49 protein-coding genes (1 of these 49 running past the window's edge) are annotated in these 57320 nt (G+C 69.8%); 32 read left to right on the top strand and 17 right to left on the bottom strand.

The features are described 5' to 3' along the window. Both ABD104_RS22880 and ABD104_RS22875 read right to left on the bottom strand, forming a co-directional pair. Positions 1-562 carry the 5' portion of an amidohydrolase family protein gene (locus tag ABD104_RS22880; protein WP_087839888.1) on the bottom strand. 461 nt of this gene lie to the left of the window's left edge, so only the first 562 of its 1023 coding nucleotides appear in the window; its start codon is at positions 560-562; its stop codon lies beyond the left edge, outside the window. A 193-nt stretch (positions 563-755) separates the two neighbouring features. Beyond that, positions 756-5093 (bottom strand): DEAD/DEAH box helicase, encoded by a 4338-nt coding sequence (locus ABD104_RS22875; protein WP_343928267.1) that lies wholly within the window; start codon positions 5091-5093, stop codon positions 756-758. A gap of 205 nt (positions 5094-5298) precedes the next feature. Between ABD104_RS22875 and ABD104_RS22870 the strand changes: the two genes are divergently transcribed. Beyond that, complete coding sequence (locus ABD104_RS22870; protein WP_087839886.1) at positions 5299-6291, top strand: tripartite tricarboxylate transporter substrate binding protein; 993 nt, start codon at positions 5299-5301, stop codon at positions 6289-6291. A 3-nt stretch (positions 6292-6294) separates the two neighbouring features. On the opposite strand, the gene ABD104_RS22865 is transcribed toward ABD104_RS22870, so the two are convergent. Beyond that, positions 6295-7017: a TetR/AcrR family transcriptional regulator gene (locus ABD104_RS22865; protein WP_243724414.1), complete on the bottom strand. Its 723-nt coding sequence runs from the start codon at positions 7015-7017 to the stop codon at positions 6295-6297. A 72-nt stretch (positions 7018-7089) separates the two neighbouring features. On the opposite strand from ABD104_RS22865, the gene ABD104_RS22860 reads away from it, so the two are divergent. The 8 genes from ABD104_RS22860 (at position 7090) to ABD104_RS22825 (ending at position 23094) form a co-directional block, all read left to right on the top strand. After that, entirely contained in the window at positions 7090-8106 is a 1017-nt protein-coding gene (locus ABD104_RS22860; RefSeq protein ID WP_087839885.1) for an HlyD family secretion protein, read from the top strand. Then, entirely contained in the window at positions 8103-9863 is a 1761-nt protein-coding gene (locus ABD104_RS22855; RefSeq protein WP_343928266.1) for an ATP-binding cassette domain-containing protein, read from the top strand. Before ABD104_RS22860 ends, ABD104_RS22855 begins: the two co-directional genes overlap by 4 nt. Continuing rightward, positions 9860-10999 (top strand): ABC transporter permease, encoded by a 1140-nt coding sequence (locus tag ABD104_RS22850; RefSeq protein ID WP_087839883.1) that lies wholly within the window; start codon positions 9860-9862, stop codon positions 10997-10999. Before ABD104_RS22855 ends, ABD104_RS22850 begins: the two co-directional genes overlap by 4 nt. A 3-nt stretch (positions 11000-11002) precedes the next feature. Further along, complete coding sequence (locus ABD104_RS22845) at positions 11003-12118, top strand: ABC transporter permease (protein ID WP_343928265.1); 1116 nt, start codon at positions 11003-11005, stop codon at positions 12116-12118. 13 nt (positions 12119-12131) lie between these two features. Beyond that, positions 12132-13646 (top strand): efflux transporter outer membrane subunit, encoded by a 1515-nt coding sequence (locus ABD104_RS22840; protein ID WP_343928264.1) that lies wholly within the window; start codon positions 12132-12134, stop codon positions 13644-13646. 148 nt (positions 13647-13794) lie between these two features. Continuing rightward, positions 13795-14199 (top strand): Hsp20/alpha crystallin family protein, encoded by a 405-nt coding sequence (locus ABD104_RS22835; RefSeq protein WP_087839880.1) that lies wholly within the window; start codon positions 13795-13797, stop codon positions 14197-14199. Positions 14200-14243: 44 nt separating this feature from the next. After that, complete coding sequence (lon, locus tag ABD104_RS22830; protein WP_343928263.1) at positions 14244-16673, top strand: endopeptidase La; 2430 nt, start codon at positions 14244-14246, stop codon at positions 16671-16673. Positions 16674-17274: 601 nt separating this feature from the next. Beyond that, on the top strand, positions 17275-23094 hold the full coding sequence (locus ABD104_RS22825) for an autotransporter outer membrane beta-barrel domain-containing protein (protein ID WP_343928262.1): 5820 nt from the start codon (positions 17275-17277) through the stop codon (positions 23092-23094). A gap of 145 nt (positions 23095-23239) precedes the next feature. Here the strand turns inward: ABD104_RS22825 and ABD104_RS22820 are convergent, their stop codons facing one another. The 7 genes from ABD104_RS22820 to ABD104_RS22790 form a co-directional block, all read right to left on the bottom strand. Continuing rightward, positions 23240-24013, bottom strand: coding sequence for an SDR family NAD(P)-dependent oxidoreductase (locus ABD104_RS22820; RefSeq protein WP_087839877.1), 774 nt, complete (start codon positions 24011-24013; stop codon positions 23240-23242). 9 nt (positions 24014-24022) lie between these two features. Further along, positions 24023-24991 (bottom strand): Bug family tripartite tricarboxylate transporter substrate binding protein, encoded by a 969-nt coding sequence (locus ABD104_RS22815; protein ID WP_132979263.1) that lies wholly within the window; start codon positions 24989-24991, stop codon positions 24023-24025. 25 nt (positions 24992-25016) lie between these two features. After that, positions 25017-25493, bottom strand: coding sequence for a RidA family protein (locus ABD104_RS22810; RefSeq protein ID WP_087839875.1), 477 nt, complete (start codon positions 25491-25493; stop codon positions 25017-25019). A 16-nt stretch (positions 25494-25509) separates the two neighbouring features. Continuing rightward, positions 25510-26502, bottom strand: coding sequence for a Bug family tripartite tricarboxylate transporter substrate binding protein (locus tag ABD104_RS22805; protein ID WP_343928261.1), 993 nt, complete (start codon positions 26500-26502; stop codon positions 25510-25512). Between the two features lie 24 nt (positions 26503-26526). Then, positions 26527-27411, bottom strand: coding sequence for a polysaccharide deacetylase family protein (locus tag ABD104_RS22800; RefSeq protein ID WP_087839873.1), 885 nt, complete (start codon positions 27409-27411; stop codon positions 26527-26529). 45 nt (positions 27412-27456) lie between these two features. Beyond that, positions 27457-27843, bottom strand: coding sequence for a RidA family protein (locus tag ABD104_RS22795; protein ID WP_343928260.1), 387 nt, complete (start codon positions 27841-27843; stop codon positions 27457-27459). Positions 27844-27927: 84 nt separating this feature from the next. Then, on the bottom strand, positions 27928-29190 hold the full coding sequence (locus ABD104_RS22790) for an alpha-hydroxy acid oxidase (RefSeq protein ID WP_343928259.1): 1263 nt from the start codon (positions 29188-29190) through the stop codon (positions 27928-27930). 123 nt (positions 29191-29313) lie between these two features. On the opposite strand from ABD104_RS22790, the gene ABD104_RS22785 reads away from it, so the two are divergent. Beyond that, positions 29314-30213: a LysR family transcriptional regulator gene (locus ABD104_RS22785; protein ID WP_087839870.1), complete on the top strand. Its 900-nt coding sequence runs from the start codon at positions 29314-29316 to the stop codon at positions 30211-30213. Between the two features lie 9 nt (positions 30214-30222). Here ABD104_RS22785 and ABD104_RS22780 read toward each other — a convergent pair whose 3' ends face one another. Continuing rightward, complete coding sequence (locus ABD104_RS22780; protein WP_343928258.1) at positions 30223-31200, bottom strand: Bug family tripartite tricarboxylate transporter substrate binding protein; 978 nt, start codon at positions 31198-31200, stop codon at positions 30223-30225. Positions 31201-31344: 144 nt separating this feature from the next. On the opposite strand from ABD104_RS22780, the gene ABD104_RS22775 reads away from it, so the two are divergent. The 3 genes from ABD104_RS22775 to ABD104_RS22765 all read left to right on the top strand — a co-directional run bounded on the left by ABD104_RS22775 (position 31345) and on the right by ABD104_RS22765 (position 34130). Further along, positions 31345-31914, top strand: a complete 570-nt coding sequence (locus ABD104_RS22775; protein WP_132979266.1) for a DNA-3-methyladenine glycosylase — start codon at positions 31345-31347, stop codon at positions 31912-31914. 131 nt (positions 31915-32045) lie between these two features. Further along, positions 32046-33023, top strand: coding sequence for a Bug family tripartite tricarboxylate transporter substrate binding protein (locus ABD104_RS22770; protein WP_343928257.1), 978 nt, complete (start codon positions 32046-32048; stop codon positions 33021-33023). Between the two features lie 15 nt (positions 33024-33038). After that, a complete protein-coding gene (locus ABD104_RS22765; RefSeq protein ID WP_343928256.1) occupies positions 33039-34130 on the top strand; it encodes a CaiB/BaiF CoA transferase family protein in 1092 nt (363 codons plus the stop codon). 6 nt (positions 34131-34136) lie between these two features. Here the strand turns inward: ABD104_RS22765 and ABD104_RS22760 are convergent, their stop codons facing one another. The 5 genes from ABD104_RS22760 to ABD104_RS22740 all read right to left on the bottom strand — a co-directional run bounded on the left by ABD104_RS22760 (position 34137) and on the right by ABD104_RS22740 (position 38264). After that, entirely contained in the window at positions 34137-35093 is a 957-nt protein-coding gene (locus ABD104_RS22760; RefSeq protein WP_343928255.1) for a LysR family transcriptional regulator, read from the bottom strand. 20 nt (positions 35094-35113) lie between these two features. Next, positions 35114-35998 carry a DUF72 domain-containing protein gene (locus ABD104_RS22755; protein ID WP_087839991.1) on the bottom strand — a complete coding sequence of 295 codons (885 nt, stop codon included), beginning with the start codon at positions 35996-35998 and terminating at the stop codon, positions 35114-35116. Between the two features lie 4 nt (positions 35999-36002). Next, entirely contained in the window at positions 36003-36566 is a 564-nt protein-coding gene (locus ABD104_RS22750) for a GNAT family N-acetyltransferase (RefSeq protein WP_087839864.1), read from the bottom strand. A gap of 99 nt (positions 36567-36665) precedes the next feature. Then, on the bottom strand, positions 36666-37310 hold the full coding sequence (locus tag ABD104_RS22745) for a YiaD family glycine zipper/OmpA-like lipoprotein (RefSeq protein ID WP_087839863.1): 645 nt from the start codon (positions 37308-37310) through the stop codon (positions 36666-36668). A 141-nt stretch (positions 37311-37451) separates the two neighbouring features. Then, on the bottom strand, positions 37452-38264 hold the full coding sequence (locus ABD104_RS22740; protein ID WP_087839862.1) for an alpha/beta hydrolase: 813 nt from the start codon (positions 38262-38264) through the stop codon (positions 37452-37454). Between the two features lie 242 nt (positions 38265-38506). Here ABD104_RS22740 and ABD104_RS22735 point away from each other — a divergent pair, with 242 nt between their 5' ends. From ABD104_RS22735 to ABD104_RS22680, 12 genes are all read left to right on the top strand, one after another. Then, entirely contained in the window at positions 38507-39085 is a 579-nt protein-coding gene (locus ABD104_RS22735; protein ID WP_087839861.1) for a BPSL1445 family SYLF domain-containing lipoprotein, read from the top strand. Positions 39086-39231: 146 nt separating this feature from the next. Beyond that, entirely contained in the window at positions 39232-39519 is a 288-nt protein-coding gene (locus tag ABD104_RS22730) for a hypothetical protein (RefSeq protein ID WP_087839860.1), read from the top strand. Positions 39520-39528: 9 nt separating this feature from the next. Continuing rightward, positions 39529-40929: a hypothetical protein gene (locus tag ABD104_RS22725; protein ID WP_243724415.1), complete on the top strand. Its 1401-nt coding sequence runs from the start codon at positions 39529-39531 to the stop codon at positions 40927-40929. Positions 40930-40961: 32 nt separating this feature from the next. Further along, the gene (locus tag ABD104_RS22720) at positions 40962-41642 is read left to right on the top strand and encodes a hypothetical protein (protein ID WP_343928254.1); all 681 of its coding nucleotides are present in this window, start codon (positions 40962-40964) and stop codon (positions 41640-41642) included. A gap of 44 nt (positions 41643-41686) precedes the next feature. Next, positions 41687-42295 carry a hypothetical protein gene (locus ABD104_RS22715; RefSeq protein WP_343928253.1) on the top strand — a complete coding sequence of 203 codons (609 nt, stop codon included), beginning with the start codon at positions 41687-41689 and terminating at the stop codon, positions 42293-42295. After that, positions 42292-42510, top strand: coding sequence for a hypothetical protein (locus tag ABD104_RS22710; protein ID WP_176400784.1), 219 nt, complete (start codon positions 42292-42294; stop codon positions 42508-42510). The genes ABD104_RS22715 and ABD104_RS22710 overlap by 4 nt, the downstream gene beginning before the upstream one ends. Next, a complete protein-coding gene (gene cpaB, locus ABD104_RS22705) occupies positions 42507-43373 on the top strand; it encodes a Flp pilus assembly protein CpaB (RefSeq protein WP_343928252.1) in 867 nt (288 codons plus the stop codon). Before ABD104_RS22710 ends, cpaB begins: the two co-directional genes overlap by 4 nt. Further along, on the top strand, positions 43370-44791 hold the full coding sequence (locus ABD104_RS22700) for a type II and III secretion system protein family protein (protein ID WP_343928251.1): 1422 nt from the start codon (positions 43370-43372) through the stop codon (positions 44789-44791). Before cpaB ends, ABD104_RS22700 begins: the two co-directional genes overlap by 4 nt. Continuing rightward, on the top strand, positions 44791-46476 hold the full coding sequence (locus tag ABD104_RS22695) for a TadA family conjugal transfer-associated ATPase (RefSeq protein WP_087839855.1): 1686 nt from the start codon (positions 44791-44793) through the stop codon (positions 46474-46476). Before ABD104_RS22700 ends, ABD104_RS22695 begins: the two co-directional genes overlap by 1 nt. Then, positions 46473-47333: a type II secretion system F family protein gene (locus ABD104_RS22690; RefSeq protein WP_343928250.1), complete on the top strand. Its 861-nt coding sequence runs from the start codon at positions 46473-46475 to the stop codon at positions 47331-47333. The genes ABD104_RS22695 and ABD104_RS22690 overlap by 4 nt, the downstream gene beginning before the upstream one ends. A 52-nt stretch (positions 47334-47385) precedes the next feature. Beyond that, entirely contained in the window at positions 47386-48255 is an 870-nt protein-coding gene (locus tag ABD104_RS22685; protein WP_279818911.1) for a type II secretion system F family protein, read from the top strand. Positions 48256-48259: 4 nt separating this feature from the next. After that, complete coding sequence (locus ABD104_RS22680) at positions 48260-48589, top strand: DUF192 domain-containing protein (protein ID WP_343928249.1); 330 nt, start codon at positions 48260-48262, stop codon at positions 48587-48589. Between the two features lie 33 nt (positions 48590-48622). Here ABD104_RS22680 and argH read toward each other — a convergent pair whose 3' ends face one another. Then, positions 48623-50044: an argininosuccinate lyase gene (argH, locus tag ABD104_RS22675; protein ID WP_279818917.1), complete on the bottom strand. Its 1422-nt coding sequence runs from the start codon at positions 50042-50044 to the stop codon at positions 48623-48625. A gap of 22 nt (positions 50045-50066) precedes the next feature. On the opposite strand from argH, the gene ABD104_RS22670 reads away from it, so the two are divergent. From ABD104_RS22670 to ABD104_RS22640, 7 genes are all read left to right on the top strand, one after another. After that, a complete protein-coding gene (locus ABD104_RS22670; RefSeq protein WP_176400782.1) occupies positions 50067-50843 on the top strand; it encodes a LytTR family transcriptional regulator DNA-binding domain-containing protein in 777 nt (258 codons plus the stop codon). Further along, positions 50840-51973 carry a GNAT family N-acetyltransferase gene (locus ABD104_RS22665; RefSeq protein WP_343928248.1) on the top strand — a complete coding sequence of 378 codons (1134 nt, stop codon included), beginning with the start codon at positions 50840-50842 and terminating at the stop codon, positions 51971-51973. Before ABD104_RS22670 ends, ABD104_RS22665 begins: the two co-directional genes overlap by 4 nt. Before the next feature lie 78 nt (positions 51974-52051). Continuing rightward, positions 52052-54112, top strand: coding sequence for an NAD(+) synthase (locus ABD104_RS22660; RefSeq protein ID WP_087839849.1), 2061 nt, complete (start codon positions 52052-52054; stop codon positions 54110-54112). A gap of 78 nt (positions 54113-54190) precedes the next feature. Then, on the top strand, positions 54191-54529 hold the full coding sequence (locus tag ABD104_RS22655) for a P-II family nitrogen regulator (protein ID WP_124688498.1): 339 nt from the start codon (positions 54191-54193) through the stop codon (positions 54527-54529). Between the two features lie 147 nt (positions 54530-54676). Beyond that, positions 54677-55693, top strand: a complete 1017-nt coding sequence (gene cysP / locus ABD104_RS22650; protein WP_343928247.1) for a thiosulfate ABC transporter substrate-binding protein CysP — start codon at positions 54677-54679, stop codon at positions 55691-55693. A gap of 114 nt (positions 55694-55807) precedes the next feature. Beyond that, positions 55808-56641, top strand: coding sequence for a sulfate ABC transporter permease subunit CysT (gene cysT, locus ABD104_RS22645; RefSeq protein WP_087839846.1), 834 nt, complete (start codon positions 55808-55810; stop codon positions 56639-56641). Between the two features lie 130 nt (positions 56642-56771). After that, positions 56772-57266 carry an ABC transporter permease family protein gene (locus tag ABD104_RS22640; RefSeq protein ID WP_343928246.1) on the top strand — a complete coding sequence of 165 codons (495 nt, stop codon included), beginning with the start codon at positions 56772-56774 and terminating at the stop codon, positions 57264-57266. Positions 57267-57320 lie beyond the last annotated feature (54 nt).

Genomic DNA, 57320 nt, shown 5'->3' with positions numbered 1-57320 from the left:
CGTGCATCGCGCAGTTGCAGGAACCCGAGACGTGGATCATGGCCGGCACGTCCAGCTCGACCATTTTCTCGAAGAACGGATACCACGAGCGGTCGGTCAGCGGCGGGGCGCTGAAGCTGCCGCCCGACGGGTCGGGGTTGAGGTTGCAGCCGACGAAGCCCAGTTCGGTGACGCAACGCTCGAGCTCGGCGATGGAGCTGGCGATGGAGACGCCGGGCGATTGCGGCAGTTGGCAGACGCCGATGAAGGTCTCGGGGTACAGGTCGACGACGCGCTTGATCAGGTCGTTCGAGCGGCGGGCCCAGACCTGGCTGACGTTCTCGTTGCCGACGTGGGGCTCCATGGCGGAGGCACGGGGCGAGAAGATGGTCATGTCGGCGCCGCGCTCGCGCAGGAGGCGCAGCTGGTTCTTCTCGATGGTCTCGCGGATCTCGTCGTCGGAGATATCGGGATAGGCCGGGTCGATGTCGCCGCCGGCCTTGAAGTTGGCCTTCTGCTGGTCGCGCCATTGATTGTGGGCGGCAGGCGAGGTCGTGTAGTGACCGTGGCAATCGATGATCATGCTGCGCAATTCCTGTGTGGCGAAGGATGGCGTCGGCCGGGGCCGCGGGGCCATCGATGGGGGAGAATCCGGACGGCCCGTGGGCCGCCTACGCAACGCGCAATTGTAGCCGCTTGCACTTGCGCGATACCCGCTGTTTTCCGCATTTCTGCTTTTCGGGTTTGCGCGGCCGGGAGGGGCCGCCGGGGGGACTTCAGCGTCGCGCCACCAGCGCCGCGCGCAGCCGCTCGCGCTCGTCGGGCGCGGCCTCGACCAGATAGCGGATGTCGCCCGCGACGGCGGCGGCCACGGGCAGTCCGTCGCGATACAGTACGCGGTTGCCGGCCAGCGCGGGTATCTTTTCCCCGGGCAGCAGCACGCCCGCCAGGTTCAGCGGATCGGCGGCGCAGACGCAGGCCAGTTCGCCGCCGGGCTCGCGGCGCCGGATGCCGCGCAGCAGCGGGATGGCCTCGGGCAGCGCGAATTGTTCGCCCGCCAGGCCGGCCACGAAGCGGCCGCCCCGCACGTCGCCGCGGGCCTCCAGGCGGTGGAGCACGGGCAGCAGCTCGCGCCACGGCGGCAGCCAGCGGGCCTCGCGTTCCAGCAGGCGCCAGAAGACGACGCCGTAGCGGCGCAGGAGGACCTGGGCGATGTGTTCCAGGACCTGCGGATCCGTACGCGTACGTTTGCCGGGGGGCGCGGGGTCGGTGGCGGCGGGCCGGCGCAGCAGCGCCCAGCGGCCGGCCTGGTCCATCTGGTTCGGGGCCGTGCCGTGGCGCGAACGCCGACGCTGGTGGGCGGTGCGCTGGGACGCGGGGACGAGCAGCGCGCGCAGGCCGGCGTAGCTGTCGGCGTTCGCGGCGCCCGCCGCGACCAGTTCGCCCAGCGCCGTTTCCAGTTCATTGGGCAGCAGGCGGGTGTCGCCCAGCAGTTCGTCGAAGAACATCGCGCCGTGGCTGGCCAGTGCCTCGCGCACCCGCTGCGCGCGTGCCGACAATTCGGCCTGCTGGTCCAGCGGCACGAGCGCCTGCCAGGGGCCAAGGTGGCGCCGGGGCAGCAGCACCATGGGCGTGGCGCGCACCGGTCCGGCCGTGGACTTGCCCTGGCTCGCCAGGCGCATCCAGACCACTTTGCCGGCCTGGCTCAACCCGTCCAGCCAGCCGGGCGAGTAGGCGTCGAGCCGCGCCGGCAGGATGTCCGATTCCCAGGCTCCGGCAGCGGCTTCGTAGCCTTCCAACTGGTCGATGACCTGCGGCAGGGAGCCGGGGCCATGCAGGCGGGCGTCCGGCGCGACGTGCTGCCACGCCAGCAGGAAGCGCATGAAGTCCTGCCGTTCGACCGGCTCGATCTCGCGGCGCAGGCGCTTGATGGTGTAGCGGTGGATACGGGCCAGCAGGTGCCGTTCGCACCATTCTTCCTGCCGTGCCTGAGGGTGGAAGCGGCCGCGCATGACGTAGCCCTCGGCTTCGAGCCGGGCGAGTGCCGCGGCGACGACGGTCTCGGGTAGCCGGAGGTCGGCGGCGATGCGCGGCAGGCCGAGCGGCCCGAATCCGGTCAGCCGCGCGCGCACGACCTCCACCAGGGCGGCATCGGCTTCCCACGGCTCGTCGCATCCGGCGGGCAGGGCGACCTCGGGCTGGGCGCGAGCGCCGGGGTAAACGGCGCGCACGCAGGCCAGGCGCTCGACCGGTACCCACAGGGCGGCGTCGGGTCCCAGGCACAGCCGTGTTGCCCGGCCTTCGTCCGCCAGCGTGCCCAGCCAGTCCTGCCAGCCGTCGTTGGCCGCTGCCTCGGCCTCGGTCACGCAGGCCAGGCTTGCCAGTGCCTCCTGCATTTCATCGGTGCCGCGCACCTGCGGCCAGGCTTCGGCGGCCACTGCTTCGATGGCGCCGGCGTCCAGGGCGCCCAGGTCGTCCGCCGATTCCGGATCGGTCCAGCGGCGAGCCATCACGGCCTGGGTGCGGCGTTCCTCCAGTGGCGCGTCGTCCAGGAAAGCGTAGGGGCGCGCGCTGAGTATCTCCATGGCCAGCGGCGACGGAGTGGGCAGGTCGCGCGCCACCAGCTCGACGTTGCCCCGCTCGATCCGGCGCAGCAGCGCGAGCCAGCCGTCGGCGTCCATCGCCTCGTGCAGGCAGTCGCCGATGGTCTGCGCGACCAGCGGGTGGTCGGGGATCTCGCGTTCCCCGACCACGTTCTCGAGGCAGGCCGCCTGGTCGGGGAAAACCGCGGCCAGCAGGTCGTCGCTTTTCATGCGCTGCAACTGCGGCGCGACCTTGCGGCCGCCCACGTAGCGCGGCAGCGCCAGCGCGGTGGTGGCGTTCCAGCGCCAGCGCACGTTGAACAGCGGTGCGTCCAGCAAGGCCTGCACCAGCAGGTGCTCGGCGGTGTTCGAGCGCAGGTAGCGCCAGACTTCGTCCAGCGGGAAGCTGTGACTGGTGGACAGCGACAGCACGATGGCGTCCTCGGTGGCCGCGGCCTGCAACTCGAAGTTGAAGCTGCGGCAGAAGCGCTTGCGCAGGGCCAGGCCCCAGGCGCGGTTGAGCCGGCTGCCGAAGGGGGAGTGCACCACCAGCTGCATGCCGCCCGACTCGTCGAAGAAACGTTCCATGACCAGCGTGTCATGGGTGGGCAGCCGGCCCAGCGCCGCTTTCGCGCGCGCCAGGTACTCGACGATCTGGCGCGCTGCCGAGGTGTTCAAGCCGATCTCGTCCATCAGCGCCTGGATGGCGCCCTCGACGTCGGGCGAGGTGTCGCCGGAGCGCGCCAGCAGGCTTTCGATCCTGGCGCGCAGGCGCGAGACGCCGGCCGACAGTTCGTCGCTGCGGCCGGGCGCCTCGCCTAGCCAGAACGGGATGCTGGGCGCGGCGCCGTGCGCGTCCTCCACGCGGACGCGGCCGGCTTCCACGCGCAGGATGCGATAGGACGTGTTGCCCAACTGGAAGACGTCGCCGGCCAGGCTTTCGACCGCGAAGTCCTCGTTGACCGTGCCGACCATCAGCCCTTGCGGTTCCAGCAGCACGGTGTAGTCGGCGTTGTCGGGGATGGTACCGCCCGAGGTGACCGCCGTGAGCTTGCTGCCGCGCCGCCCGCGCAGCGCGCCCGCCACCACGTCGCGGTGGATGTAGGCCGCGCGCACGCCCTGGCGGCCGGTGTAGCCCTCGGCCAGCATGCGCAGCACCGCGTCGTACGCCGGCCGCTCCAGGTCCGCATAGGGCGCCGCGCGCCGCACCAGCGCGTACAGGGCTTCCTCGCTCCATTCCTGGCAGGCGACCTCGGCCACCAGTTGCTGGGCCAGCACGTCCAGCGGCGCGATGGGCACGTGCAGCGCATCCAGCTCGTCGCGCCGCACACAGTCGAGCAGCGCAGCGCATTCGATCAACTCGTCGCGCGAGGTCGGGAACAGGCGTCCCTTGGGGATGCCGCCCACGTGGTGGCCCGAGCGGCCCACCCGTTGCAGGAAGGCGGATATCGTGCGCGGCGAGCCGACCTGGCAGACCAGGTCGACGTCGCCGATGTCTATGCCCAGTTCCAGCGAGGCGGTGGCGACCAGCACGCGCAGTTCGCCGCGCTTGAGCCGTTGTTCGGCGTCGAGCCGGTGTTCCTTGGCCAGGCTGCCGTGGTGGGCGGCCACCGCTTCCTCGCCCAGGCGGTCGGCCAGGTGGCGGGCAGCGCGTTCTGCCATGCGGCGGGTGTTGACGAAGACCAGCGTGGTGCGGTGCTGCCCCACCAGTTCGGCCATGCGGTCGTACACGCGGTCCCAGACATCGGTGGCCATGACGGCCTCCAGGGGGACGGGCGGCAGCTCCAGGTCCAGGTCGCGGCGCCGCACGTGTTCGACGTCGACGATCGCGCAGTCGTCCGCGTGGGCCGGCCCGGCCAGGAAGCGTGCCACGGCCGACAGTGGCTTCTGCGTGGCCGAGAGCCCGATGCGGACGGGACGCCTGCCGCACAGGGCGTCAAGCCGTTCCAGCGTGAGGGCCAGGTGGCTGCCCCGTTTGTTGCCCGCCATGGCGTGGATTTCGTCCACGATCACGGTGCGCACGTCGGCGAGCATGCGGCGCCCGCCGTCCGAACCCAGCAGCACATACAGCGATTCGGGCGTCGTCACCAGGATGTGCGGCGGCCGCTTGCGCATCGCCTGCCTGGCCTGCGCCTCGGTGTCGCCAGTGCGCACGGCGGTACGGATGCCCGGGTCGGGCAGGCCCATGCGGTCGAGTTCCGCGGCGATGCCTTCGAGCGGCGCCTGCAGGTTGACGCGGATATCGTTCGACAGCGCCTTCAGCGGCGAGACGTACACGACCATGGTGGCGTCCGGCAGCGCGCCGCCGGCGTCCACGCCCATTCGCACCAGCTCGTCGATGGCGGCCAGGAAGGCGGTCAGCGTCTTGCCGGAACCGGTGGGGGCGGCCACGAGCGTCGAACGGCCGGCGCGGATATGCGGCCAGGCGCGGCGCTGGGCTTCCGTCGCCGAGCCGAACGCCTGGCGGAACCAGGCGGCCACGGCCGGATGGAAGCCGTGCAAAGCGTCGACGGGGTGGCGGGCGATGGTCATGCCTGACTATATGGGGACGGCGCCGTGCATCGCAACCGCGGGCGCGGCGTGACGCATGAACATCTTGGAGACAAGGCGGGGTTCCTAGAAAACCCTAACTGTTTATAAAAACATACTGTATGTGTGTTAGAGTGAGTGCAGGAGCCATGAGCCGGCATGAACCGGCCGCGGCGGGCGACCCAGAACATCGTCAGGAGACAAAAGCATGAAAGGCGTCCTTTTCCCATCGCGGCTCGCGCTCGCCTTGACGTTGGTGCTGGGCACCGCGGCGGCCCACGGGCAGGCGGCGGGCAAGTCGGAGGGGGGTTACCCCTCCCGGCTCATCCGGATCGTCGTGCCCTATACGCCGGGCACGAGCGCCGACACGCTGTCCCGCCTGCTGTCCGAGAAGCTGGCGGCGCGGCTGGGCCAGAGCGTCGTGGTCGAGAACAAGCCCGGCGCGGCGGCCGCCATCGGCACCGCCTACGTGGCCAAGGCCGCGCCCGACGGCTACACGTTGATGATGTCCCTGAACACGCATGTCATCACCCCGGCTTCGCGCAAGACGCCCTACGATCCGGTCAAGGATTTCGCGCCCATCGGGCAGATCGCCTCGGGCCAGATGCTGATCCTGACGCACCCGTCCGTGCCGGCCAAGACCTTTCCGGAATTCGTCGCCTATTTGAAGAAAATGGGCGACGAGGTCAGCTACAGTTCGCCGGGCCCGGGCTCGACCACCCATCTGTATTCCCTGGTGCTGCAGGACATGTTGGGAACGAAGATGCGCCACATCCCGGCCAATGGCATGGGCGTGGCGGCCATGGACGTCATGCAGAACAGCTCGACCATGCTGATCAGCACGGTCGAGGCCTCGCGCGCGAACGTGGCCTCGGGCAAGCTCAAGCCCATGGCCCAGACCGGCAGGCTGCGTTCGCAACTGGTGCCCGATCTGCCCACGGTGGCCGAGTCGGGATATCCCGACTACGACCTGTCGATCTGGGTGGGCATGTACGCGCCGGCCGGCACGCCCAAGGCCATCGTCCAGCGCCTGCACGACGAGATCGGCGCGATCATGGGGGCGCCGCAGATGCGCAAGGACCTGCTCGAGAAGGGCTATGACGTCGTATTGACTTCGCCCGAGGAATTCGCGGAACTGAACCGCAAGGAATTCGCCCGCTGGAAGGACGTGGTCGCGCGCCACGGCCTGCAGGCGGAGTAGGCGTCAGCGCGGCTTGCGCGCGGACCGGCGCGGGGGGCGGGTGGCGACGATGGCATCCAGTCCCGCGAACGCATAGGTCTTCAGGTGCGCGGCCAGGTCCGCCGCCGGCTGCTGGAACAGTGCCTGGATGGGGCTGTTCATGTCGCGGTGGACGATCAGCAGCACCATGCAGGGCGCCATGACGCTCAGCACGCACCGGGTCAGCGCCGGGTCCCCGGCGGGGATGCCGGTGATCTCGCCGATGATGGCGCTGATGAGCCCGAACTTCGGCAGGGCCTCGGCCTCGATGATGCCGTCCAGGTGGGGCGAGGGCGCCAGCACCTCGCGTGCCCACAGGCGGATGTGCCAGCTGTCGGCATTGAGCAGGCTGGCCGTCAGTCCGTCCAGGAATTCCTCGAGCTTGCGCCGCGGGGGCTGGGCGCTGTGCGCCAGGCGCGTCAGGTAGTCCAGGCTGATCAGATGCTTGTGGACTTCCTTCAATAAAGCCAGGTAGAGACCGTCGCGGCTGCCGAAGTGGTAGTTGACCGCGGCCATGTTGCATTGTGCCCGCTCGCAGATGGCTTTGCTGGTGGTGTCCGCGTAGCCCCGCTCGGCGAACAGTTGCCCGGCGGTCTCCAGGATGCGGGCGCGGGTGGCTTCGCCGTCCATGCGTGGAGAGCGGGCGGGGATCGACGGTCGGGACGTGACGGCCATGCGGGAAGGCGCCGGGGACGCGGGAGTGGGCATGTAAAAATCATACATCAAATTGAAATTTGAGTTATATAATTTGCCGACCGACGGTTTCCAAGGGCGGCGGCGATGAAGAAGGTGCTGGCAGGGGGCGTGCTGGTGGCGGCGGTGCTGGCGGGGGCTGCGTGGTATGTCTTGCGCCCGGCGCCCGCACAGGATGGCTTGACGCTATACGGCAACGTCGATATCCGGCAGGTGACGCTGGCGTTCGACGGCAGCGACAGGGTGGTCCGGATGCGGGTCGAGGAAGGCGACCGCGTCAAGGCCGGCGACGTCCTGGCGGTGCTGGATGACCGTTCGCTGCGTTTGCAGGAGGTCCAGGCCCGCGCGCGTATCGCGGTGCAGGAGCAGGCGCTGCTGCGGCTGCGCAACGGCACCCGGCCCGAGGAAGTGGCGCAGGCGCAGGCACAGGTGGCGTCGGCCCAGGCCGAGGTCGAACTGGCGCAGCAGCAGCTCGCGCGCCTCCGGGGCATCGCCGCGAACACCGGCGGACGCGGGGTCAGCCAGCAGGACCTGGACAATGCCGAATCGCGCCTGCGGGTGGCGCGCGCACAATGGGACAGCCGCAGCAAGGGACTGCAACTTGCGCGTGTCGGACCGCGCAGGGAAGACATCGCGCAGGCCGAGGCGCAACTGGAGGTGTCGCGGGCCGAGCTGGCGCTGGTCGCCTACCGCCTGGAGCAGACCGAACTGAAGGCGCCGGCCGACGCCGTCGTGCGCGCCCGGCTGCTGGAACCCGGCGACATGGCCTCGCCCCAGCGTCCCGCCTATACGTTGGCGATCGCCGATCCCAAGTGGGTGCGTGTCTATGTGTCGGAGCCGCAACTGGGACGCGTCAGGCCGGGCATGGCGGCCGAGGTATTCACCGACAGCCAGCCCGACCGGCCCATCGCCGGACGTATCGGCTACATCTCGTCGGTGGCCGAATTCACGCCCAGGAACGTGCAGACCGAGGAGTTGCGGACCAGCCTGGTCTACGAGATGCGTGTGCTCGTGGACGACCCGCAGGACCGGCTGCGGCTGGGCATGCCGGCCACCGTGCGCATCGCGCCGGACCGGCGGGACGACGGAGCACCGGCCAGATGAGCGAGGCCGCCGTCGTCGTGGCGCGCGGCGTGCGCAAGCGTTTTCCGGCCGCGCGCGGGGGAAGCGAGGTCGTGGCGCTGGACGGCATCTCGCTGGACGCGCCCGCGGGCGCGCTGACCGCGCTGGTCGGGCCGGACGGGGCGGGCAAGACGACCTTGCTGCGCCTGGTCGCGGGGCTGATGAAGGCCGAGGGACAACTGCGGGTGCTGGACATCGACGTCGCCGCGGATCCCCAGGCCGTGCAGAACCGCATCAGCTACATGCCGCAGCGCTTCGGCCTGTACGAGGACCTGAGCGTGCAGGAGAACCTGGACCTGTACGCGGACCTGCATGGCGTGCCCCGGCAACGGCGGGGCGAGCGCTATGCGCGCCTGCTGGAGATGACCGATCTCGGCCGGTTCACCGCCCGCCCGGCGGGCAAGTTGTCCGGCGGCATGAAGCAGAAGCTGGGGCTGGCCTGCACGCTGGTCCGGTCGCCGGAACTGCTGCTGCTGGACGAGCCCACGGTGGGCGTGGATCCCCTGTCGCGCCGGGAGCTTTGGGAGATCGTCCGGCAACTGGTCGACGACGAGCGCCTGTCCGTGATCGTCAGCACCACCTATCTGGACGAGGCCGAGCGCTGCGCCCGCGTGTTCGTGCTGCATGAAGGCAGGCTGCTGGCGCAGGGTGGGCCCGAGGATATCCGCCGGCCCGCGCGCGGGCTGTGCTTCGTGGCGGCGCCGCCGCCGGGCGAGCCGGCCCGGCTGCTGCAGGCGCGCCTGCTGGACGACACGGCCCGCGTCATCGATGCCGTGCCAGAGGGGGGAGAGGTGCGCGTGATCCGTCGCCCGGCGGCGCGGGGCGAACCCGCGCAAGAGCCAGGACGCTCCCTGGCCTGGCGGCCGGTCGCGGCCAGGTTGGAAGACGGCTTCATGGTGCTGCTTCGAGAACGCCGGCCGGAAGCCGAGGCAGCGCCGTTGCCCGTGCCGAGCGCGACGGCCGCCAGCGGCGAAGCCATCATCGAGGTCCGCGACCTGGTGCGCAAGTTCGGCGATTTCGTCGCCGTGGACCGCACCAGCTTCACGGTGAACAAGGGCGAGATATTCGGCCTGCTCGGCCCCAATGGCGCGGGCAAGACGACGACCTTCCGCATGCTGTGCGGACTGCTGCCCGCCAGCAGCGGTTTCCTGCGCGTGGCGGGCGTGGACCTGCGTACGGCGCCGGCGCGGGCCCGGCGCCGCGTCGGCTACGTGTCGCAGCGGTTCGCGCTGTACGGCAACCTGAGCGTGATGGAAAACCTGACGTTCTTCGGCAGCGCCTACGGCCTGCATGGCGAGCGCCTGCGCGCGCGCATCGCGGCGGTGCTGGCGCAGTTCGGGCTCGAAACCCAGGCACGAGCGGCCAGCGGACGCCTGCCGGGCGGCTACAAGCAACGGCTGGCGATGGCGGTCGGCCTGCTGCACGAGCCCGACATCCTGTTCCTGGACGAGCCCACCAGCGGCGCCGACGCGCTGGCGCGGCGCGAGTTCTGGCGCCGGATCACGACGCTGGCCGCCGACGGCACCACCATCTTGGTGACCACGCATTTCATGGAAGAGGCCGAGTACTGCGATCGCATCGTCATTCAGGATGCCGGGCGGCTGCTGGCGCTGGGCACGCCGCAGCAGGTGCGCAAACAGGCGGGCGAGACGGCCGCGCATCGCATGAACATGGAAGAGGCATTCATCGGCATCGTCGAGCGTGGCCGCAGGCAGGAGACCGCGGAGGCCACGGCATGAGCGAATCCCGGTCCGGCGGCTTCTGGCGGCGCCTGGTCTCGCTGACGCGCAAGGAAGTGCGGCAGTTGCTGCGTGATCGCGCCAACCTGATGATGGGCATCGCGCTGCCCATCGTCCTGATCCTGATCTTCGGCTATGGATTGTCGCTGGATGTCCGGAACGCGCCCGTGGCGGTGGTGCTGGACGATGCCTCGCCGGTCGCGCGCGACGTGGTGGCCGGGCTGTCCACGCCGGGCTACCTGGCGCCCCGCGTGGTGGGCTCGGCGCACGAGGCCTACGCGCTGATGCGCGCGCGGGAGGTGGATGCCGCCGTGCTGGTGCCGGCGGATTTCTCGCGGCGGCTGGCCGCCGGCGACGCGCAGGTGCAGGTCCTGCTGCAAGGCGCGGACGCCAGCCGCGCGACCATGATACGCGGCTACGTCGCCGGCGCGCTGGCCTCGTGGAGCCAGAAGCGGGCCGACCGCGGCGAGGCTGCGGGGCCGGGCGCGGGCCGGGTCCAGGTGGTCGACCGCATGTGGTTCAACGCCGCCAACGACAGCACGTGGTACCTCGTGCCCGGGCTGATCGTGCTGATCATGACGCTGGTGGGGGCCTTCCTGACGGCGCTCGTCATGGCGCGCGAGTGGGAACGGGGTACGCTGGAGTCGCTGTTCGTCACGCCGGTGCGGCCGGTGGAAGTGCTGCTGGCCAAGATCATTCCCTATTTCTGCGTGGGAATGATCGGGCTGGCGCTGTGCCTGGCCGCCGCGGCCTTCCTGTTCCACGTGCCCATGTACGGATCGCTGCCGGTCCTGCTGTTCAGCGCCATGTTGTATCTGCTGGTCGCGCTGGGCATAGGCCTGGTGATCTCGTCGGTGACCCGCAACCAGTTCCTGGCCAGCCAGGTGGCCCTGATCGCCAGCTTCCTGCCGGCCCTGATGCTGTCCGGATTCATGTTCGACCTGCGCAACGTGCCGACGGCCATACGGGTGATCGGGCAGATCCTGCCCGCCACCTATTTCATGGAGTTGATCAAGTCGCTGTTCCTGGCCGGGAACAACTGGCCGCTGGTGGCCAGGAACTGCGCCATCCTGGCGGCTTACGCCGTCGTGCTGCTGGGCGTGGCGCGCCTGGTCACGCGCAAGAGGCTGGACTGACGCATGGATGCCTTCATCGACTTCTGGCGACGCCTGGCCCAGCTGTGCCGCAAGGAACTGCTGGCCATCCTGAAGGATCCCGCCAACCGGGCGATCCTGGTCGTTCCCGCCTTGCTCCAGAGCGTCGTGTTCGGCTATGCCGCGACCTACAACCTGACCAACGTGCCATACGCCGTGCTGGACCAGAGCCAGGGCGCGGCGTCGGCCCGGCTGCTGGCACGCCTGGACGGCACCGGGGTCTTCCATCGCGTCGCCACGCTGACCGCGCCCCGCGACATCGCGCGCGTGGTGGATGCCGGCGACGCCCTGCTGGTCCTGCAATTCGGGCCGGACTTCGAGGCCCGGCTGGCCCAGGGGCAGGAGGCCCCCTTGCAGGTCATCCTGGATGGCCGCAACTCGACCACCGCCGGCCAGGCATCGACCCACGTCGCCGAGATCGTGGCGGCCTACAACGCCGAACTGCGCGGCGGTGGGATGCCGGTCACCGCCGTGCCGCGCGTCTGGTACAACCCCAACCTCGAGACGCGCTGGAACATCATGCCGGCCCTGATCGCCGCGCTCAGCATGATGCAGACCCTGATGCTGACCGCGCTCTCGGTCGCGCGCGAGCGCGAACAGGGCACGTTCGACCAGTTGCTCGTGACGCCCTATACGCCCATGGAGATCATGCTCGGGAAGGCCGTTCCGCCGGTGCTGATCGGCCTCGTGCAATCGTCCATCATTCTTTGCGTCGCGCTGTTCTGGTTCCGCATTCCCATGGCCGGGTCGCTGGCGACGCTTTACGCGGGACTGGCGATCTTCACCGTGGCCTGCGTGGGAATCGGGCTGTCCATCTCGGCCGTCTCGGTCAACATGCAGCAGGCCATGCTCTACACCTTCGTGCTGATCATGCCGCTGATGCTGTTGTCGGGACTGGCCACGCCGGTGCGCAACATGCCCGATCCCCTGCAGGTCGCTACCCTGGCGAATCCGCTGCGCTTCGCCATCGACCTCGTGCAGCGCGTGTACCTGGAGGGCGCGGGCCTGCCGTCGCTGTGGCGCAACCTCGTGCCCATGTTCGTCCTGGGCGCGCTCACATTGCCGCTGGCGGCGTGGCTGTTCCGCCATCGTCTGGTTTGACTGGAGGCCAAGCATGGCATGCGATCCGATCCGCCGGCCCGGGACCCGTTTTTTCCTGCAGGCGACCTTGCTCGTGTCGTGCCTGGGCGGTTGCGCGGCCGTGGGGCCGGACTTCACGGCGCCCGCCCCCGCGCAGCCCGCGGACTGGAACAGCTGGCGCGGCGCTCCCGAGGCCTTGCGCGATCCCGTCTCCACGGCGGCGCCATCGGAGCGCTGGTGGGAAACCTTCCAGGATGCGAGGCTGGACGCGCTGCTGGCGCAGGCACGCGAGGCGAGCCCGGACCTGCGGACCGCGGCGCTGCGTTTCGCGCAAAGCCGGCTCATGCGGCAGACCGTGGCCGCGCAGCGCGGGCCGGACGTGGGCTTGTCGGCGGGCGTGTCGCGCCAGCGCCAGAGCGAGTACGGCGCCGGCACCCGCCTGCTGGACGCGATCGCGCCCGACAACCGCGAGCAGCTCGTCTCGGTGCTGAGCGACCCGTTCACGCTGTACCAGGCGGGCTTCGACATGTCCTGGGAAATCGACTTGTGGGGCCGGGTCGCACGTTCGATCGAGGCGGCCGATGCCGACGTGGACGCATCGGCGGCGGCGCTGGCGCAGGCGCGGCTGTCGGTGGCCAGCGAGATCGCGCGCGACTATTTCGAACTGCGCGGCATCCAGGCGCAATTGCAATGGTTGCAGGAGGATATCGCCGCGGCGCGGGAGTCCCTGGACATCTTGCAGGCGCGGCGGGACGGCGGGCAGATCGATGCGCTGGACGTGTCGCGGCAACAGGCGTTGCTGGCCGACCTGACCGGCCGGCTGGCGCCGCTGCGCGCGCAGGAGGCCGCGGCGGCCAACCGCATTGGGTTCCTGGCCGGCCAGCCTCCCGGGGCGCTGCGGGACATGCTGGCGGAAACCCGGGACACGGACGCCCCCATGCCCGATTTGGCACTGGGGCTGCCTTCCGAGGTCGCGCTGCGCCGGCCCGACATACGGGCGGCCGAAGCGCGGCTGCATGCGGCCACGGCCGACATCGGCATCGCGACGGCCGACCTGTATCCGCGCATCGTGCTGGGCGCGAGTTTCGGCTACGAGTCGTTCAAGGACGGCAGGTTCGGCGAATGGGGCAGCCGGCGCTGGTCGGTCGGTCCCAGCCTGTCGTTGCCGCTGTTCGACCGGGGGCGGCGACGCTCCACCGTGGCGCTGCGCGAACTGGCGCAGCAGGAGGCGGCGGTGTCCTACCAGCAGACGGTGTTGCGGGCGTGGCAGGAGATCGACGATGCCCTGACCGGGTACGGCGCCGAACGCCGGCGCAATATCGAGCTGCGCCGCAGGCTGCGCGCCAGCAGCGACGCTCTCGAACTGGCCCGGGCCCGCCACGCCGGCGGGATGACCGATTTCCTGCCGGAACTCGACGCCCGGCGCACCTTGTCGCAAGCCAGGCGCGACCTGGCGCAGAGCGACAGTCAACTGCGCATCGGGCTGGTCGCGATCTACAAGGCCATAGGCGGGGGCGGGCAGGTGGCGCCGGGCGTCCCCGGCCACTGACTGCGACATCTGTTACGAATCCGCGATCCCGCGCCCCGCGTGCGTTCCGGCCCGGCGGCGGGGTGCGGCTTTTCCATCCCCTATTGCCAGATGCCACGCGCCGCCTTAATTTGGAGCCATCGGGGCGCCCCGAGCAAGGACAAGGACCATGATCTATCGCAAACCGTCCAACGCCATGTGGATCGACGCGGTCAGGCTGCTGGAGCAGGCGGACAACCTGCACCGCCAATTCTTCCGTCCGGGCCACGGCGGCCCGCAGGGGCCCACCTGGGAACCCCCCATCGACATCTTCGAGACCGGCCGGGCGTTGTCCGTGCTGGTCGCGCTGCCCGGCGTCGCGCCCGACCAGGTCCAGGTGCTGATCGACGGGCCGACGCTTACCGTGGTGGGCGAACGCCCCTTGCCGGCGCCGGCCGAGGCCCACATCCGCCGCATAGAAATTCCCTACGGCCGCTTCGAGCGGCGCATCGCGCTGCCGCCGGGCGCGTTCGAAATCCGGGAGCACAGGATGGTGGACGGCTGCCTCCTGCTGACCCTGCTCAAGCTGGGATAGACCGGCGGCCCGCCGCAACTCGAACCGGGGACAGGTAAGAAGCCATGGCAAACGAATTTCGAGACCAACAATCGGGGCAGGAACGGCAGGAGGCGCAGGGTGCGCAGCCCGCGGGCCAGGGGCCGGCGCCATCGATCGCGCTGCCGTCGGACGCGTTGACGCTGGTCCCGGTGCGCAATCTCGTGCTTTTCCCGGGATTGGTGGCGCCCATTTCCATCGGCCGCGACAGCACCGTGCGCGGCGCGCAGGAGGCCGCACGGGCCGGCCGCCAGGTGGGAGTCGTGCTGCAGCGCGACCCGGAGGCCGAGGAGCTGGGCGACGGCGACCTCCATCCCATGGGGACGGTGGCCAACGTCATGCGCTACGTGACCACGCCCGACGGCACGCACCACGTCATCTGCCAGGGCGTGCAGCGTTTCCGCATCATCGAGCTGCTGCAGGGCTATCCGTTCATGGTGGCGCGGGTCCAGCGCTTCGAGGATCCGGAGATCATGACCTCGGACATCGAGGCGCGCCTGATCCAGCTCAAGGCGCGCGCGCTGGACATCCTGCAACTGTTGCCGCAGGCGCCGGCGGAACTGGCGGGCTCCATCCAGAACATGACCTCGGCGCCGCTGCTGACGGATTTCATCGCCGGGCTGATGGAGATCCGGCCGGAGGAAAAGCAGGACGTGCTCGAGACGGTGGACGTCGTTGCCCGGGCCGACAAGGTGCTGGCCCTGATGATGCACCAGATCGAGGTGCTGCGCATCAGCCGCGACATCGACCAGCAGACCAAGGCGCGCTTCGAGGATCGCCAGCGCGAGGTCATGCTGCGCGAGCAGCTCAAGACCATCCAGCAGGAACTGGGCGAGGCCGAGGGCAACAGCGCCGAACTGGCGGAGCTGGGCGAGCGCATCGCCAAGGCCGGCATGCCGGAAGAGGCCGAGAAGCAGGCGCGCAAGGAGCTCAAGCGGCTGGAGGGCATACCCGAGGCATCGGGCGAGTACTCGATGATCCGCACCTACCTGGATTGGCTGATCGAGCTGCCCTGGTCGGTATCCACCGAGGACCGCATCGACATCGCCGAGGCCCGGCGGATTCTGGACGAGGACCACTACGGGCTCGACAAGATCAAGCGCCGCATCCTGGAGTACCTGGCCGTGCGCAAGCTCAATCCCACCGGCAAGAGTCCGGTGCTGTGCTTTGCGGGGCCGCCGGGAGTGGGCAAGACTTCGCTGGGCCAGAGCATCGCCAAGGCCACGGGACGCAAGTTCGTGCGGCTGAGCCTGGGCGGCGTGCACGACGAGGCCGAGATACGCGGCCATCGGCGCACGTACATCGGCGCGTTGCCGGGCAACGTGATCCAGGCCATCCACAAGGCCGGTTCGAACAACTGCGTGATGATGCTGGACGAGGTGGACAAGCTGGGCGCCAGCGCCCAGGGCGATCCCGCCGCGGCGCTGCTCGAGGTGCTCGATCCCGAGCAGCACGATACCTTCCGCGACAACTACCTGGGCGTGCCCTTCGATCTTTCCAAGGTGCTGTTCATCGCGACGGCCAACGTGCTCGACGGCATTCCCGGGCCGCTGCGCGACCGCATGGAAGTCATCACGCTGCCGGGCTACACCGAGGAAGAGAAGGCCCAGATCGCGCGCCGCTACCTGGTGCCGCGCCAGCTCGAGGCCAATGGCCTCGCGCCCACGCAGTGCGAGATCACCGACGCGGCCATCCACGAGGTGATCAACGGCTATACCCGCGAAGCCGGCGTGCGCAATCTCGAGCGCGAGATCGGCAGTACCTTCCGCCATGCCGCCATGAGCGTCGCCGAAGGGACGGCGCAGCACGTGCGCATCGACGTGGACGAGGTCCATGCGATCCTGGGCGCGCCACGCTTCGAAAGCGAGATCGCCATGCGTACCGGCCTGGCGGGCGTGGCCACCGGGCTGGCCTGGACGCCGGTCGGCGGCGACATCCTGTTCATCGAGGCCAGCCGCACGCCGGGCAACGGCAGGCTGATCCTGACCGGACAACTGGGCGAGGTCATGCGCGAGAGCGTGCAGGCGGCGTTGACGCTGCTCAAGGGCCGTGCGGCCTCCCTGAACGTCGATCCCGCGCTGTTCGAGCACAGCGACATCCACGTCCATGTTCCGGCGGGCGCGATTCCCAAGGACGGCCCCAGCGCCGGCGTGGCGATGTTCGTCGCGCTGACGTCGCTGATGACCAATACGCCGGTCCCCTCGGACCGGGCGATGACGGGCGAGATCAGCCTGCGCGGACTGGTCCTGCCGGTCGGGGGCATCAAGGAAAAGGTGCTGGCCGCGTTGCGGGCCGGCATCAAGACCGTGCTGTTGCCGGCGCGCAACCGCAAGGACGTCGACGACATCCCGGAGGAATCCCGCAAGCAGCTCCAGTTCATTTTCCTGGAGACGGTCGAGGACGCGATCCGCGCGATGGGCCAGGCCGGCAAGCCGGGGGAGACGACGGCCGACTGATGGCCTGATGTCATTCGTCGGCTGGCAGTGTCGATTCGTCGGCAGGGATTGCGGTGCCCGCATCCTGACAAATAAGATCGTTCGCGTACGACAAACGCACGGTTGCGTTCGTTTGTCGAGTTCTCGCGCATGGGACCCGTACGCACATGACGACGTATCCGCATTCCCCGACGGCCGCCGGCAACGAAGGCGCTTGCAGGCGGCCGTTCCGTCTGGACCTCCTGGCGGCGGCGACGCTGGCCGCCCTGTCGTCGCTGGCCGGTACCGTGCAGGCCCAGGTCGTCCACGACTACCGGGGCGCCGATGGCTCCTGCTGCCATGACCACAACGGCTCGGACGGCGGCAATGGCGCGGATTTCGTCGGCGCGTCCGATTCGTCGCTGAACGTCTCGGTCGGCGCCGGCACCGCGGTCTTCGTGGACGTGAGCGGCGGCCATGGCGGCGACAGCGAGGGTTCCACCGACCCGGGCGATACGAACTACAACCACTGGGGCGGCAACGGCGGGGAGGGCGCGACGCTGGGCTACAACCTGCTGGACAGCACCCTGCGCAGCGGCGGAGCCGGGCTGCGCGCCGCCTCGCATGGCGGCGACGGAGGCAGGTGGGCGATGCAGAGCGGGGGCGGCGCTACGGCGAGGGCGGAGACGGCCACGACGCGAGCGTGGTGGTCTCGGGCACCGGCATCACGGCCGGGACCTATGGCATATGGGTCGATTCCCTGGGCGGCGCGGGCCAGGAACCCTCGATCCGCGACATCCTGCCGTCCGGCGATTCCGGGCGCGGCGGCAATGCGGGCGCGGCCAGCGTGAACCTGAGCTATGGAACGTCCGTGACCGTGTCCGGCGGCACGGGGCAGTCGGAGACCGCCGGCGTGCTGGCCCAGTCCGTCGGGGGCCGGGGCGGGGACGGTTTTCACGGCGGCGTCGGCGGCGGACACAGCACGGCAGGGCAGGGCGGCGACACCGGCGATGTCAGCGTCAGCATCGACGGCAGCAGTTCCATCACCACCGACGGCACGGGAACGGCAGGCGTGATCGCCCGCACCCAGGGCGGCCGGGGCGGAGGCGCGGAAGGAAGCGACGAGGGCGAACCCGCCCAGGACGTGCGCGCCAATCGCGGTGGAAACGCCGGGCATGTCACCGTCTTGAACGCGGGCGCCATCACGACGCACGGCACGGCGTCCGCCGCCATCCTGGCCAGCAGCCAGGGCGGCAGGGGGGGCGATGGCGGGGCCGGCTCCTGGTCGTCAGGACATGACGGCGGCGACGGCGGGTCGGCCAGCGGCGTCACCATCGCCAATTCGGGCCGGATCGCCACCTACGGCGATTATTCCAACGGCATCCAGGTCCGGGTCGCGGGCGGCGACGGCGGCAAGGGCGGCGATGGCGGGCTGTCGGGCCACAGCGGCAGCGGCGGTTCCGGCGGCGGCGTGGGCGCGCTGGCCTACGACATCACCAACAGCGGTTCGATCGCGATCGCCGGCGCGGGCGCCGAGGACGATGACGGGACCACGGGCACGGGATCCTTCGGCATCGTCGCCCAGGCGTCCGGCGGCGAGGGCGGCGCGGGCGCCGAGGCGGCCGGGTGGTTCGTCGTGGGCGGCAACGGCGGCGGCGGGGGCAATGGCGGCGCCGGCCGCGTGACCAATACCGGCAGCATTTCCACCACGCGCGACCAGAGCGGCGCGGTGCTCATGCAAAGCGCCGGCGGTGGCGGCGGCGTGGGCGGCGATGCCGACAGCACCGGCCTGATCGTGTCGATGGCGATAGGCGGCCGGGGCGGCGTCGCGGGCGATGGCGGCGACTTGTCGCTGACCTCGTCCGGACGGATCGCCACGCAGGGCGCGGGCTCCACCGGCGTGATGCTGCAAAGCATAGGCGGGGGCGGCGGGCACGGCGGATCGGCCAAGGCGGCCTCGGTGGGCGTGCTGGTCGGCGTCGCGCTGTCCACCGGCGGAGACGGCGGCGCGGGCGGGACGGGCGGGCACGTCGCCATCGGGCTCGGTCCGGGCGGCTCGGTCACGACCTCGGGGGCCCTCAGCAGCGCGGTGGTCGGCCGGTCGGTCGGAGGCGGAGGCGGCAACGGCGCGTTCGCCGAGTCCGTGCAGGCGACCATCGCGCCGGAACTGGGGCCGGACATCCCGTCGGGCACGGCCAGCATCCAGGTCACGGTGGGCGGTCGCGGCGCCTCGGCGGGTAACGCCGGGGAGGTCGACATCGCCAATGCCGGCTCGGTGGCCACCTCGGGGCACGAGAGCCACGGCATCTTCGCGCAAAGCAGCGGCGGCGGTGGCGGCAGCGGCGGCGTGGCGGCCGCGCCGCTGCGGCCGACGACGATAGGCGCGTCCAGCTTCACCATCAGCTACGGCGTCACGACCGGGGGCGAGGGCGGCAGCGGGGGGCACGGCGGGGCGATCTCGGTACACAACCAGAGCGGCGGCGCGATCACCACCGCCGGCGACCATGCCGTGGCCGTGCTGGCGCAGAGCGTGGGCGGCGGGGGCGGCAACGGCGGCCTCGTCCAGCAGGAGACCGAGCGTTCGTTCGAACCTGTGGTCGGGTCGCCCACCGCATTCCTGGAGACGTTGGCCAAGGTTTCCGAATGGCTGGAGGAAGCGCCCAGCTCGATCTCGTTCGGAGGGCTGAGCTACGCGCTCGATACCCGGGTCGGCGGCAACGGCGGGAGTGGCGGCAATGGCGGCAACGTCGCCGTCGCCAACGACGGCGCCATCGCGACGCAGGGCCTGGCGTCGGCGGGCATCATTGCGCAAAGCATCGCCGGCAGCGGCGGGCGGTCCGGGGCCATCGGCTCGGCCGGGGCATCCAGCCTGCTGTCCGCGATCGACACCTTGCTGAAGGCCGCCAACGAAGGCGTCAGCAACGTGGTTTCCCTGGCGCCTTCGATAGGCACCAATCTGTCGGTGGGCGGGAATGCCGGCGATGGCGGGCAGGGGGGCACGGTGCAGGTCGCCAACACCGGCACGGTCTCGACCGCCGGCAAGGCCGCGGCCGCCATCCTGGCGCAAAGCGTGGGCGGCGGCGGGGGCGTGGGCACGGTCTCGGAACAGGACCTGGCCGAACTGGTGAAAGCGCACGGCGGCGACCAGGCCGCCGAGATCCTGGAGAAGATCGACCAGATCGCCGAACTCCTGGCGTCCAAGGGCATGTCCCTGACCCGCAACATCAACGTGACCGTGGGCGGCGGCGGAGGGGGCGGCGGCAATGGCAGCCTGGCCACGGTCGATGCCAGCGCGGCGGGCAGCGTGGTGGCGACGAGGGGCGACCATGCGCCCGGCATCGTGGCGCAAAGCGTGGGCGGGGGCGGTGGCAAGGCCGAGGTGTCGAGCTTCCTGGTCGGGGCCGGCGGGCTGGCCACGCCGGCCGGACAGACGGAAGCGCCGCTGACGATCGCGATGGGAGGCAGCCGGACCCTGCCGGGCTTCATGTCGGAGGCGGCGGTGATGAGCGGTGGCGGTGCCTCGGTCACGACGAGACAGGTCCGTACCCAGGGCGACGATGCGCCGGCGGTGATCGCGCAGAGCGTGAGCGGCGGGGGCGGACTGGCCTCGATCAGCATCGACGGCCTGGACGCGGCGGGGCTGGGAGCCGGGCACGCGGCACAGGCGCCGGTCATTTCGCTGGGCGGGAAGATCAGCGTGGTGGGCGGGTTCTCGATTCCCCCTGTCTATGCCGGCGACGCGACGGTCACCACGACCGGCGGCAACATCGTCACGTCCGGCACGCTGTCCCATGGCGTGATGGCCCAGAGCATAGGCGGCGGGGGCGGAGCGGCGACGCTGGCCACCAGCGCCACCGCGGCGCCGATGCTGGCGCCGGCGCAAGTGACGCTGGGCATGGATGCGTCGAACCAGGAAGCCGTGCGGACCGACGGCGGGCACGTTTCCGTGACCACCGGCAAATACGACGAAGGGGCGAGCACGATCACCCATACGATGGTCCAGACCTCGGGCGACCTGGCCTTCGGCGTGCTGGCGCAAAGCGTGGGCGCGGGTGGCGGCTACGTGGGCCTGTTGAGTGGCGGGCAGGCGCAGGCCACCGCCAGCGTCGCGCTGGGGGCGCTGGGCGGCGCGGTGGGCGACGGCGGCCAGGTCGATGCGCGCGTGGCGGTCAACAGCTCCATCGACACGCGGGGCAGGAACGCCGTGGGGGTGCTGGCGCAAAGCGTGGGCGGCGGGGGCGGTATCGCCGGCCTGTCGACGGCCGCGGGCAGGACAACGCTGGCCGCGCCCGCGTCGCAGGGCTCGGGCGCGGGCGGCGCGGTCAACGTGAACGTCGAAGGCTCGGTGCTGACCGAAGGGGCGGGCGCCATCGGCGTGCTGGCGCAGAGCGTGGGTGGCGGCGGAGGCCTGGCCGGGGACCTGTCCTCGGTCAGCTACGACGACACCCTGGTCAAGGCCGTCGACGTGGCGGGGGGCGCAGGCAATGGCGGCGCGGTCGACGTGCAGGTGGGCGTCATGGTCGCCACGCAGGGCCGGAACGCGCCCGCCATCGCCGCGCTCAGCCTGGGCGGCGGCGCCGTCTTCTCGGAAGCCGGCATCCAGGTTCGGAGCAGCGGCGGCGGAACGGGCAGCGCGGGTGGGGCAATCAACATCGGGCTGGGCACGGGTTCCCTGGTCACCGCGCAGGGCGGCGGCGCGCCGGCCATCCTGGCCGTGAGCGCCGGCAGCGCGGCGCAGGACAGCGGCGGTGCCGTCACGATAGGCGTGGGCACATCGTCCGCCGTGTACGCGGACGTTGCCAGTGGCACGGCGATCCGGACGGTCACCGACAACGCCACCTCGGTCTCCAACCAGGGCCTGATAGCCGGCGCGACCGCGATCGATGCCTCCGGCCGGGTGGCCGTGGACAACTACGGCTTGTTCATCGGCAGCGTCACGAGCGGCGACGCTGCCCGCGGTACTTTCGTCAATCACCCGGGCGCGGTGCTGGCCAGCGGCCAGCGGCTGGACGCCTCCCTGGTCAACCAGGGGGTGTTCAACCCGGGAGGTCCGGTCGACCAGCGTGGTTCGTACCAGACGACGTTCATGCAGGGTTTCACGCAGGGCCCGGGAGGCGTCTTCCAGGCCGACGTCGATTTCAGCGCGGGCGGACTGGCCGACGTGATCGGCGTGAGCGGGCCGGCGCAACTGGGCGGCAGCCTGCTGGTGCTGGGGCACAACCTGGCCGGCGGTCAGCCCATGCTGATCGCCCAATTCAATACCACGCCGACGGGCTCGTTCAGCCTTGCGGGGCAATCGCCGGTCGTGAACTACGACGTGTCGCTGACCAGCGACGGCCAGCTATGGGTCACGCCCCAGGCGAATTTTCGTCCGCAGAACCTGGGCCTGACCGCCAACCAGGCCAGCATCGCCGGCTACCTGCAAACCCTGTGGGACCGGGGCGATCGCGGCCTGACGACGCTGTTCGATCCCTTCGCACGGCTGGAAGGTACGGATGCGTATGTGAAAGCGCTGGGCGCGGTGGCCTCCGACGCGGCGCTGAGCCGCGCGAGCAACCGCACCTACGAACTTCACTCGGCGCTGGACCGGATGATGAGCTGCCCCCACTTCAGCGATCGAAGCGTCCAGCTGGCCGAGGGCGAATGCGCGTGGGCGCGTGTGATAGGCGGCCGCTTCGACCGTTCGGCGTCCGCCGACGGCGCAGGCTACGACAACCGGCAGACCACGGTGCAGTTCGGCGTGCAGCGCCAACTGGCGCCGGACTGGTTCCTGGGGGCCTCGGCCAGCTACAGCCGCACCAATACCTATTCCGCGGACAACACCGTGCGCATCGCCAGCGACAGCTTCCATGCCGGCCTGACGCTGAAGCGGCAGATGGGGGCCTGGCAGTTCGCCGGCGCGCTGATGGGGGGCTACGAGGAATCGGACCAGGCGCGAAGCATCGTGCTGCCGGGCATGGCCGCGCGAGCGACCAGCAAGCCCGATTCCTACCAGCTGGCGGCGCGTGCCCGGGCCGCCTATCAGTTCTCGTTCGGCGACTGGTACGCCAAGCCGTATGCGGACCTGGACCTCATCTACGATCGCACGCCGGGATACAGGGAGTCGGGCGCGGGCCTCTTCGACCTGGTGCACGACGCCAGCGACCGGTGGAGCGCGGTGCTGACGCCCAGCATCGAGTTCGGCGGCAAGGTCAGTATGGGCAAGGCGGTCGCGCGTCCCTATCTTGCGCTGGGCGTGGGGCTGGTGGCGGGGCGCAATGTGTCGACCGATGTGCGGCTGGCGGTGGCGCCGCAGGATGCGTTCACGTTGTCGACCCGTGTGCCGGGGGTATTCGGCAGCGCGACGGCCGGCATCGAGGTGATGTCGGCCGATGCGTGGTCGCTGCGGGCGGAGTACGGGATCCAGGCGGGCGAGCATCTGGTGGCGCAGACGGCCAGCCTGAAGCTGGGGGTGCGGTTCTAGGGGTTGGGTTGAATTGGGTTCTTTACCCGGTCTTGTCCGGGGTGCCGGGACCGGCTTCGCTGCGCCCCAACGCGAGCCGCCCCACCGCACCGATCAAGGACGGTTCAAGAACCTGATCCCTGCCATTCACGACCGTCGATTCCACCTAAAGCAGCGTCTGCCCCCCATCGATCACGATGGTCGAACCGGTCACGAACGCCGAGGCGTCGGAGGCCAGCCAGACCACGATCTCCTTCAATTCCTCGGGGCGCCCGATCCGGCCCAGCGGCACGTTCCTGACAAAGGCGGCGTGCTTGGCCGGATCGCTCATTTCCCCTTCAGTCAGTGGCGTCAGGAAACGCCCCGGCGCCAGGGTGTTGACGCGGATGCCCTGCGGCGCCCACTCCATGGCCAGCGCGCGCGAGAAGTTGATCATGGCCGCCTTGGCCGCGCTGTAGGGGGAGTTGTTGGGCCGGCCGCGCAGGCCGGCGGCCGAGGCGATGTTGATGATGGAGCCGCGGCCTTGCGCGTGCATGGCCCGTCCCGCCGCGCGGCAGACATAGAAGGTCGAGTCCAGGTTGGCGCCGATCAGGCGCTTCCATTCATCGTCGGCCAGTTCCAGCACGGGTTTGCGCTGGCTGCCCCCGGCCGAGTGCACCAGGATGTCCAGCGTGCCGAATTCCTCGAGCACGGCCGAGACGGCGCGGTCGACCTGCGCGGAATCGGTCGCGTCGGCGGCCAGCGGCAGGGCGCGGGCGCCGGTCGCGCGGATTTCCTCGCAGGCCGATTCGACGTCCCGTGCCGTGCGTGCCAGCAGCGCCACGTTGGCGCCGGCCTGCGCCAGTCCCATCGCGATGGCCCGGCCCAGGCCCTTGCCGGCGCCCGTGACCAGCGCGGTGCGGCCGTCCAGCCGCATGGTGTTCCACAGGGAAGCGTTCATGGGCGGGTCCTAGTTGAAGACGATGTGGGCCTGCTTGATGACGTCGGTCCAGCGCGCCAGGTCGCGTTTCAGGAAGTCCGCGGCCTGTTCGGGCGTGCCCCCGACGATCTCGGCGCCGAGATCCTTCAGTCGTTGGCGGATGTCCGGCTGCTGCAGCCCGGCGTTGACCGCCTCGTTCAGCTTGTCGACGATCTTGCGCGGGGTGCCGGCCGGCGCGAACATCATGTACCAGGCGCCGATTTCGTAGCCTTTCAATCCCGCCTCGTCCACGGTCGGGACCTGCGGCAGCAGGGCCGAGCGCGAGCGGGACGTGACCGCGAGCGCGCGCAACTGGCCGCCGTTGATCAGGGGCAGCAGCGCCGGCATGTTCTCGAAGGCCAGCTGCACGCGGCCGCCCACCAGGTCGACCAGCGCCGGCGCCGTGCCCTTGTACGGCACGTGCGTCATGTCCACGTGGCCCATCAGCTTGAACAGTTCGCCGCCCAGGTGGGACGATGAACCGTTGCCGACGGACGAGAACGCCAGCTTGCCCGGATTGGCCTTGGCGTAGGCCAGCAGCTCGGGCACGGACTTGACCGGCAGCGACGGGTTGACGACGAGCACATTGGGGACGATGGCCACGAAGGCGATGGGCGTCAGGTCCTTGATGGGGTCGTAGCGCAGGTCGGGGAACATGCTGGGCGCGGTGGAGTACGAAGGCATGCTGCCCAGCGTGATCGTGTAGCCGTCGGCGGGCGACTGGGCAACGTGGGCGGTGCCGATCGTGCCCGAGGCGCCGGGGCGGTTCTCGATCACGACGGGCTGGCCGAAGCGCTGGGAGATGGCCTGGCCCAGCGCGCGGGCCAGGATGTCGTTGGCGCCGCCGGGCGTCCACGCGCTGATCAGGCGGATGGGCTTGGCCGGGTAGTCCTGGGCGCCGGCGCAGGCCGCGGCCGTCATCAGGCCAACGGCGGCCGCGATGCGTAGGGAGGATTTCATGAGGGATCCTGTCGCGTGGAGGCGGTCAAGCCGGCGTGATTTCGAAGGTGCACAAGGTCTCGACCGGCGCGGTGTAGATCAGGTCCGGCACGCTCAGGCTGGCGCGGGCCATGGCGGCGCGTTCCGGGCCGAACACCTCGACGAACAGGTCGGACGCGCCGTTGGACACATAGGGTGCGCGCTCGAAGCCCGGCGCACCGTTCACGTACACCACCAGTTGCACGACCCGCACGATGCGATCGAGGTCCTTGAGCACCGCCTTGGCCTGGGCCAGGTGGTTGATCGCGCACAGTCGGGCCGACTGGTAGGCCTCTTCCACCGTGACCTTGTCGCCGACCTTGCCCAGGTAGGGAAAGTCGCCGTTGGTGTGGCCCAGGGTGCCCTGGCAGAAGAACAGGCCGCCGGCGGCCACGCCGGGGACCAGGGCCGGGTTGGCCTTGATGACCGGGGCGTCGGGCAGCGTGATGCCCAGTTCCTTCAGGCGGTTTTCGATCGCGGACATGGTGCTTGCTTCCTTGTCATTCGAGAGAGATGTTGGCGGCCTTGATGGCGTCGCGCCAATAGGTGAATTCGGAACGCCAGAACCGGTCGAGTTCGGCGGTGTTCATGGGCGAGGGGACGGCACCGAGCTCCTTGAGCTTGGCCACCGTTTCCGGATCCCGGGCGGCGGCCAGCACGGCCGACTCCAGGCGGGCCAGCACGGCGGGCGGGACGCCGGCACGGGTGAAGATGGAGATCCAGCTCGAGTTCTTGAACGCGGGCAGGCCGGACTCGGCGATGGTCGGCACGTCGGGCAGCACGGCGATACGCTCTTCCGTGGTCACCCCCAGTGCCGTGACCTGTCCCGCCTTGATCAGGCTGATCGGACCGGTCACGTTGTCGAACACGGCGGTGATGTTGCCGGCCAGCAGGTCCTGGATGGCCGGCGCAGCGCCCTTGTAGGGCACGTGCGTCATCTGGATGCCGGCCATCTTGGCCAGCAGTTCGCCCGACAGGTGCTGCACGCCGCCGGCGCCGCCCGTGCCGAAGGTCACCTTGCCGGGATTGGCCTTGGCCCAGGCGATGAATTCCTGCAGATTGCGCGCGGGCACGTTCTTGTTCAGGATGATCACGTTGGGCAGCTTGCCCACCATGGCGACCGGTTGCAGGTCCTTGATGGGATCGTATTGCAGGTTCTTCTGCGTCAGCGGGTTGATGACCGCCGTGGTCACGATGTTCACCAGCACCGTATAGCCGTCGGGTTCGGCGCGCGCCACTTCGGCGGTGCCGATGGCGCCGGAGGCGCCGGGACGATTGATGACGACCACCGGCTTGCCGAGCTCGGCGGACATCTTCTGCGCGATCATCCGGCCCACGACGTCGGTCGAGCCGCCGGGCGCGAAGCCGATCACCAGCTTCAGCGGCCGGTCGGGAAAGGGCGCCTGCGCCAGGGCGGGCGTGCCGGCGCAGGCCAGCGTCGACAGCGTGGCGGCCAGCAGGGCGCGCCGGATGCGGGTGTGGCGGGTGCTCATGGAAACCTCCGGGTGGGAAGGGAATCAGCGCCGGATGGCGGCGCGCACGTGGGCGATGGCTTCCTGGCGCGTGCCTATCCAGATGTCGTCCGCGGCCTTGGCCTTTTCGATCAGTTGTTCGAACACATGGATGCCGGTGATGCGGCCGAACACGTGGGCGTGGATGGACGGGTCGATGCGCACGGCGCCTTTCTCGCGGGTGCGTACGTAGTCCAGCCAGTCATCGAACATCTCGACCATCATCCGCGGCGAATTGCCGTAGCGGATGTACATGGGCGTGTCGTTCAACTCCATGCCGCCTGGGAACGCGGCGATCTCGCGGTCGCCGAAGCGGACCAGGTAGGGCAGGTCGTCGTTCATGGTGTCGCCGTGCCATTGGTAGCCGGCCTCGGCCAGCAGGCGGGCGGTGCGCGGGCTGGGCGTGGCGCGCGGGCTGATCCAGCCCTGCGGCCGGCGGCCGGTGGCCTGTTCGAACAGCGCCGTGGTGCGCGCCAGGTTGGCGCGTTCCTGTTCCTCGTCCAGGTAGGCGGGGATCACGTCCATGCCGTACGAATGGGCGACGATCTCATGCCCCGCATCCGCGATGCGGCGCACCACGTCGGGATAGCGCTCGGCCAGCACGCCGCAGATGATCATCGTGCTGCGGATGTCATGCTGTTCCAGGATGTCCAGGATGCGATGGATGCCGCGGCGCATGCCGTATTCCACCCACCCCAGCGCGTTCAGGTCCGGCACGCCGGGCTTGAGCGGATTGCCCATCGGCCCCAGCGAGGGCCAGGCGCCGTCCGACCACCCTTCGCAGGCGACGCGGAAGAACACGGCGATGCGCTTGCCGCCGGGCCAGAGGAAATCGGGAGGCAGGAGGTATTCCTGGCCTCCGGCATGGACGTCTAGGGTGGGTGCGGGCATGGGATGGTCCTTGCGATGGCGGGGAGGTGGCGGCCGGGAAGGTGATCAGACTTCAGCCACGCATTCGATCTCGAGCAGGAAGTCCTTGCGCGGCAGACGGGCCTCGACGGTGGTGCGGGCGGGCCATTGCATGGGGTCGTTGCCGAAGAACTCGCGGTAGATCTCGTTCATCTCGTCGAAGTCGGCACGGCGGTCCAGGAAGATGTTGACCTTCACCACCTTTTCCAGGCTGGAGCCGGCTTCTTCCAGGATGTTCTTCAGGTTGGTCAGGCATTGCCGCATCTGCGCCGGAAAGTCGCCCTTGGCCAGCTGCATTTCGCCGAAGTAGGCGGGGCAGCCCGACACGAAGACGAGGTTGCCGGTGCGCACGGCGTGGGCGTGGGGCGCCTTGGTGCGGGTGACGTTGGGGCTGTAGATGACGGTCTTGGTCATGGCGGAGATCTCCGTGTTCGATGGATCCAGGGGTGGAGGAGGCGGCGGGCGCGGGGCCCGCCGCGAAAAGGTGGTCGTTGTCCTTCAGGCGGCGCGGCGGCCCGCGCCCACGGGTGCGAGGAAGCCGGCATCCAGTTCGTCCAGCGTGTTGACGCCCAGCATGGCCATGCCGCGGTCCACTTCGTCGCCCAGCAGCCGGACGGCATGGCGAACGCCCGCAGCGCCCGCCACCGCCATCGCGTAGTTGAAGGGGCGGCCGACGAACACGCAGCGGGCACCCAGCGCCAGCGCCTTGAGCACGTCGGTGCCGCGGCGCACGCCGCCGTCCATCATGACCGCCAGGCCGCCCGCCGCCTCGACGATGGCGGGCAGGACGCGCAGCGGCGACACCGCGCCGTCCAGTTGCCGGCCGCCATGGTTGGACACGATGACGCCGTCCACGCCCAGTTCGCGGGCGCGCGCGGCATCGGCGGGATGCAGGATGCCCTTGAGCACCAGGTGCTCCTGCCAGCGCCGGCGGATGCGCGCCACGTGTTCCCAGTTCAGGTGGTCGCGCGCGGTGAAGTCGCGCATGACGCGGGCGGACAGGATGGGAGCGCCGCGCGTGGCGAACGAGTTCTCGAAATGCGGCATGCCGTGGCGGGCCAGCGTGCGCAGGAAGGTGCCGCACAGCCAGCGCGGATGACTCACGCCGTCCCAGGCCAGCCTCAGGCTGGGGCGCAGCGGCGTGGAGAAACCCGTGCGCAGGTTGTTCTCGCGATTAGCCATGACGGGGATGTCCACGGTCAGCACCAGGGTGCGGTAGCCGGCCTGCGCCACGCGGTCGATCAGTGGATCGATGCGCGCGGCATCGCCGGGCAGGTAGGCCTGGAACCAGGTGCCGGGCGCATGCCGGGCGACGTCTTCGAGCGGGATCAGCGAACTGCCGCTCATGATCGACGGCATGTCCGCCTCGGCCGCGCCGGCGGCCAGCACGATGTCGCCCCGGTAGGCGGACAGCGCGTTGATGCCCATGGGGGCGATGCCGAAGGGGCGCGCGTAGCGCGTGCCGAACAGCGTGATCGACTGGCTGCGCCGGGACACGTCGACCAGGGTGCGGGGAACGAAGCCGTATTCGGCGAAGGCCGAGGCGTTGTCGCGCAGCGAACTGTTGCGCTCGGCGGCGCCGGCGACGTAGCCGAAGATGGGACGAGGCAGGCGCCGCCGGGCCAGATCCTCGAAGTCGTCCAGGCACAGGGCCTCGCGCAGGATGCGCGGCTCGTCCAGCCCGGCCGGCCGGGAGGACGGCTGGGCCGGAGCTGTGCCCAAAGGCAGGGACGTAGGCGTGGGGTCGGCGTTGGCGCTCATCGGGATCGCGGCGTGCGGTAGTTCCAGTCGAACGCCACTCTACGGACCCTGCTTGTATGAAGAAAGCGATAAAATCCCAATAAGCTATTTCGCTTTTTGGAAAATAGATCCGCCCGCCACGCCATGACGCTCAAGCAACTCGAGGCCTTCTACTGGGCGGCTACCTGCGCCAGCTTCGCCATCGCGGCGGAGCGCCTGCACCTGTCCATCTCCTCGCTGTCCAAGCGCATCAACGAACTCGAACAGTCGCTGGGCGTGGGCCTGTTCGACCGTTCCGGCCACAGGGCGGAGCTGAGCGAGGCGGGGCGCAGACTGGTTCCCCGGGCATGGAACCTGTTGCAGGAAGCCGAAGCCGTGCGGCGCTGCGTGGCGGTGGATACCGGCTTGACCGGCCGGTGCCGCATAGGCGTGGGCGAGCTGACGGCGCTGACCTGGCTGCCCCGGCTGCTGAAGCTGGCGCGGCGCGAGCATCCCGACCTCGTGGTCGAGCCCATGGTGGAGGTGGGCGCGGCCCTGGAGCACGGACTGGAAAGCGGCCAGCTCGACTGCGCCGTGATCGCCGGCCGCTCGCCCCGCCCGGACATCTGTTCTGAACGCATAGGAGAGGCCCGTTTCTCGTGGGTGATCGCCTCGGATACCGAGCCCGCGGCAAGCGCGATGAGCGATCGCCTGCTGGACGCCCATCCCCTGATCACGCTGGCGCTGGGCGCCGGCACCACGAGGCTGCTGGACGACTGGTTGAACGACAGCGGACTGGATGTCCGCCAGCGCCTGATCTGCAACAACTGGGGGGCTATCGCCGGCCTGGTCAGCGAAGGGGTGGGCGTGGGGATGCTGCCCGCCGCCTGGGCCGCCGAGCTGGCCAGGCGCGGCCGCATACGGGTGCTCAAGAGCTCGCCCGCGCTGGGGCCTTTGCCTTATTCGTTCCGCTGGCGGCGGGACGATACGCGGCCGGTGGTGCCCGGCATGCTGGCCATCGCCCGCCAGGCCATCGACTTCTCGGCACGGAACCGGCTGCTGTAGGAACAGGCCCTAGTCGAGCCTGATGTTGGCGTCGCGCACCAGCTTCGCGTTCAGCTTGAGGTCCTTCGCGATCAGTGCGCCCAGTTGCGACGGGGCCCCGGGGGCGACGTTGAAGCCCATGCCGCCCAGCGTGGCCCGCGTGGCGGCCGCTTCCAGCGAGGCGTTGATCGCCTGGTTCAGGTAGGCGACCACCGCGGCCGGCGTGCCGGCCGGGGCCAGCACGCCGTACCAGGAGTTGGTCTCGAAATCCGGGTAGCCCTGTTCGGCGATGGTGGGCAGGTCGGGGGCCAGCGCGGAGCGGGCCTTGGACGTGACGCCGTAGCCGCGCAGCTTGCCGTTGGCCAGGTAGGGCAGCATGTCGGGCAGGTTGTTGAACATCAGGTCCACCTGTCCGCCCAGGATGTCGGTCAAGGCCGGCACGCCGCCCTTGTAGGGCACGTGCAGGATGTCCACGCCGGCCATCTGCTTGAGCATCTCGCCCGCCAGGTGGGCGGAGGTGCCCGTGCCGAACGAGGCATAGGACAATTTGCCCGGATGTTGCCTGGCGTAGGCGACCAATTGCGGCAGGGTCTTGGGCTCGAGTCCGGGCCGGCCCACCAGGATGTTCGCGGTGGCGCCCAGCAGGGCGACCGGCGCGAAGCCGTGTTCGGTGTCGTAGGGCAGCTTGGCGTAGAGCGAGGGGTTGATGGTGAAGCTGTTGGCCACCGTGACCAGGGTGTAGCCGTCGGCAGCGGATTTCGCCACCTGGTCGACGGCGATGACCGTGCCCGCCCCCGGCTTGTTCTCGATGATCAGGGGTTGGCCGAACCGGCCCTGCATGCCCTGCGCGACGGCGCGCACGACCTGGTCCATGGTGCCGCCAGGCGGGTAGGGCACCAGCCAACGCACCGGGCGGGCGGGGTAGGACTGGGCGTGGGCGGGCACCGCGGGCAGCAGCGCGCAGCCCGCCGCGCCGGCCATCGTCAGTAGGGCCTGGCGTCTATCCATGAGTGCGTATCCTTTCGGGAAGGGGAGGTGGACCCGCTTCGTGCCGGGCCGCGCGGGTGTTGGCAAAAGTATCGGGAGATCGGCGGCGGGCGGCAATCGTCCCAGCGGATACACTCTGTTCTCGCTGCGAGAACGGATGTCCCCATGCCTCACCTTGCCCATATCGATTTCCATGCTCCGTCGGCCGAAGTCGGTCCGCTGCTGATCGGCGTGACCCTGCTGGTGGACGGCGTGGGGGGACGCATCGTGGAGGCCGAGGCCTACGACAGGGAGGACCCCGCCTCGCACAGCTTCTCGGGGCCCACGCCGCGCAATGCCTCGATGTTCGGCGAACCCGGCAGGGCCTACGTCTACCGGTCTTACGGCATCCACTGGTGCCTGAACCTGGTCTGCCGCGAATCCGGCCACGGCGCCGGGGTGCTGATCCGCGCGCTGGAGCCGACCCATGGCCTGGACATCATGCGCGCAAGACGCGGGGTGGACGATCCGCGGCTGCTGTGCTCGGGACCGGGGCGCGTGGGCCAGGCCCTGGGCATCGATCGCAGCTTCGACGGCATGCGGCTCGATCGCCCGCCCTTCGAACTGGTGGCGCGCGAGGGCGAGCCGGACATCGCCACCGGTCCGCGCATCGGTATCTCGAAGGCGCTGGACGTGCCGTGGCGCTTCGGGATGGCCGGGTCGCGCTTCCTGAGCAAGCCCTTTCCGCGGCGCTGAGCGCCGCGCGCCGCGGCCCATAGAAAAAGCCGAAGGCGGATTCCCGATTTTCGAATTGTTGCGGGGGGCGGGCGCGGCCACAATCGCGGTCACTCGGCATTCATGCCCATACCCATGACAGGAGACCCGCCATGCGCGCACGCATTCTTGCCGCGGCACTGGCTTGCTGCCTCGTGCCGGCAGCAAGCCAGGCCGCCCCGGCCGATACCTACCCCGACCGCCCGATCCGCCTCGTGGTGCCCTATGCCGCCGGCGGCGGCGTCGACCTGCTGGCGCGGAAATTCGCCGAGGCGCTGGGCAGCCAGGTGGGGCAGAGCGTGTTCGTCGAGAACAAGGTGGGCGCGGGCGGCACGCTGGGCGCGGTGTCGGTCTCGCAGGCCAAGGCGGACGGCTACACGCTGCTGTTCGGCGGCTCGCCCATGATCACCAACAAGCTGATCAATCCCGCCGTGGGCGTGGACGTGCTGAAGAACCTGGCGCCCGTGTCGCTGATCAACATGAATCCCTTCGTGCTGGCGGTGGCGGGGACGTCGCCCTATCGATCGATCCAGGACATCCTGGCGGCCGCCCGCCAGTCCCCGGGCAAGCTGAACTTCGCCTCGGGCGGCGTGGGCACGGGCTCGCACCTGGCGGGCGCCGCGCTGGCCACGGCCACCGGCATCGACGTGGTCCACGTGCCTTATCGCGGCTCGGTGGATCTCGTGCCTTCGCTGCTGGGCGGCCAGACGCAGTTCTGCTTTCCGGTCGTGACGGCGGCGCTGCCGCAGGTCGAATCGGGCGCCGTGCGGGTGCTGGGCGTGACCTCGGCCAGGCGGCTGCCCATTCTTCCCGAGGTGCCGACGCTGAAGGAGGCGCTGGGCAACGACGACACGGTGATCGAGTCGTGGAACGGCGTCTGGGGGCCGGCGGGCATGCCCGCGGACATCGTGGCCAGGTTGAACCGCGCGATCCACGAGACCTTCAAGCGCGGCGACCTGAACGCGTTCTTCGACAAGAACGGATCGCCGGTGGAGCTGTCGCCGACCGCGGACGATTTCGCCGACTTCCTGGCGAAGGAAACCGCCAAGTTCTCGCGCATCGTGCGCGCTTCCAAGATCGTTCAATTCTAGGCGCATGGCCATTCTATGAACCAAGATTTCCTGCCGCTGGCGGGCGTGCGCGTGCTGGATTTCTCGCACGTCATCGCCGGCCCCCTGGCGACCTTCTACCTTGCCCGGATGGGCGCCGACGTCGTCAAGATCGAGAAACCCGCCGGCGGCGACGTGCTGCGCCGGTCCGAGCGGGGGCCGTCGGCCTTCCTGTCGCTCAATGGCGGCAAGCGCTGTGTATCGCTGGATTTCCGCACCGAGCAAGGACGCGCCCAGGTCCTGGAGATGGCGTGCGAGACCGACGTGTTCGTGGACAACTTCCGCCCCGGATCGCTGGAGCGGCACGGATTGGGCTACGAAGCGATCCGGGCGGTCAACCCGCGCGTCGTCTATTGCTCGATCTCCGGGTTCGGCCGGACCGGGCCCTGGGCCGACCGGCCGGCCTACGACCACGTCGTGCAGGCGATGACCGGCATGGCGATGATGGGAGGCATGGAAGGCGACGACCCGATCAAGACCGGTTTCCCGGTGGTCGACGCGGCCACGGGCATGCTGGGTGCGCTGGCCATCGTGAGCGCCCTGCACCAGCGCAACCGCGACGGCCGCAGCATCCTGCTCGATGTGTCCATGGCGGCGGCGTCCATGCAACTGATGTACAGCTATGCCGTCGAGGCCCTGACCAAGGGCGTGTCGCCCCGCCGTGTCGGCAACCAGGGCTATTCGGGCAGCCCCGCCGCCGACTTCTTCCGCACGCGCGACGGCTGGATCGCGCTGGGGGCCAATACGCCCGCGCAGTTCGCCCGCCTGCTGGAGGTGCTGGGGCTGCAAGAGCTGGCCACCGATCCGGCCTTGTTCGACGTGTCGTCCGGGCCGGGCGAGCAGGTGTCTTTCCTGAGGGCGAAGGACCCCGTGTTGCTCAAGGCGCGGCTGCGGGAGCGGATAGAAGAATGGGAGGCGGCGCAGCTCGAACAGCGGCTGGCCCAGGCCGGCGTGCCGGCGTCCAAGGTCCGGTCGGTGGCGGAGTTCGCGGCCGACGCCGTCGCCAGCGGTGCGCTGGAGCCGGTGGTGCTCAAGGATGGCGAGGACAGCGCGGTGGTGCCGGGGCTGGGCTTTCGCGCCTGGGCCTGAGCCGGGTCAGGCCGCCCGCGCGGCGGCCATCTGCCGGGCCGCCCAGACCACGGCCTGCCGCAGCGGTTCGACCCCGGGTAGCTGCATCACGGGTTGGCGCGCCAGGAACGCCAGCCGGCTGACCGGGATGTCGTCGGCGACGGGCAGTATGTGCACGCGGCCCATCCCGGCATAGTGGCGGACCGGCGACGACGGCGCGAAGGTCAGCATGCGGGTGGCCGCCACGACCTCCAGGTTCGTGTGATACGGGAAGGACTCGATGCGAGGTTCCGGCGGGACCAGGCCGGCGCCCAGGAACACGCGCTCGAGCACCCGTCGGGCCTGGGACGCCTTGGGCGGGACGATCCATTCCTGGTCGGCGAGATCGCTCAGCCGCAGCGAGGCATGCCGCGCGAGCGGATGGTCCGTCGCGCAGGCGAACAGCCGGCTTTCCTCGTGCAGCGGTTCGATGTGCAGGTCGGTCAGGTGGCCGCCCTGCACGGGCAACTCGTCCAGGTGGCAGATCGCGCAATCGATCTCGCTCCGGTCCAGGCCGCCGTACAGCACGTTGATGCCGCCATGCGTGATGGCGATGCGGGGCAGGGTGCCGGTGGATTCCATCCGGGCCATGGCCTGCGGCAGCAGCCAGGCGTCGAGCAGCGGCAGGACGCCGACGCGCACCAGCGGCGTGCTGCCCCGCACCACGCTTTCCAGCGCCGTGTCGAACGATGCCAGCGCGATGCGCAACTGCTTCAGCGCGAGATTGCCGGCGTCGGTCAGGCTGCCCCCGCGTGCGTTGCGTTCGATCAGCGTCGTGCCGAAGACCTCCTCCAGCGTCTGCACCATGCTGGTCACGGTGGGCTGGCTCAGGTGCAGGGCCTGCGCTACCGCGGCCAGCGAATGGTGCTCGGCCACCAGCTCCAGCAGGCGCAGGTGCTTGATGCGCAACTGGTCGCTGCGGTTGCGTCTGCTGTCGATGTTCACGTCGGCGTCTCGCGGAAAACCTAGGACGCCCGCATGGGCAGCCCCAGGTTGCTCATCAGCGTCTTGGCATTGCGAGGCGCTTCCACCTTCGCGTCATTGTCGAAGTAGCAGAACACATGGCGCCCGGCGGCGCGGCGCGGCGCCTTGCCGCCCATGCGGCGGGCGTCGCGTGGTTCGCCGCCGCGTGCCCAGGCCCGGATGCGCCGGGCCCAGCCATCCAGCGCCGCGTCGGTGTAGCCGCTGACGTACAGCTCCTGGTCGCCGTGCAGGCGGATGTAGACGAAATCGGCGGTGACGTCTTCGTAGTAGGGCCATTTGCCGGCGGTGTCGGCCACCACCAGGGCCATGCCGTAATGCCGCAGCATGTCGGTGAACGCCGGATCGACGAAACTGTCGTGCCGGATCTCGATCGCGTGACGCAAGGGCAGGCCGGGCTGGGCAGCCAGGCTGGCGCGGCCCTGCATGCGCGTCTCGTGGCGGGCCGCCAGCGCGCGGGCGTGATCGGTATCGTGCGGCAGGGCCTTGAAGAAGGTTTCGAACAACGCCGGGTCGAACCGCAGGCTGGGCGGGAACTGCCACAGGATGGGGCCCAGCTTGTCCTTGAGTTCGAAAAGCCCCGACGCCAGGAAGTTGGCCAGCGGCCGATCGATTTCGCGAAGCCGCAGGATGTGGGTCATGTAGCGCGGTCCCTTCACGCTGAAAAGGAAGCCCTTGGGCGTGTCGGCATGCCAGCGGGCGTAGCGCTCGGGCGTCTGCAGCGAATAGAACGAACCGTTCAGTTCTATGGTCGAGAATTCGCGCGACGCGTAGGCCAGTTCCAGCCGCTGCGGCAGGTCGTCCGGATAGAACACCCCTCGCCAGGGAGGGTAGCGCCAGCCGGAGATGCCCACGCGCATGTCGCCCATGGTGTCATGGACCGCCGGGAAGGCTGCGGTCACCCTGGCCCAGCGGCAACTGCATCATGACGGTATCGACCCAGCGGCCGTGCTTGAAGCCCACGCTGCGCAGCACGCCGGCGTGTTCGAACCCGACCTTGCGGTGCAGAGCGATGGAGGCCGCGTTGCCGCTGTCGCCGATGACGGCCACCATCTGGCGCCAAGGCCCTTCCTGGCAGCGCGCGATCAGGGCCCGCATCAAGGCCACGCCGATTCCGCGCCCGCCCGTGCCGTCGGCGACGTAGACGGAGTTTTCTATGGTGTGGCGGTAGGCCGGCCGCGCGCGGTAGCTGCCGGCATAGCTGTAGCCGACGATCGTGCCGTCCTGCTCGGCCACCAGATAGGGCAGGCCAAGCTCGAGCACGGCGGCGCGGCGGGCGCGCATGTCTTCCACGGTGGGCGGAACTTCCTCGAAGCTGGCGATGCCGTTCAGGACATGGAAGGCGTAGATGGCCTGGATGGCGACCAGGTCGGCGTCGCAGGCGTCGCGGATGACGAGCGTGGGCGAGGGGGACAGGAGTGCGGAGGTGCTGGACATGACGATGAACGTTCCTGGAGCCCGGCCGCGGCCGGGCGCAAGCCATTACTTTACCCAAGAACGCCGCCGCCCCCCATCGGAGGGCGGCGAAGTCGCCGGTCAGTTCTTGGTGGCGTACAGGTAGATCTCGGTGCGGCGGTTGGCGGCGCGGCCTTCCACCGTATCGTTGCTGGCGATCGGGTCGTTGGGGCCGCGGCCTTCGGTGGTCAGGCGCGCGGGCGAGACGCCCTTGCTGGTCAGGTAGTTGACCACCGCCTGCGCGCGGTTCTGCGACAGGGTCTGGTTGAGCGACATCTGGCCGGTGTTGTCGGTATGGCCGACGGCCTTGGCGCGCAGTTCGGGATGCTCGTTCAGTGTCTTGGCGACGCTGTCCAGCACGGGCAGCAGCGCCGGCTTGAGCGCGTAGCTGCCGGTGTCGAACGAGACGCTGCTGGGCACGTTGACCTTCAGCGAACCATCGTTCTGTTCGGTCATGTCGATGCCCAGGTCCTTGGAGCCGGACTTCTCGACGTCCTGCTTGACGGTTTTCCAGTTATAGCCGACCAGCCCGCCCGCCACGGCCCCCAGGCCGGCGCCGATGGCCGCGCCCTTGGAGTTGCCCAGCAGAGCGCCCAGCCCGGCTCCCAGGGCGGCTCCGCCGCCGGCGCCGATGGCCGTGTTGGTCTGCTGCTGGTTGGCGCAACCGGCGACGAAGACGCCAAGCGCCGCGACCAGGGCAATTTTGGAGAGGGTGTTGGTTTTCATGTTGACCTCCTGGAGTGGACTGGGCAAAAGCGCCGTTACGTATTCGCGACGCTTTAGCAGGCTGATGTTAGCCCTTCCATATGACCGGGAATCGCAACATTTTGTACGTTTTGAGGATGGTTTGCATTCTTGCCGCGGCGCTCAGCCGGCGGCGCGGCACTGGTTGCGCACGAACTGCCGGATGCGGTCCATCGCGTGCAGCGAGGCGGGCGAGCCCGGTTCGACGGTGATGAACATATGGGCCTCGTCGTCGTACTTCAGCACGTCGATCGCGCCGCCGGCCCGCCGGTATTGCTCGCCGAAGGCATCGGCGCGGAAGTGGTCGACGTTGGCATCGTCCGTGCCCTGTATCAGCAGCACGGGCGGCAGGTGGCGGGCTTCCCCGCGTTCCACGATCAACTGGGGGTTGTCCCGTTCCATGGCGGCCTCGTCCTGCCAGAAGGCGTGGTGCGCGTCCAGCAATGGCGCGAGCCGGCGTTCGCGGGCCATCCGGTAGCGTGCCAGCGGATCCAGGATCGGCCAGCAGGCCACCGCAAAGCGGACCAGCGGCGCCGGATCCGCCGCCGCGCCGGGGGCGCCCCCCAGCAAGGCGTTCAGCATCAGCAGGTGGCCGCCGCTGGACGTACCCAGGCCGCCCACCCATTCGGGACGGCTGCCCAGCCGGTTCGCGTGCCGGCGGGCCCAGGCCAGGCCGGCGTGGACGTCGGCGAAGGTGGTGGCCGCTTCGGCCTGCGGCGGCATGCGGAAATCCAGTGCGAACGTGGCAATGCCCTCGTCCGCCAGCGCCTCGTGCATGGAGGCATTGTTCAGCCGGTTGCCCCGGATCCAGGCGCCTCCGTGCACGTCGACCAGCAGGGGGACGGCGGCATCGCAGCGGGGCCGGTACAGCCGCCCCGGCAGGGCCTGGCCGTCGAAGGCGGGGAACTCCAGGTCTTGAATGTCGAATCCGGACATGGGCGGGCTCGCTTGGAGGCGGACGTCCTGTTTTGGTCGATACGCCCCGATCTTCGCACACTTGGCGGCTTTCCGTGCTTTTCGCGGCGCGCATGCGGGGCGACGGCCGGATGCAACAGCCGGGTTACGTTTGCATTCGCCGTTTTGACGTATATCCGGCAGAATGGCTGTGCTTGCCGCGGCGGGCCTCGACCCTTCCTCCGGAAGCTGCTTGCGGGCAAGCTCACTCAAGGAGAGAGAGCATGAAACGTCGTCAGTTCCTCTACGCCACCGCTACCGCCGGCCTGCTGGTCGCCGCGGGTTGCACCACGACCGACCCCAACAAGGGCGGCGACAGCTCGCCCGCCGCCAAGCGCAGCCGGATCGATTCCGGGGTCAACGAAACGCTGAACCGCCTGTATTCCACGGTCGACGGTTCCCGCGAACTGGGCAACAAGGCGCGCGGCATCCTGGTCTTCCCCAGCGTGATCAATGCCGGCTTCATCGTCGGCGGCGAGTACGGTGAAGGCGCGCTGCGCGAAGGCGGACGCACCACCGGCTACTACAGCACCGCCAGCGGCTCGTTCGGCTTCCAGGCCGGGGCGCAGTCCAAGGCGCTGGTGTTCATGTTCATGAACCAGGCCGAACTCGACCGCTTCAAGTCCAGCAACGGCTGGACCGCCGGCGTGGACGGATCGGTGGCGGTGGTCAAGGCGGGTGTCAACGCCGCGGTCGACACCAATACCGCCCGGGCTCCGGTCGTGGCCTTCGCGCTGACCAACGCCGGCCTGATGGCCGGCCTGACGGTGGAAGGCACCAAGATCTCCAAGCTCAATCTGTAGCGGGACCGGCCGCTGGCGGATGGGGATGACCTTCCTGTCCGTCGCGGGATCCTCGCATTGCCGGTGCGGGGCGGTCCCCGGAAACTGGCGGCACCTCCGCGGACGGTTGGGCACGGCGCCCGGCGCGCGGGGGTGGAGTCCCGCCCATGTCTCTTCCTGTTTTCTCCGCCCGGCGGCGTCGGCAGCGCGGCCAGTCCATGGTGGAGTACGTCATCATCGTCGCGCTCGTGGCCGTGGCCGCGATCGCCGTCTACCAACTGTTCGGGCAGGTGGTCCGTTCCCAGACGGCCGCGATGGCCCGCGAACTCGCGGGCGAGGACGGCTCGACCGAATCGCGGGCGGCGCAGACCGCGGCCAAGGGTGCCCGGTCCCAGACCTCCGCCCGTTCGCTCAAGTCCTTCACCGGCAACGCCGCGCAGGCGGGCGCGAACTAGATGCGCGCCGTGGATCGCTCTCAGGCCGGACAGGCGTTGGTGCTGGCGGTGGCGCTGCTCGCCGCGGCGGCCGCCGGGTTGGTGCAGCTCTTCAACGGCGGGCAGCTGCTGCGCGAGAAGGTCCGGTTGACGCGCGCGCTGGATGCGGCGGCCTATAGCGGCGCGCTGGCACAGGCCCGGAGCCTGAATTTCCTTGCCTATGCCAATCGCGCGCTGGTGGCCCACCAGGTGGGCATGGCGCATGCCATCACGCTGGCCTCGTGGGCCAGATTCGGCGATACGCAGGCGCGCCGGCTGGCGTCTTCCAATCCGCCCGCCAGCCTGATCGGCGGCCTGTTCGGCGCCGCGCATGGCCGGGCCTACCGGAGCGCCGCGGGCGCCGCCGGAGCAGGCAGCGCCGCCGACTGGGGAGACGGCGCGCTGGCCCGCGCCTTCGCCGAACACGATCGCGTCGTGCACGATGTCCTGGTGCGGGCGCAGGCGGCCGTCCAGCAATCGTTGGCCGACACCCGCATGCGGACCATGCGCGCCGTGCTGGCCGCCCACTATGACGATGGCGCCACGCATCTGGACGCATCCCTGCTGGCCGATACGCTGCCGGGTTTCCTGGTCCGGCATGGCGGCGCGGCGCGGAACCGGCTCAGGGGCATGGTGGAAGAGGCCAACGCGCACTACGGCTTTCTGTCGCCGCGCGATCACGACCGTCGCAGTTTGTTGCCAACGGAGTGGCGATGCCCCTGGCTGCGGCACGAGCTGCGGCGCCGGGGCGCGACCTCGCTGATGGGGCTGGATGCCTGGCGGTCGGTCGACACGCTGTCCTTCCATGCGCTGCGGTCCAATCGCTGGATAGGCTGCTACTACCGTGAATACCCCATGGGCTGGGGCAGCGCCAAGAGCGATGCTTCGTTGGCGGACGACGATCTGCCCCATGTCGATGAACCTCCCGAGGATTTCTCCGACCAGGATTTCTGGCGCTGGGTGAGCGGGCATACCGATTGGAACCTGCTGGATGGGGCGGCCAATCCGCTCGCCAATTCGTTCGCGTTGTCGCAAGGCGTGCTGTGGCAGGGCCGAGGACTGCCGTCGTTCGCCGGATTAGCCGGCAAGCAGGCCGGAGAACCGATTCTTCGCTTTGCCGCAAGGGCCACCCGCGATGCGGCGGCCATGAGGACGACGGACGCCGCCGGGCCACGAGGCGGAGCGGGCCGCCTGGCGTCCGGAGCGGGGCTGGGGGCGGGCGGACTGGCCGCGGTCAGCGCCGCGTCGACCTACTATCGACGACCCGTCGGGCGTGCCGACGGGGGCTCGGAGCGACCCAGTCTGTTCATGCCGTACTGGCAGGCCGGCCTGAGTCCCGTCGCGGCGGCGGAGCGCGAGCAGGCATGGCGCAGGCAGGGGGCGACGCGATGAACGGGCCCATGGAGCGCCAGTGTGGCCAGGCCATGGCCGAGGCCCTGCTCGCGCTGGGCGTGCTCGGAACATTGTGGGTGTTGGGCTCGGCACTGGGGCGGCTGCAGGATCTCGCGCTACAGACCGAGTTCGCCGGACGCCATCTTGCCTTCATCGTCGCGCAGGAGGCGCCGCGGGAAATACGCGAGCGCGCACAGGCCTACTTCTTTCATCCTGATCGCCATCGCTGGCTCAACCATGATGGATCTGCATTGCTGCCCGATCGGGCCGGACGATTTTCCATGGACCTCCGGCAGGCGGCCGGGCTGCTGCCAGACCGGGCGCAGCCCGGGGGGAATGCCGAGCCGGCGCGCATGATCAGAGGGGAGTTGTTGCCGGCGTATCCGGGGCTGGTGGCCGGGCGGGCGTCGGTGCAACCCGACGTCGCGCCGGCTGCCAGGCTGGGCGGGTGGGGAACCAGGGCCCCGCTGTCCAGCCGGTTCGCGATCCTGGTGAATGCCGGCCACGCCCGGGACGATGGCGATGTCCAGGCGCGCATCGCCGGCGCTCCCAGGGCGTGGAGCGACGCCGCGCGGCGTACGGAGCGGGCCGGCCGCGCCGTGTCGGCATTGTCGCGCGTCGATCGGCCCTGGGACCGCCCGCCGCCGCAATTCGATTGGCTCACGGCGTGGCAAGGCCTGCTGCCTTCGGACCTTGCGGGAGGCTCGCGATGATCGCCGCCCGGTGCCGCCAGCCGGTGCGAGGTGGCTTCATGCTCGTGATGGGGCTGCTATGGAGCCACGCGGCAGCGGCCCAGCCCAGCGTGCCGCCCGGCGCGGTGGACCGGGGCTGGGGAGGCCGCGTGCGCGTGAACGGCGTGCGGATGGACGTGCGCCTGTTCGAGGTCCGGCAACCGCCGCTCGAGGTCGCCGACGGCGTGGCCAGGCAGCCGGGGCTGGATCCCTGGCTGCTGCCTTTGCCCGATGGCGTGATGCTGAGCGGCATTCGAGACGAGCGCCCCTGGTTGATGCAGCTTCGCCGGTCTCGATCCGGCGCGACGCAGGGACTGCTGGCCGTCGGCCTCGATGCGAAGGCGAATGGGCGCGCCTTGCCCGCCGCGTGGACGCCATCGGGGGCAACGCTGCTGCTGGACCTGCAAACCCAAGACGAGCGGGGTCGGGTGGCCCATCGGCTTTACGTCCACGATGCCGACACCGCGACATTTTCCCGGTTGCTGCAAGCCAGGCTGACGGCGCTTGGATGGCGTGCGGCATCGGATGGAGGACTGATGGAATGGCATCGTGCGCGGCGGGTGCTGCAGCTGGTGGTGGTGGCGCGGGAGCAAGGAAGCGGCTTGCTTGCCGTGGAGATCGAGACGGGCGAATGAAGGAGCGAACGAGCATGATCGTGGCGGGCAGGAGGCGGGGCGCGCGATGGCTGCGGGGGCAATCCGCCGCGGAGTATCTCGTCGTGGCCATGTTGCTGGCCGGCGTGGCCGGCGCAGGATGGTTCGGCGAGGGGGGCGGATTGCTGGCATGGCTGCTCGAGGCCTTGCGCGGTTTTCATCTGCGTTTCGCCGGCTCGCTGGCCTTGCCGCTATGATGCCGCGCCTGCCCCGTCTTCGCGTGGACCGGAAGTGGTGGGTGCTGGTCGTGGCGCTGGGGGCCGGAAGCCTGGCCGCATGGCTTGGGCAGCGCCAGATCCAGGGCCGCATCGACGCCATCGAGGCCGATGCGCGCGCCGCGCGCATCGCCGTGGTCGTTGCCGCGTCCGACCTGGAGGCCGGCCAGCGCCTGTCGGCGGACCTGGCGGCGGTGCGCGAGATCCCGGCCGAGTGGGCGCCGTCCGGCGCCGTCGACCCCGGCAGGTTCGGCGATCTCGACGGCGCTGTGCTGGCCCACCCGGTACGGGCCGGCGAACCTCTCCTGCCGCTGCACCTGGAGGCCGGGCGCCCGGCTCCGCTGGCCGAGCGACTGGGCGAGGGGCGCCGGGCGGTGACCATACCGGTGGACGAGATCAGTTCGGTATCGGGCTTGGTGCAGCCTGGGGACCTCATCGACCTGTACGTGTCCTTCGACCATCGCGGCAAACGGACGACCATGCCGCTGCTGCAACGGATGCGCGTGCTGGCCACGGGACACCAGACCGAGACGCAGGGGGCCGGAGGCGAGGCGCCGCGCGGCGCGTTCTCCACCGTGACGCTGGATGCGACGCCGGACGAGGCGGTCAAGCTCATCATCGCGCGCGATGGCGGAATCCTTACCGCCATGCTGCGCCGCCCGGGGGACGGCAGCCCGGCGCCTGGCCGGGTGTCGGGCGGGCTCGCTTCCCTGCTGGGGCTGGGCGATGCGGAGCCGCCCGAGCCGCGCCGGCGGGCGGGCGCGACCATCATCTATGGCGACCGCGCTCCCCGTCGTATTCCCGGCCTGGGCGAGGCCGGCGAAGGGCAGGGAGGCCTGCCATGAGCGCCGCCATCATGGGGCGAGCCCTGCGCGGCGGTCCCGGTATCGTGTTCGCCATCCTGGCCTGCGCGGCGCAGGCAGCCGAGCCGTCGTCCGCCCCGTGGCCTGCGTGGCTCGAGCAGGAAGAGGTGCCCGCGGCGCCGCCGGCGGCCCAGTCCGGCCAGGACCTTCCGGACGTCGAGATGTACGTCGGCGAGACCCAGGTGTTCCCGGCGCCGGGCGTGGCGCGGGTGGCCGTGGGTAATGGCCGGGTCATCAATGCGGCCACGGCCGACGACAGGGAGGTCGTGGTGTTCGCCAACGCGGCCGGCACGTCGTCGCTGGTCATCTGGGACGGGGACGGCGCCATGCGGCGCATGCGCATCACCGTCGTGCCGGGCCAGTCCTCGCGCGTGCAGCGGGAGATCGAGGCCTTTCTCTCCACCCTCCCATCGGTGCGCAGCCGGCTCGTCGGCGACAAGATCATCGTCGAAGGCGACGACCTGAGCGACGCGGACCAGGCCCGCATCGCGCTGCTGGCGCGCCGCTATCCGCAGGTGGTCGATTTCACCGGGCAGCTCGGCTGGGAACGCATGGTGATGATGGACGTCAAGGTGGTCGAGATGCCGCGTTCGAGGCTGCGCGAACTGGGCGTGCGCTGGGATGGCGCGAGCACCGGCGGCCTGAACGCGGGGCTGGCCTGGGACGCCGCGGTGGGGCGGCCCCTGCGGGCGGCAGCCGGCGACGCCGCGCAACGTCCCGGAGGCGGTCCCATCGAGTTGCCGTTCCCGGCCACGTCCCCGGCGGGGTATCTGGGCATGAATGCCCTGTTGTCCGCGCGCATCCAGGCCATGGCCCAGAGCGGCGAGGCGGTCATCCTGGCCCAGCCGCAACTGTCGGCGCGCAGCGGCTCCACCGCGCGCTTTCTTGCGGGCGGGGAAGTGCCCTATGCGACGGTGGACAGGAACGGCGCGTCGAACACGACCTTCAAGCCCTATGGCGTCACCTTGCAGATCGCGCCGCGGGTCGATGCGGGCGGCACGGTGCGGTCCGTCATCGACGTCGAGGTCAGCGCCGTGGATCCTTCGGTGACGGCCACGGGCGGCCCCGCGCTCAAGGTGCGCAGGACCGCCACGGAGTTCAACGTGCGCTCGGGCGAGACGCTGGTCCTGAGCGGCTTCCTGTCGCGTGAGCAGTCCCAGGACCTGGATGGGTTGCCCGGCCTGTCCAGCCTGCCCATCCTGGGGCCCTTGTTCGGGTCGCGCAGGTTCCAGCGGCGCGAGACCGAACTGGCCATCTTCGTCACCCCGACCGTCGTCACCCAGCGCAATCCCGACCTGCGAGAGCGCATCGACCGCGGGCAGCGAGTGCTGGACGAGACCTTCGGGCCGGAACGGCTGAACGTCCCCGTGCGGCCCGACGTCCCTTTCCTGGAGCGATGATGCTGGACATCGAGATCCTGACCGACGAGGACCATGCGGCCTCGTTGAGCGTGGCGTCGCCGGCGGTGATCGGACGCGGGGATGGCTGCGAGATCCGCCTGCGCCACTGGCGGGTCGCCCGCCGGCACGCCCGGCTGGAAGAACGGACCGAAGGCGTGTTCGTGGAAGACCTGGGGTCGCTGGGCGGGACCTTGGTCAACGGCCGCCGCATCCTCCAATACGGACCCTTGTTGCCCGAGGACGAGATCGTCGTCGGCGCCGTGATGTTGCGTGTACGAGCGGTTGCCGCGCTGGCCGGCGAGGCGTCGTCGCCAGGCGGCGCGCCCCCGTCGGCGGACGGGGCGGCCGCGCCGGTTGCCCGGTCCGCCGCGGGCCACACGCAAGAAGCGGCGATGGTCGAATGGCGGCGCCGGCTGCATGCGCGCCTGCTGGAGGCCCTGGACCTGCGCCGGCGCGACGTGTCCGCCATGAGCGATGCGGCCTTGCGGCAGGAGGCCGACCGCCTGCTGGAAGCGCTGGTGCTGGATGCCGATGCCGAGATTCCCGCTGACCTGGACCGCGATGCGCTCCGCCGGCAGGTCGTGGACGAGGCGGTCGGGCTGGGCCCGCTGGAGTCCTTGCTGGCCGACCCGGACATCTCCGAGATCATGGTCAACCGGCACGATGAGCTGTATGTAGAGCGCGGCGGCGTCCTGTGCCGGTATCCGGCGGTATTCAGCAGCGATCAGTCGGTCCTGGGAGTGATCGAGCGCATCGTCTCGCCGCTGGGCCGCCGCATCGACGAAAGCTCGCCCATGGTCGATGCCAGGCTGCGCGACGGCTCGCGGGTGAATGCGATCATCGCGCCGTTGGCGCTGAAGGGGCCGGCCCTGACCATACGCAAGTTCCCCGCCCGCCGCTTGCGGATGGAGGACCTGGTGGAGGGCGGATCGCTGGATGCGCACATGGCGGCGTTCCTGCGCTTGTGCGTGGAGCGGCGCAAGAACATCGTCGTCTCCGGCGGGACCGGCTCGGGCAAGACGACGCTGCTCAACATCCTGTCGAACTTCATCCCGCCGGCCGAGCGTGTCATCACCATCGAGGACGCCGCCGAATTGCGCCTGGCGCACGAGCACCTGGTCTCGCTGGAGGCGCGGCCGGCCAACCTGGAAGGCCGGGGCGCGGTCTCCATCCGGGACCTGGTGCGCAACGCGCTGCGCATGCGGCCGGACCGCATCGTGGTGGGCGAGTGCCGGGGCGCCGAGGCGCTGGACATGTTGCAGGCGATGAACACCGGCCACGAGGGCTCGTTGACGACGCTCCACGCCAACACGCCGCGCGACGCGATGTCGCGGCTCGAGACCCTGGTGCTGATGGCGGGCATGGACCTGCCGCTGGGAGCCATACGCGAGCAGATCGCCTCGGCGATCGACATCGTGGTCCAGCAGGGCCGCAGCGCGGCCGGGCAGCGGCGGGTGACCGCCATCGTCGAGGTCAGCGGCATCGAGAGCGGCCGTATCCAGCTGCAGGAGCTGTTCCGTTTCGAGCGGCCGGATGGTGCGGTGCCCGGCGATGCCGGATACTTCCAGGGCTGCGAGCTCATGCCCAGTTTCCTCGATGAGTGGCGGGCCGCCGGCGCCGTCATTTCGCCGCAATGGTTCTGCGAGCGCACGCCGGCGCCGGACGGGCCCCGGAGCCTTGCATGAGCGCACGCGCCATCGACGCGCTCATCGCCTGCGCGGTGCTGGTCTGCGTATCGCTGCTGGTCTGGATCGCCTGCGGGTGGGTGCGCGACAGCCTTGTCCGGTACCGGGCGGTGTTCACCGAGACCGCCCGCGTCCGCATGAGCGAGTTCTTCCTGTTCGTGGACGTGAACCAGCTGTGGGTGGCGCACGTTGCGGTGGTCGGCCTGCTGGCGGCCGTCGGCGGGTGGTTCGCGCAGAGCTGGGTCTTCGCCGCCGCCGGCGCGGCGGCCGGGGCGTGGCTGCCGCGCCAGGTCGCCCGCCACCTGCGCACGCGCCGCATGCGCAGGTTCGATGCGCAGTTGCCCGACGCGCTGCTGGCCCTGGCCAGCGCCTTGCGCGCCGGCGCCAGCCTGCAGGCGGGGCTGCGCCAGATAGCGACAGAAAGCGAGGCGCCGCTGGCCCAGGAGTTCGCGCTGCTGATGCGCGAGCAGCGCTTTGGCGTGAGCATGGACCAGTCGCTGGCGAACCTGCATGCGCGCGTACCCACCGAAGCGGCCAGCCTGGTCGCTTCGGCGCTGCGGATCGCCGCCGATACCGGCGGCAACCTGGCCGAGACACTGGAGCGGATAGGCGCGACCGTGCGTGCACGGCTGCACATGGAAGGACGGGTACGCGCGCTTACGGCCCAGGGCCGCTTGCAGGCCAGGGTGGTAGGAATCCTGCCGTGGCTGCTGCTGGCCGCGCTGCATCGCCTGGAGCCCGAGGCGATGCAGCGTCTGTGGACCACTCCCGGGGGATGGGCCGTGCTGGCCTTGGTCGCGGCGCTGGACATCCTCGGGCTGTGGATGATCGCCCGCATCGTCCGGATCGACATATGACAACCGAAGGCGGACTTCATGGGGAAGGCGGCGCTCACGCGACGAGGCCGGCATGGACATGACCGCGCTGCTGATCGGCCTGGCCGTGGCGGCGCTGGCGGTCCTGGCCTGCCTGCTGGTCATCGACCCGCCCCCCTTGCCGGACCGGACGGCCGAGGCGCCGCCGCGCGCGTTCCGGCTGGCCTGGCCCCTGGTCTCGGCGGCCGCCCACTATGGCCGGCCCTGGCTTTCGTGGCAGGGCCGGCGCCGCATCGAGTCCCAACTGGTCCGGTCCGGCTTGCGACATGGCCTGGCACCGGTGCACATCCTGGGAGCGCAGGTGCTGTGCGCCTGCGCCGGTGGATTGGCCGCCGCGCTGCTGGCGTCGTCGTGGTCCGGGCTTCCCGCCCTGGCGGCCTGGGCCGCGGCGGGCGCGGCGGCGGGCGGAACCTATCCGCGTCTCTGGCTGCGCGACCGGGTGCGCCGCAGGCGGCGGGACATCCTGCGGGCCCTGCCATTCGTGCTGGACATGACCACCCTGTGTGTCGAGGCCGGCCTGCACGTGGGCGCGGCTCTGCAGCAGGCGGTCCAGAAAGGGCCGCCCGGGCCGCTGCGCGATGAACTGCGCCGCGTGCTGGGGGACGTGCGCACCGGCGTGCCGCGCACGCGCGCGCTCAAGGATATGGCCGAACGCCTGGAGATTCCCGAGATACGGGCCTGGACCGGCACGCTGGCCCAGGCCGACGCGCTGGGCATGAACCTCGCTCCCATCCTGCGCGCACAGTCCGACCAGCGCCGGGCCGAACGCTTCCTGCGCGCCGAGCGCCTGGCGCTGGAGGCGCCGGTCAAGATGCTGCTGCCCCTGATCGCCTGCATCTTTCCGTGTTCCTTCGTCGTGATCGGCTTTCCGATCGCGGTCAAGCTCATGGATACGGGTTGGTAGGGGCATGGCCTGGCATCGCGCGACCAGCTGCCTGGGCCGCCTGCGCGGATGGTTGGGGCAAGTCCCGCCGGCGCCGGGCGATGGCCTGTGGATCGTGCCCTGCCGGGCGGTTCACACCGTGGGCATGTCCTGGCCCATCGATGTCGTCTTCGTGGACCGGCGGGGCAGGGTGCTGCGCATCGTGTCGGCATTGCGCCCGGGCCGGGCGGCCTGTTGCTGGCGCGCGTGGGGCGTGCTCGAACTGGCGGCCGGAGAAGCCGCGCGGCTGGGATGGAGGCAGGGGATAAGAGTGAGCCGGCGCCGCGGATCGACGCCGATGCGGTCCGGCCCATGAGGCGGGTGCGGCGCGGGCCGCACCCCGCGGAGGTCAGCCGCGCGTCTCGTCCAGCACGCGCTGCGCTTCCTCGCGCACGCGGGCCGGGGCGGTGCCGCCGATATGCGAGCGCGATGCCACCGAGCCTTCCAGCGTCAGTACCGCGTGGATGTCCTCGCCCACCAGGGGATGGAAGGCGCGCAGCTCGTCCACCGACAGGTCGGCCAGGTCGCAGCCGCGTTCCACGCAGGCACGCACGGCCAGCGCGACCGCTTCGTGCGCGTCGCGGAAGGGCACGCCCTTCTTGACCAGGTAGTCGGCCAGGTCGGTGGCGGTGGAGAAGCCCTGCAGCGCGGCGGCGCGCATGGCCTCGGGCTTGACCTGGATGCCGCCGGCCATGTCGACGAAGATGCGCAGGGTGTCGCGCACGGTGTCGGCGGTGTCGAACAGGCCTTCCTTGTCTTCCTGGTTGTCCTTGTTGTAGGCCAGCGGCTGGCCCTTCATCAGGGTCAGCAGCGCCACCAGGTGGCCGTTCACCCGGCCGGTCTTGCCGCGCGCCAGCTCGGGCACGTCGGGGTTCTTCTTCTGCGGCATGATGGAGCTGCCGGTGCAGAAGCGGTCGGCCAGGTCGATGAAGCCCACGCGCGGGCTCATCCACAGCACCAGCTCTTCCGACAGGCGCGAGATGTGCGTCATGACCAGCGCGCCGGCGGCGCAGAATTCGATCGCGAAGTCGCGGTCGGACACCGCGTCCAGCGAATTGCGGCACACGCCGTCGAAGCCCAGCGTGCGGGCCACGCGCTCGCGGTCGATGGGATAGGAGGTGCCGGCCAGCGCGGCGGCGCCCAGCGGCAGGCGGTTGACCCGCTTGCGGCAGTCGGCCAGGCGCTCGGCGTCGCGGCCGAACATTTCGGCATAGGCCAGCAGGTGGTGGCCGAAGGTGACGGGTTGGGCGACCTGCAGGTGGGTGAAGCCGGGCAGGATGGTGTCGGCGTGCTGCAGCGCGAGCGTGGCCAGCGCGTGGCGCAACTGGCGCAGCAGGTCGGTCAGCGTGTCGATCTCGGCGCGCAGCCACAGCCGGATGTCGGTGGCGACCTGGTCGTTGCGCGAGCGGCCGGTGTGCAGGCGCTTGCCGGCGTCGCCCACCAGTTCGGTCAGGCGGCGCTCGATGTTCAGGTGGACGTCTTCCAGGTCGAGCAGCCATTCGAAGCGGCCGGCGTCGATCTCGGTTTCGATGGCGGCCATGCCGCGGCGGATGTCGGCAAGGTCCTGCTGGGTCAGGATGCCCACGGCATGCAGCATGTCGGCATGCGCCAGCGAACCCTGGATGTCGAACTTGGCCAGGCGTTTGTCGAAGTCCACCGAAGCGGTGTACCGTTTGACGAGGTCGGACACCGGTTCGGAGAACCGGGCTGACCAGGCTTCGGCCTTCTTGGCGAACTGGTCTTGGGGGCGGGGGTCGGTCGATTTGGACATGGCGCGGATTATAAAGCGGGTTATGGCGGTTACTGTATCGGGAACGGGCTCGCCCGGGGTACTGGTGGTAGGGCGGGACGCGGCGTTCTGCCGCCGCCTGTCGGCGCAGCTCAGGACGCTGGCCAGGCGCCTGCCGTTGCATCTGCTGCCGCCCGCCGTGGGCGCCGATCAGGCGCGGCGGGCGGATCCGGCTCCCGGCGTGGCGCTGCTCGACCTGGGCCTGCCCGACGCCCAGGGCTACGCGCTGGCCCGGGCCTGGGAACGGTCGGGGCCCCGGCTGGTGCTGCTCCTGCCCTCGCTCGACAGCCTGCCCCAGGCCGAGCAACTGCGCGCGAGCGACCTGCTGGTGCCGCCGATACGCATCGACCGCCTGGAGCAGGCGCTGCGGCAAGCGCTGGGCACCGGCCCATCGCCGGACGCCCTGATGGCCCACGGGCGAGACGGCACGGTCGCGGTGCCGGTGGAAGAAGTGCTCTACCTGCGCGCCGACGGCAAGTACGTCAGCCTGCGCACCCGCCAGGGCGAATTCCTGACCGATCGCGCGCTGGCCGACCTGTCGCGCGCTTTCCCCGAACGTTTCATCCAGGCCCATCGCAACGCGCTGGTGGCCCGCTCGGCCATCGCCGGCGCGCGCCTGGTCACCCCGGAACTTACCGGGGGCGATGCCGATCCCTATTGGGAACTGCTGCTGCATGGCGTGCCCGACCGCATCGCGGTGGCGCGCCGGCGCTGGCCGCTGGTGCGGCGCTGCCTGCCGCAAGGCCGTGCGGCCCAGTCCCTTTCCCCGGAGGCGATTTGACCGATACCGCCGTCGAATTGATCGACGACCTGGGCACCCTCGATCCGGCCGCCTGGGATGCCCTGGCCGCCGGCAACCCTTTCGTCGCGCACGCCTATCTGCACGGCCTGCACGCCACCGGCTGCGCCGTCCGGCGCACGGGCTGGCAGCCCAGCTGCCTGGTGCTGCGGCGGGCGGGCAAGCTCGTGGGCGCCATGCCGCTGTACGTGAAGTCCCATTCCCGGGGCGAATACGTGTTCGACCAGGCCTGGGCGGAAGCCTTCGAGCGCCATGGCCTGCCGTACTACCCGAAACTGTTGTGCGCCGTGCCGTTTACGCCCGTGGGCGGCCCGCGCCTGCTGGCGGCGGCCCACGAGGACCGGGTGCTGCTGGCCCGCGCCGCGATCGAGGTCGCGCGGCAGGCGGGCGTCTCGTCGCTGCACGTGCTGTTTCCCCGCGACGACGACCTGCGGGCGCTGCGCGAGGCGGGGTACATGCTGCGCGAAGGGGTCCAGTTCCATTGGCGCAACGACGGCTATGACAGTTTCGACGCCTTCCTGGCCGCGATGAACCACGACAAGCGCAAGAAGATCCGCCAGGACCGCAAGAAGGTCGAGCAGGCGGGCATACGCTTTCGGCACCTGCGCGGCGTGGCCATCTCCGCCGACGACCTGGCGTTCTTCTATCGCTGCTACGCCTCCACCTATGCCAACCACTGGTCCTCGCCCTACCTGAAACCGGCCTTCTTCCAGGCGCTGCACGCCGCCATGCCCGAGGCGCTGCTACTGGTCATGGCCGAGCGGCACGGCGAGCCGGTCGCCTGCGCGTTGAACGTGGCCGCCGGCGACACCCTGTACGGCCGCTACTGGGGCTGCGTGGATTTCGTATCGGGCCTGCACTTCGAGACCTGCTACCTGCAGGCCATCGCCTATTGCATCGCCCACGGCATCGCCCATTTCGAAGGGGGCGCCCAGGGCGTGCACAAGATGTCGCGCGGCCTGCTGCCGGTGCCGACCTGGTCGGCGCACTGGGTGGCGGACGAACGTTTCGCCGCCGCCATCGCCGATTTCCTGGACCGCGAAACCCGTGGCATGAACCGGTACCTGGACGAACTGGAGTCGCACTCGCCCTTCAAGGCCCCGGCCGATTGACCGGGCAGGGCGGCTGCCGGGACGTCGGCGGGCCATCGGCCTTATGATGTGAGCTACTCCTTGGCGCTGACTTACACGATGAAAGGCAATTTCTTCAACCTCTACGCGCACCGGTTCGCGCGGGTGGCCGTGGGCGTGCCCCGCTGCCGGGTGGCCGACCCTGCGTTCAACGCGGCACAGACGCTGGACCTGGCGCGGCAGGCGGCCGCGCAGGGAGCGGCGCTGGTGGCCTTCCCCGAACTGGGGCTTTCCGCCTACACCTGCGACGACCTGTTCCACCAGGCCGCGCTGCTGGAGGCCTGCGAACGGGCGCTGGGCGACATCGTGGCCGAGTCCGCCGGGCTGCCGGCCGCGCTCATCGTGGGGCTGCCGCTAAGGGTGAACCATTCCCTGTTCAATTGCGCCGTGGTGGTGGCGCGCGGACGCATCCTGGGCGTCGTGCCCAAGACCTACCTGCCCAACTACGGCGAGTTCTACGAAGCCCGCCAGTTCACCGCCGGCGATGCCACGGTGGCCACCCACGTCGAGCTGGCCGGACAACGGGCGCCCTTCGGGCCGGACCAGTTGTTCGAGGTGGCCGACGTGCCGGGGCTGCGCTTCCACGTCGAGATCTGCGAGGACGTGTGGGTGCCGATTCCGCCGTCGTCCTTCGCGGCACTGGCGGGGGCCAGCGTACTGGTGAACCTGTCGGCGTCGAACATCGTGGTGGGCAAGTCGGGATACCGGCACCAGCTCGTCAGCCAGCAGTCGGCGCGCTGCCTGGCGGCCTACCTGTACACCTCGGCAGGGCGGGGCGAATCGTCCACCGACCTCGCCTGGGACGGCCAGTCCATCATCTACGAGAACGGCGAGCTGCTGGCCGAGTCCGGCCGCTTCCTGGACGACTCGCATCTCATCCTGGCCGACGTCGATCTCGAGCGCCTGTCGCACGAGCGCATGCGGCAGACCACGTTCGGCCAGTCGGTGCTGCGCCACAAGGCCGAGACCGAGCGTTTCCGGACGACTGCCTTCGAGATCGGCCTGGCCGTGGACCAGCCCCTGGCGCTGCGGCGCAAGGTCGAGCGCTTTCCCTACGTGCCGGCCGACCGCCGGCGCCGCGACGAGCGCTGCGACGAGGTCTACAACATCCAGGTCCAGGCGCTGGTGCAGCGGCTGTCCGCCATCGGCATGGACAAGGTGGTGATCGGCGTGTCCGGGGGACTGGACTCGACCCACGCGCTGTTGGTCTGCGCCAAGGCCATGGATCGCCTGAACCTGCCGCGCGCCAACATCATCGGGGTGACCATGCCGGGCTTCGCCACCAGCGGGCGCACCCTGCAGCAGGCGCGCGCGCTGATGCGCGTGGTCGGCTGCACGGCCATGGAGATCGACATCCGGCCCAGCTGCGCGCAGATGCTCAAGGACATCGGGCATCCGTACGCCTCGGGCCAGGAACTCTACGACATCACCTTCGAGAACGTGCAGGCCGGCGAGCGCACCAGCCACCTGTTCCGGCTGGCCAATTTCCACAACGCCATCGTCATCGGCACCGGCGACCTGAGCGAACTGGCGCTGGGCTGGTGCACCTATGGCGTGGGCGACCACATGTCGCACTACAACGTCAACGCCAGCGTGCCCAAGACCCTGATCACCCATCTGGTGCGGTGGGTGGCCGAGACGGGCAAGGTGGGTGACGGCAGCCAGGTGCTGCTGGACATCCTGGGCACCGAGATCAGTCCCGAGCTGGTGCCGGGCAAGACCGACGGCGCGCCCGCGCAGCGGACCGAACAGTTCATCGGGCCCTACGAGCTGCAGGACTTCAACCTGTACTACATCCTGCGCTATGGCTTCGCGCCGTCGAAGGTCGCCTTCCTGGCGCTGGCCGCCTGGCACGACCGCGAGCGCGGCGACTGGCCCGAGGAAGCGCACGTGCCGCGCAACCAGTACGAACTGGCCGCCATCAAGCGCAACTTGGGCATCTTCGTGCACCGGTTCTTCAAGACCAGCCAGTTCAAGCGTTCGTGCGTGCCCAACGCGCCCAAGGTCGGCTCGGGCGGTTCGCTGTCGCCGCGCGGCGACTGGCGCGCCCCCAGCGATTCCGAAGAGATCGTCTGGAAGGCCGACCTTGCGAACGTTCCCGATACTCCGCCGGACGCCTGAAGGCCGGCGCCCGGCCGGCTACAATCCCAGTCATCGCATCTTCGCCATTCCCGCCAGCATCTCGACAAAGGTCCAGCCATGAAGCAAGTCACCGCCATCATCAAACCGTTCAAGCTCGACGAGGTCCGCGAAGCACTGGCCCAGGTCGGCGTCAATGGTCTGACCGTGACGGAGGTCAAGGGCTTCGGCCGCCAGAAGGGACATACCGAGCTCTATCGCGGCGCCGAATACGTGGTCGACTTCCTGCCCAAGATCCGCATCGAGCTGGTGATCGCCGACGAACTGGTCGACCAGGCCGTGGAGGCCATCATTCGCGTGGCGCGCACGGGCAAGATCGGCGACGGCAAGATCTTCGTGACACCCGTCGAGCAGGTCATCCGCATCCGCACCGGCGAGACCGGCGAAGCCGCGGTCTGACGTCCGGGCGGCCATTGCCGCCCCCGGCGTCCGCCATATATTTCTCATAAGAATAAAGAAATGATGAATATATGGTTTGATGACATATGTGGATTTGTTACGTTTACGTCTCTCGCATCCACATAGTCAGAAGAAGGACGCCGTTTCATGTTCAAGAAGATCATCGTGCTCGCGGCCACCTCGGCCGCGCTGCTCACGGCAGTGACGGGGACGGCGCAAGCCCAGGACAAGCCGCTGCTGAACGCCTCGTACGACGTTGCGCGCGAGGTGTTCGCCGCGGTCAATCCCAAGTTCCAGGCGTACTGGAAGGCCAAGACCGGCCACGACATCAAGATCGACCAGTCGTTCGCTGGTACCTCGCGCCAGGCGCAGGACATCATCCAGGGCAAGAAGGTCGACGTCGTGACCTTCAACCAGGTGCCCGACGTCGACATCCTGGCCCAGCGCGGATTGCTGCGCAAGGACTGGCAGAAGGCCTTCCCGAACAACAGTTCGCCGTACTACAGCACCATCGCCTTCCTGGTGCGCAAGGGCAACCCCAAGAACGTCAAGAACTGGGACGACCTGGCGCGCGACGACGTCAAGCTGGTGTTCCCGAACCCCAAGACCTCGGGCAACGCGCGCTATACCTACCTGGGCGCGTGGCTGTACGCCAACGAGAAGTTCGGCGGCGACCAGGAGAAAATCAAGCAGTTCGTCGGCAAGGTCCTGCACAACGTCGTCAACTTCCCCACCGGCGGGCGCGGCGCGACCGTGGCGTTCGCGCAGAACGGGCAGGGCGACGTGCTGCTGACCTTCGAGTCGGAAGTAATCAACATCGCCAAGGGCGAGGAATTCAGGGCGGGCGGCTATGAGGTCGTGGTGCCGCCGGTGTCCGTACTGGCCGAGTTCCCCGTGGCCGTGGTCGACAAGGTCGTGGACGAGAAGGGCACCCGCCAGCTCGCCACCGAATACCTGAACTACCAGTACACCCGCGAGATCCAGCTGCTGCTGACCACCTTCAACTACCGGGTCAACCATCCCGACGTCGCCAAGGTCGTGGCCGACCGTTATCCCAAGGTGCGCCTGATCGACCCGACCAAGGTGCTGGGTTCCTGGGATGACATCACCAAGAATCACTTCGGTTCCAACGGCGTGTTGGACCAGTTGCTGGCCAAGCGCTGATCGTGGCGGCGCCGGTCCCGGGGCCGGTGCCGTACAATCCTTCCCGGCAAGGCGCGGCCACCCCGCAGGTGGGCCGCGCTTCTTCGCTTCCGCCCCGATCCCGCCGCCTACGCCGTGAATCCGTCCTTCCGTTTCTTCCGTCGTCCGCCGGTCCTGCCCGGTTTCGTACCGAGCTTCGGCTTTTCGGTGCTGTTCCTCAGCCTGGTCATCCTGGTGCCCTTGTCGGCCCTGCTGCTGTACGTCGGCGACATGACCTGGGCGCAGTACTGGCGGGCGATCTCCGATCCCCGCGTGGTGCAGAGCTACAAGATCACGGTGTCGGGGGCGTTCTACTCGACCGTCATCGTCACCGGCGTGGGCTTCGTGCTGGCCTGGATCGTGTCCCGCTACGATTTTCCCGGCCGGCGGCTGATCGATGCGCTGGTCGACCTGCCGTTCGCCCTGCCCACGGCGGTGGCCGGCATCACGCTGTCGGCCCTGTTCGTGCCCACCGGCTGGCTCGGGCGCTGGTTCGAGCCCCTGGGCATCAAGATTTCGTACGCCTACCCCGGACTGGTGGTGGCCATGATCTTCACCAGCCTGCCGTTCATCGTGCGCTCGCTCCAGCCCGTGCTGGAAGACCTCGAGCCCGAATTCGAGGAGGCCGCGTCCACGCTGGGCGCCACGCGCTGGCAGACCTTCTGGCGCGTGCTGCTGCCCAGCCTGGTGCCGGCGCTGATCTCTGGCGCTTCGCAGGCCTTCATCCGCAGCCTGGGCGAATTCGGCGCGGTCATCATGATCGCCGGCAACATCCCGTTCCAGACCGAGATCACGTCGCTGATGATCTTCGTGCGCCTGCAGGAGTTCGACTATCCCGCCGCCGCCGCCATCGCCTCGGTAGTGCTGATCGCCTCGCTGCTGCTGCTGTTCCTGCTGCAAGTCGTCCAGGGACGACTGCTACGCCGATGATGAGCCCACCCCCTACGCGCTTCGCGCGCCCCCTCAAGGGGGCGACGCTGGCGGACCGGCGGAGCCGGATCCGCGGCGTCCTGGGTCGGGCGGGGCCTTCTGGCCTTATGGATAACTGACACGACTGCCCATGACCAACAAACGGCCCACTCTCGTCCATCAATGGTTGCTAATCGCGCTGGGCATCGTGCTGACGGTGCTGATCCTGGTCGTGCCGCTGGCGCTGATCTTCTCGCAGGCGCTGTCGGGCGGCTGGAGCCTGCTGGCCCAGAACCTGGATGAAGACTTCATGAAGCACGCGATCGGCCTGACCGTGCTGACCACGCTGGCGACGGTGCCGATCAACCTGGTGTTCGGCATCCTGCTGGCCTGGTGCGTGACCCACTACGATTTCTTCGGCCGGCGGCTGCTGACTACCCTGGTCGACATCCCCTACGCGACCTCGCCCGTGGTGGCGGGCCTGTGCTATCTGGTCGTCTACGGGCTGGAAAGCACGCTGGGCAAGTGGCTGTACAGCCATGACATCCAGCTGATGTTCGCCTGGCCCGGCATCATCATGGTGACGGTGTTCGTGACCTCGCCCAGAGGTGGCTCCGGTTGTTTGGACAGTATTTTGAGATTTTAAGTGGAACGCTCCGGGCACATCATGCTGCCGTTTTAATCGCAGGCAGCATCGCGA

Source organism: Pigmentiphaga daeguensis (assembly GCF_039523035.1).
GTDB lineage: Bacteria > Pseudomonadota > Gammaproteobacteria > Burkholderiales > Burkholderiaceae_B > Pigmentiphaga > Pigmentiphaga daeguensis.
Note: the sequence above shows the minus strand (reverse complement) of the source record. Positions and strands in the feature narration are given on the sequence as shown.

Coding starts and splice junctions, on each gene's coding strand:
- ABD104_RS22875 (WP_343928267.1), bottom strand. CDS start 5,093: ATGACCATCGCCCGCCACCCCGTCGACGCTTTGCACGGCTTCCATCCG.
- ABD104_RS22870 (WP_087839886.1), top strand. CDS start 5,299: ATGAAAGGCGTCCTTTTCCCATCGCGGCTCGCGCTCGCCTTGACGTTG.
- ABD104_RS22865 (WP_243724414.1), bottom strand. CDS start 7,017: ATGCCCACTCCCGCGTCCCCGGCGCCTTCCCGCATGGCCGTCACGTCC.
- ABD104_RS22860 (WP_087839885.1), top strand. CDS start 7,090: ATGAAGAAGGTGCTGGCAGGGGGCGTGCTGGTGGCGGCGGTGCTGGCG.
- ABD104_RS22855 (WP_343928266.1), top strand. CDS start 8,103: ATGAGCGAGGCCGCCGTCGTCGTGGCGCGCGGCGTGCGCAAGCGTTTT.
- ABD104_RS22850 (WP_087839883.1), top strand. CDS start 9,860: ATGAGCGAATCCCGGTCCGGCGGCTTCTGGCGGCGCCTGGTCTCGCTG.
- ABD104_RS22845 (WP_343928265.1), top strand. CDS start 11,003: ATGGATGCCTTCATCGACTTCTGGCGACGCCTGGCCCAGCTGTGCCGC.
- ABD104_RS22840 (WP_343928264.1), top strand. CDS start 12,132: ATGGCATGCGATCCGATCCGCCGGCCCGGGACCCGTTTTTTCCTGCAG.
- ABD104_RS22835 (WP_087839880.1), top strand. CDS start 13,795: ATGATCTATCGCAAACCGTCCAACGCCATGTGGATCGACGCGGTCAGG.
- lon (WP_343928263.1), top strand. CDS start 14,244: ATGGCAAACGAATTTCGAGACCAACAATCGGGGCAGGAACGGCAGGAG.
- ABD104_RS22820 (WP_087839877.1), bottom strand. CDS start 24,013: ATGAACGCTTCCCTGTGGAACACCATGCGGCTGGACGGCCGCACCGCG.
- ABD104_RS22815 (WP_132979263.1), bottom strand. CDS start 24,991: ATGAAATCCTCCCTACGCATCGCGGCCGCCGTTGGCCTGATGACGGCC.
- ABD104_RS22810 (WP_087839875.1), bottom strand. CDS start 25,493: ATGTCCGCGATCGAAAACCGCCTGAAGGAACTGGGCATCACGCTGCCC.
- ABD104_RS22805 (WP_343928261.1), bottom strand. CDS start 26,502: ATGAGCACCCGCCACACCCGCATCCGGCGCGCCCTGCTGGCCGCCACG.
- ABD104_RS22800 (WP_087839873.1), bottom strand. CDS start 27,411: ATGCCCGCACCCACCCTAGACGTCCATGCCGGAGGCCAGGAATACCTC.
- ABD104_RS22795 (WP_343928260.1), bottom strand. CDS start 27,843: ATGACCAAGACCGTCATCTACAGCCCCAACGTCACCCGCACCAAGGCG.
- ABD104_RS22790 (WP_343928259.1), bottom strand. CDS start 29,190: ATGAGCGCCAACGCCGACCCCACGCCTACGTCCCTGCCTTTGGGCACA.
- ABD104_RS22785 (WP_087839870.1), top strand. CDS start 29,314: ATGACGCTCAAGCAACTCGAGGCCTTCTACTGGGCGGCTACCTGCGCC.
- ABD104_RS22780 (WP_343928258.1), bottom strand. CDS start 31,200: ATGGATAGACGCCAGGCCCTACTGACGATGGCCGGCGCGGCGGGCTGC.
- ABD104_RS22775 (WP_132979266.1), top strand. CDS start 31,345: ATGCCTCACCTTGCCCATATCGATTTCCATGCTCCGTCGGCCGAAGTC.
- ABD104_RS22770 (WP_343928257.1), top strand. CDS start 32,046: ATGCGCGCACGCATTCTTGCCGCGGCACTGGCTTGCTGCCTCGTGCCG.
- ABD104_RS22765 (WP_343928256.1), top strand. CDS start 33,039: ATGAACCAAGATTTCCTGCCGCTGGCGGGCGTGCGCGTGCTGGATTTC.
- ABD104_RS22755 (WP_087839991.1), bottom strand. CDS start 35,998: ATGGGCGACATGCGCGTGGGCATCTCCGGCTGGCGCTACCCTCCCTGG.
- ABD104_RS22750 (WP_087839864.1), bottom strand. CDS start 36,566: ATGTCCAGCACCTCCGCACTCCTGTCCCCCTCGCCCACGCTCGTCATC.
- ABD104_RS22745 (WP_087839863.1), bottom strand. CDS start 37,310: ATGAAAACCAACACCCTCTCCAAAATTGCCCTGGTCGCGGCGCTTGGC.
- ABD104_RS22740 (WP_087839862.1), bottom strand. CDS start 38,264: ATGTCCGGATTCGACATTCAAGACCTGGAGTTCCCCGCCTTCGACGGC.
- ABD104_RS22735 (WP_087839861.1), top strand. CDS start 38,507: ATGAAACGTCGTCAGTTCCTCTACGCCACCGCTACCGCCGGCCTGCTG.
- ABD104_RS22730 (WP_087839860.1), top strand. CDS start 39,232: ATGTCTCTTCCTGTTTTCTCCGCCCGGCGGCGTCGGCAGCGCGGCCAG.
- ABD104_RS22720 (WP_343928254.1), top strand. CDS start 40,962: ATGGCCGAGGCCCTGCTCGCGCTGGGCGTGCTCGGAACATTGTGGGTG.
- ABD104_RS22710 (WP_176400784.1), top strand. CDS start 42,292: ATGAAGGAGCGAACGAGCATGATCGTGGCGGGCAGGAGGCGGGGCGCG.
- cpaB (WP_343928252.1), top strand. CDS start 42,507: ATGATGCCGCGCCTGCCCCGTCTTCGCGTGGACCGGAAGTGGTGGGTG.
- ABD104_RS22700 (WP_343928251.1), top strand. CDS start 43,370: ATGAGCGCCGCCATCATGGGGCGAGCCCTGCGCGGCGGTCCCGGTATC.
- ABD104_RS22695 (WP_087839855.1), top strand. CDS start 44,791: ATGCTGGACATCGAGATCCTGACCGACGAGGACCATGCGGCCTCGTTG.
- ABD104_RS22690 (WP_343928250.1), top strand. CDS start 46,473: ATGAGCGCACGCGCCATCGACGCGCTCATCGCCTGCGCGGTGCTGGTC.
- ABD104_RS22685 (WP_279818911.1), top strand. CDS start 47,386: ATGGACATGACCGCGCTGCTGATCGGCCTGGCCGTGGCGGCGCTGGCG.
- ABD104_RS22680 (WP_343928249.1), top strand. CDS start 48,260: ATGGCCTGGCATCGCGCGACCAGCTGCCTGGGCCGCCTGCGCGGATGG.
- argH (WP_279818917.1), bottom strand. CDS start 50,044: ATGTCCAAATCGACCGACCCCCGCCCCCAAGACCAGTTCGCCAAGAAG.
- ABD104_RS22670 (WP_176400782.1), top strand. CDS start 50,067: ATGGCGGTTACTGTATCGGGAACGGGCTCGCCCGGGGTACTGGTGGTA.
- ABD104_RS22660 (WP_087839849.1), top strand. CDS start 52,052: ATGAAAGGCAATTTCTTCAACCTCTACGCGCACCGGTTCGCGCGGGTG.
- ABD104_RS22655 (WP_124688498.1), top strand. CDS start 54,191: ATGAAGCAAGTCACCGCCATCATCAAACCGTTCAAGCTCGACGAGGTC.
- cysP (WP_343928247.1), top strand. CDS start 54,677: ATGTTCAAGAAGATCATCGTGCTCGCGGCCACCTCGGCCGCGCTGCTC.
- ABD104_RS22640 (WP_343928246.1), top strand. CDS start 56,772: ATGACCAACAAACGGCCCACTCTCGTCCATCAATGGTTGCTAATCGCG.